General features: G+C 53.4%; 46 protein-coding genes and 2 pseudogenes (2 of these 48 cut by a window edge). 28 read left to right on the top strand and 20 right to left on the bottom strand.

Features of this window, described 5'->3' with window-relative positions; all coding sequences use genetic code 11:
- The 5 genes from ugpB to ugpQ form a co-directional block, all read left to right on the top strand.
- Window positions 1-748, top strand: partial view of a sn-glycerol-3-phosphate ABC transporter substrate-binding protein UgpB gene (gene ugpB, locus NA624_RS08880; RefSeq protein WP_000624747.1) — the 3' portion only. Its footprint begins 569 nt before the window's first position; 748 of the gene's 1,317 nt are visible here — the last part of the coding sequence; its start codon lies off the left edge, out of view; its stop codon occupies window positions 746-748.
- Window positions 749-852: 104 nt separating this feature from the next.
- Window positions 853-1,740, top strand: coding sequence for a sn-glycerol-3-phosphate ABC transporter permease UgpA (gene ugpA / locus NA624_RS08875; RefSeq protein ID WP_000099307.1), 888 nt, complete (start codon window positions 853-855; stop codon window positions 1,738-1,740).
- Entirely contained in the window at window positions 1,737-2,582 is an 846-nt protein-coding gene (gene ugpE / locus NA624_RS08870; RefSeq protein ID WP_000572196.1) for a sn-glycerol-3-phosphate ABC transporter permease UgpE, read from the top strand. Before ugpA ends, ugpE begins: the two co-directional genes overlap by 4 nt.
- A 1-nt stretch (window position 2,583) precedes the next feature.
- Complete coding sequence (locus NA624_RS08865; RefSeq protein ID WP_000907846.1) at window positions 2,584-3,654, top strand: sn-glycerol-3-phosphate import ATP-binding protein UgpC; 1,071 nt, start codon at window positions 2,584-2,586, stop codon at window positions 3,652-3,654.
- Complete coding sequence (gene ugpQ / locus NA624_RS08860) at window positions 3,651-4,391, top strand: glycerophosphodiester phosphodiesterase (protein ID WP_000073542.1); 741 nt, start codon at window positions 3,651-3,653, stop codon at window positions 4,389-4,391. The genes NA624_RS08865 and ugpQ overlap by 4 nt, the downstream gene beginning before the upstream one ends.
- Before the next feature lie 12 nt (window positions 4,392-4,403).
- Here the strand turns inward: ugpQ and NA624_RS08855 are convergent, their stop codons facing one another.
- Window positions 4,404-4,820 (bottom strand): DUF2756 family protein, encoded by a 417-nt coding sequence (locus NA624_RS08855; RefSeq protein WP_000826035.1) that lies wholly within the window; start codon window positions 4,818-4,820, stop codon window positions 4,404-4,406.
- Window positions 4,821-4,945: 125 nt separating this feature from the next.
- On the opposite strand from NA624_RS08855, the gene ggt reads away from it, so the two are divergent.
- Complete coding sequence (gene ggt / locus NA624_RS08850) at window positions 4,946-6,688, top strand: gamma-glutamyltransferase (RefSeq protein ID WP_000805099.1); 1,743 nt, start codon at window positions 4,946-4,948, stop codon at window positions 6,686-6,688.
- 44 nt (window positions 6,689-6,732) lie between these two features.
- Here ggt and NA624_RS08845 read toward each other — a convergent pair whose 3' ends face one another.
- From NA624_RS08845 to yhhY, 5 genes are all read right to left on the bottom strand, one after another.
- Window positions 6,733-7,767, bottom strand: coding sequence for a phosphotriesterase family protein (locus NA624_RS08845; protein WP_000675710.1), 1,035 nt, complete (start codon window positions 7,765-7,767; stop codon window positions 6,733-6,735).
- Complete coding sequence (locus tag NA624_RS08840; RefSeq protein WP_001038949.1) at window positions 7,764-8,735, bottom strand: DMT family transporter; 972 nt, start codon at window positions 8,733-8,735, stop codon at window positions 7,764-7,766. The genes NA624_RS08845 and NA624_RS08840 overlap by 4 nt, the downstream gene beginning before the upstream one ends.
- A 53-nt stretch (window positions 8,736-8,788) precedes the next feature.
- Window positions 8,789-9,550: a glutamine amidotransferase gene (locus NA624_RS08835; RefSeq protein WP_001066509.1), complete on the bottom strand. Its 762-nt coding sequence runs from the start codon at window positions 9,548-9,550 to the stop codon at window positions 8,789-8,791.
- A 15-nt stretch (window positions 9,551-9,565) separates the two neighbouring features.
- A complete protein-coding gene (locus tag NA624_RS08830; RefSeq protein ID WP_000667446.1) occupies window positions 9,566-10,780 on the bottom strand; it encodes a PfkB family carbohydrate kinase in 1,215 nt (404 codons plus the stop codon).
- A gap of 264 nt (window positions 10,781-11,044) precedes the next feature.
- Window positions 11,045-11,533 (bottom strand): N-acetyltransferase, encoded by a 489-nt coding sequence (yhhY, locus tag NA624_RS08825; protein WP_001290281.1) that lies wholly within the window; start codon window positions 11,531-11,533, stop codon window positions 11,045-11,047.
- Window positions 11,534-11,999: 466 nt separating this feature from the next.
- On the opposite strand from yhhY, the gene NA624_RS08820 reads away from it, so the two are divergent.
- The 5 genes from NA624_RS08820 to gntU all read left to right on the top strand — a co-directional run bounded on the left by NA624_RS08820 (window position 12,000) and on the right by gntU (window position 16,990).
- Window positions 12,000-13,037, top strand: a complete 1,038-nt coding sequence (locus tag NA624_RS08820) for an oxidoreductase (protein WP_000172401.1) — start codon at window positions 12,000-12,002, stop codon at window positions 13,035-13,037.
- 123 nt (window positions 13,038-13,160) lie between these two features.
- Window positions 13,161-13,856, top strand: a complete 696-nt coding sequence (locus NA624_RS08815) for a pirin family protein (RefSeq protein ID WP_000639789.1) — start codon at window positions 13,161-13,163, stop codon at window positions 13,854-13,856.
- Between the two features lie 129 nt (window positions 13,857-13,985).
- The gene (gntR, locus tag NA624_RS08810; protein WP_000730239.1) at window positions 13,986-14,981 is read left to right on the top strand and encodes a gluconate operon transcriptional repressor GntR; all 996 of its coding nucleotides are present in this window, start codon (window positions 13,986-13,988) and stop codon (window positions 14,979-14,981) included.
- Window positions 14,982-15,119: 138 nt separating this feature from the next.
- Complete coding sequence (gene gntK / locus NA624_RS08805) at window positions 15,120-15,653, top strand: gluconokinase (RefSeq protein ID WP_000108342.1); 534 nt, start codon at window positions 15,120-15,122, stop codon at window positions 15,651-15,653.
- Window positions 15,650-16,990 (top strand): gluconate transporter, encoded by a 1,341-nt coding sequence (gene gntU / locus NA624_RS08800; RefSeq protein ID WP_000105950.1) that lies wholly within the window; start codon window positions 15,650-15,652, stop codon window positions 16,988-16,990. The genes gntK and gntU overlap by 4 nt, the downstream gene beginning before the upstream one ends.
- Here gntU and NA624_RS08795 read toward each other — a convergent pair.
- Window positions 16,913-17,287: pseudogene (locus tag NA624_RS08795) on the bottom strand (MarC family protein); the annotation flags it as partial. The gene gntU and the pseudogene NA624_RS08795 overlap by 78 nt on opposite strands.
- Before the next feature lie 126 nt (window positions 17,288-17,413).
- Here NA624_RS08795 and asd point away from each other — a divergent pair.
- From asd to NA624_RS08760, 7 genes are all read left to right on the top strand, one after another.
- Window positions 17,414-18,520, top strand: coding sequence for an aspartate-semialdehyde dehydrogenase (gene asd, locus NA624_RS08790; RefSeq protein ID WP_000799940.1), 1,107 nt, complete (start codon window positions 17,414-17,416; stop codon window positions 18,518-18,520).
- Window positions 18,521-18,866: 346 nt separating this feature from the next.
- Window positions 18,867-21,053 carry a 1,4-alpha-glucan branching enzyme gene (gene glgB / locus NA624_RS08785; RefSeq protein WP_000098558.1) on the top strand — a complete coding sequence of 729 codons (2,187 nt, stop codon included), beginning with the start codon at window positions 18,867-18,869 and terminating at the stop codon, window positions 21,051-21,053.
- On the top strand, window positions 21,050-23,026 hold the full coding sequence (gene glgX, locus NA624_RS08780) for a glycogen debranching protein GlgX (RefSeq protein WP_000192500.1): 1,977 nt from the start codon (window positions 21,050-21,052) through the stop codon (window positions 23,024-23,026). Before glgB ends, glgX begins: the two co-directional genes overlap by 4 nt.
- Before the next feature lie 14 nt (window positions 23,027-23,040).
- The gene (glgC, locus tag NA624_RS08775) at window positions 23,041-24,336 is read left to right on the top strand and encodes a glucose-1-phosphate adenylyltransferase (RefSeq protein WP_000253995.1); all 1,296 of its coding nucleotides are present in this window, start codon (window positions 23,041-23,043) and stop codon (window positions 24,334-24,336) included.
- Window positions 24,336-25,769: a glycogen synthase GlgA gene (glgA, locus tag NA624_RS08770; RefSeq protein WP_001197669.1), complete on the top strand. Its 1,434-nt coding sequence runs from the start codon at window positions 24,336-24,338 to the stop codon at window positions 25,767-25,769. Before glgC ends, glgA begins: the two co-directional genes overlap by 1 nt.
- Window positions 25,770-25,788: 19 nt before the next feature.
- Complete coding sequence (gene glgP, locus NA624_RS08765; protein WP_000993424.1) at window positions 25,789-28,236, top strand: glycogen phosphorylase; 2,448 nt, start codon at window positions 25,789-25,791, stop codon at window positions 28,234-28,236.
- A gap of 177 nt (window positions 28,237-28,413) precedes the next feature.
- Entirely contained in the window at window positions 28,414-29,169 is a 756-nt protein-coding gene (locus tag NA624_RS08760) for an IclR family transcriptional regulator (RefSeq protein WP_000724553.1), read from the top strand.
- A gap of 43 nt (window positions 29,170-29,212) precedes the next feature.
- Here the strand turns inward: NA624_RS08760 and NA624_RS08755 are convergent, their stop codons facing one another.
- Genes NA624_RS08755 through NA624_RS08745 form a run of 3 tightly spaced genes read right to left on the bottom strand, consistent with a single transcriptional unit; the run spans window position 29,213 to window position 33,208 of the window.
- Entirely contained in the window at window positions 29,213-30,118 is a 906-nt protein-coding gene (locus tag NA624_RS08755) for a dihydrodipicolinate synthase family protein (protein ID WP_000192193.1), read from the bottom strand.
- Window positions 30,119-30,161: 43 nt separating this feature from the next.
- Complete coding sequence (gene ilvD / locus NA624_RS08750; RefSeq protein WP_000078497.1) at window positions 30,162-31,877, bottom strand: dihydroxy-acid dehydratase; 1,716 nt, start codon at window positions 31,875-31,877, stop codon at window positions 30,162-30,164.
- Window positions 31,874-33,208: an MFS transporter gene (locus tag NA624_RS08745; protein WP_001518078.1), complete on the bottom strand. Its 1,335-nt coding sequence runs from the start codon at window positions 33,206-33,208 to the stop codon at window positions 31,874-31,876. The genes ilvD and NA624_RS08745 overlap by 4 nt, the downstream gene beginning before the upstream one ends.
- Window positions 33,209-33,545: 337 nt before the next feature.
- On the opposite strand from NA624_RS08745, the gene NA624_RS08740 reads away from it, so the two are divergent.
- The 4 genes and pseudogenes from NA624_RS08740 to NA624_RS08725 form a co-directional block, all read left to right on the top strand.
- Window positions 33,546-34,655 (top strand): glycerol dehydrogenase, encoded by a 1,110-nt coding sequence (locus tag NA624_RS08740; protein ID WP_000258837.1) that lies wholly within the window; start codon window positions 33,546-33,548, stop codon window positions 34,653-34,655.
- 157 nt (window positions 34,656-34,812) lie between these two features.
- The gene (locus tag NA624_RS08735; protein WP_000786191.1) at window positions 34,813-36,309 is read left to right on the top strand and encodes a PstS family phosphate ABC transporter substrate-binding protein; all 1,497 of its coding nucleotides are present in this window, start codon (window positions 34,813-34,815) and stop codon (window positions 36,307-36,309) included.
- A 9-nt stretch (window positions 36,310-36,318) separates the two neighbouring features.
- Window positions 36,319-37,026, top strand: coding sequence for a hypothetical protein (locus NA624_RS08730; RefSeq protein WP_000390363.1), 708 nt, complete (start codon window positions 36,319-36,321; stop codon window positions 37,024-37,026).
- Window positions 37,020-37,439: pseudogene (locus tag NA624_RS08725) on the top strand (hypothetical protein); the annotation flags it as partial. The gene NA624_RS08730 and the pseudogene NA624_RS08725, both read left to right, overlap by 7 nt.
- 46 nt (window positions 37,440-37,485) lie before the next feature.
- Here NA624_RS08725 and glpD read toward each other — a convergent pair.
- On the bottom strand, window positions 37,486-38,994 hold the full coding sequence (glpD, locus tag NA624_RS08720; RefSeq protein WP_000448178.1) for a glycerol-3-phosphate dehydrogenase: 1,509 nt from the start codon (window positions 38,992-38,994) through the stop codon (window positions 37,486-37,488).
- 198 nt (window positions 38,995-39,192) lie between these two features.
- Here glpD and glpE point away from each other — a divergent pair, with 198 nt between their 5' ends.
- From glpE to NA624_RS08705, 3 genes are all read left to right on the top strand, one after another.
- Window positions 39,193-39,519, top strand: a complete 327-nt coding sequence (glpE, locus tag NA624_RS08715) for a thiosulfate sulfurtransferase GlpE (protein WP_000434523.1) — start codon at window positions 39,193-39,195, stop codon at window positions 39,517-39,519.
- A gap of 75 nt (window positions 39,520-39,594) precedes the next feature.
- Window positions 39,595-40,425 carry a rhomboid family intramembrane serine protease GlpG gene (gene glpG / locus NA624_RS08710; protein ID WP_000928701.1) on the top strand — a complete coding sequence of 277 codons (831 nt, stop codon included), beginning with the start codon at window positions 39,595-39,597 and terminating at the stop codon, window positions 40,423-40,425.
- Window positions 40,426-40,518: 93 nt separating this feature from the next.
- Window positions 40,519-41,277 (top strand): DeoR/GlpR family transcriptional regulator, encoded by a 759-nt coding sequence (locus NA624_RS08705; RefSeq protein ID WP_000815084.1) that lies wholly within the window; start codon window positions 40,519-40,521, stop codon window positions 41,275-41,277.
- A 25-nt stretch (window positions 41,278-41,302) separates the two neighbouring features.
- Here NA624_RS08705 and malT read toward each other — a convergent pair whose 3' ends face one another.
- A complete protein-coding gene (malT, locus tag NA624_RS08700; RefSeq protein ID WP_000907030.1) occupies window positions 41,303-44,008 on the bottom strand; it encodes an HTH-type transcriptional regulator MalT in 2,706 nt (901 codons plus the stop codon).
- A 593-nt stretch (window positions 44,009-44,601) separates the two neighbouring features.
- Between malT and malP the strand changes: the two genes are divergently transcribed.
- Together malP and malQ are read left to right on the top strand one after the other, a co-directional pair.
- Window positions 44,602-46,995, top strand: a complete 2,394-nt coding sequence (malP, locus tag NA624_RS08695) for a maltodextrin phosphorylase (protein ID WP_000082250.1) — start codon at window positions 44,602-44,604, stop codon at window positions 46,993-46,995.
- A 9-nt stretch (window positions 46,996-47,004) separates the two neighbouring features.
- Window positions 47,005-49,083 (top strand): 4-alpha-glucanotransferase, encoded by a 2,079-nt coding sequence (gene malQ, locus NA624_RS08690; protein WP_000428736.1) that lies wholly within the window; start codon window positions 47,005-47,007, stop codon window positions 49,081-49,083.
- A gap of 118 nt (window positions 49,084-49,201) precedes the next feature.
- On the opposite strand, the gene gntT is transcribed toward malQ, so the two are convergent.
- The 3 genes from gntT to gntX all read right to left on the bottom strand — a co-directional run bounded on the left by gntT (window position 49,202) and on the right by gntX (window position 52,212).
- Window positions 49,202-50,518 carry a gluconate transporter gene (gntT, locus tag NA624_RS08685; RefSeq protein ID WP_001131741.1) on the bottom strand — a complete coding sequence of 439 codons (1,317 nt, stop codon included), beginning with the start codon at window positions 50,516-50,518 and terminating at the stop codon, window positions 49,202-49,204.
- A 376-nt stretch (window positions 50,519-50,894) separates the two neighbouring features.
- On the bottom strand, window positions 50,895-51,470 hold the full coding sequence (gene nfuA / locus NA624_RS08680; RefSeq protein ID WP_000619387.1) for a Fe-S biogenesis protein NfuA: 576 nt from the start codon (window positions 51,468-51,470) through the stop codon (window positions 50,895-50,897).
- A 58-nt stretch (window positions 51,471-51,528) separates the two neighbouring features.
- A complete protein-coding gene (gntX, locus tag NA624_RS08675) occupies window positions 51,529-52,212 on the bottom strand; it encodes a DNA utilization protein GntX (RefSeq protein ID WP_000958733.1) in 684 nt (227 codons plus the stop codon).
- Window positions 52,213-52,249: 37 nt separating this feature from the next.
- Here gntX and bioH point away from each other — a divergent pair, with 37 nt between their 5' ends.
- Complete coding sequence (gene bioH, locus NA624_RS08670) at window positions 52,250-53,020, top strand: pimeloyl-ACP methyl ester esterase BioH (RefSeq protein WP_000998138.1); 771 nt, start codon at window positions 52,250-52,252, stop codon at window positions 53,018-53,020.
- A gap of 35 nt (window positions 53,021-53,055) precedes the next feature.
- Here bioH and NA624_RS08665 read toward each other — a convergent pair whose 3' ends face one another.
- From NA624_RS08665 to NA624_RS08645, 5 genes are all read right to left on the bottom strand, one after another.
- On the bottom strand, window positions 53,056-53,982 hold the full coding sequence (locus NA624_RS08665; protein WP_000235956.1) for an Rpn family recombination-promoting nuclease/putative transposase: 927 nt from the start codon (window positions 53,980-53,982) through the stop codon (window positions 53,056-53,058).
- 234 nt (window positions 53,983-54,216) lie between these two features.
- On the bottom strand, window positions 54,217-54,453 hold the full coding sequence (gene feoC / locus NA624_RS08660) for a [Fe-S]-dependent transcriptional repressor FeoC (RefSeq protein ID WP_000157589.1): 237 nt from the start codon (window positions 54,451-54,453) through the stop codon (window positions 54,217-54,219).
- A 12-nt stretch (window positions 54,454-54,465) separates the two neighbouring features.
- Window positions 54,466-56,784, bottom strand: a complete 2,319-nt coding sequence (gene feoB / locus NA624_RS08655) for a Fe(2+) transporter permease subunit FeoB (RefSeq protein ID WP_000736973.1) — start codon at window positions 56,782-56,784, stop codon at window positions 54,466-54,468.
- A gap of 18 nt (window positions 56,785-56,802) precedes the next feature.
- Complete coding sequence (feoA, locus tag NA624_RS08650; RefSeq protein ID WP_001160955.1) at window positions 56,803-57,030, bottom strand: ferrous iron transporter A; 228 nt, start codon at window positions 57,028-57,030, stop codon at window positions 56,803-56,805.
- A 436-nt stretch (window positions 57,031-57,466) separates the two neighbouring features.
- On the bottom strand, window positions 57,467-57,671 hold the 3' end of the coding sequence (locus tag NA624_RS08645; RefSeq protein WP_000980661.1) for a Tex family protein. Its footprint extends 2,126 nt past the window's final position; 205 of the gene's 2,331 nt are visible here — the last part of the coding sequence; the start codon falls outside the window, past its right edge; it ends in the stop codon at window positions 57,467-57,469.

Here is a 57,671-nt window from a genome sequence, read left to right as displayed (position 1 = left end):
CGGCTGGCAAGGCTGGATCCAACTGGAAAACTTCAGCGCCTGGAACGGTCTCCCCTTCGCCAGTAAAAACAATGGCTTTGACGGTACAGATGCGGTGCTGGAGTTTAATAAGCCAGAGCAGGTGAAACATATCGCGCTGCTGGAAGAGATGAATAAAAAAGGCGATTTTAGCTATGTTGGGCGTAAGGACGAGTCTACCGAGAAGTTTTATAACGGTGACTGCGCGATGACAACCGCGTCCTCCGGTTCGCTCGCCAATATCCGCCAGTATGCCAAATTTAACTATGGCGTGGGTATGATGCCGTACGACGCTGATATCAAGGGCGCGCCGCAAAACGCCATTATCGGCGGAGCCAGCCTATGGGTCATGCAGGGTAAAGATAAAGAAACCTATACCGGCGTCGCCAAATTCCTCGACTTCCTGGCAAAACCGGAAAACGCTGCTGAATGGCATCAAAAAACCGGCTACCTGCCGATTACCACCGCCGCCTACGAGCTGACCCGCGAGCAGGGTTATTACGATAAAAACCCCGGTGCGGATATCGCCACTCGCCAGATGTTGAATAAGCCGCCGTTACCCTTCACCAAAGGCTTGCGTCTGGGCAATATGCCGCAGATTCGTACTATCGTGGACGAAGAGCTGGAAAGCGTCTGGACCGGGAAGAAAACCCCACAACAGGCGTTGGATACCGCGGTGGATCGCGGGAATCAGTTACTGCGTCGTTTTGAGAAAGCGAGCAAATCTTAAGTGTATAAGTGCCTGATGGCGCTGCGCTTATCAGGCCTACAGCGTTTGTAGGCCGGATAAGGTGCTTGCACCGCCATCCGGCACCTTCCAGGAAAAGAACCTTCATGTCATCATCCCGTCCGGTGTTCCGCTCGCGCTGGCTGCCGTATTTACTGGTTGCCCCGCAGTTGGTTATCACCGTTATTTTCTTTATCTGGCCTGCGGGCGAAGCGCTGTGGTATTCGCTGCAAAGCGTCGATCCGTTTGGTTTTTCCAGCCAATTTGTCGGGCTGGAGAATTTTGTCGCGCTTTTTCACGACAGTTATTATCTTGACGCTTTCTGGACGACGATTAAATTCAGCGCGCTGGTCACGTTTAGCGGCCTGCTGGTCTCGTTGTTTTTCGCCGCCCTGGTGGATTACGTAGTGCGCGGCAGCCGTTTTTATCAGACGCTGATGCTGCTGCCTTATGCCGTCGCGCCCGCCGTCGCCGCCGTATTGTGGATTTTCCTGTTTAACCCGGGGCGGGGATTAATCACCCATTTCCTCGGCGAACTCGGCTATGACTGGAACCATGCGCAAAACAGCGGTCAGGCGATGTTCCTGGTGGTATTTGCGTCAGTCTGGAAGCAGATTAGTTACAACTTTTTATTCTTCTTTGCCGCGCTGCAATCCATTCCCCGCTCGCTGGTGGAAGCGGCGGCCATTGACGGCGCCGGGCCGATTCGTCGTTTCTTCCGGCTTTCTTTGCCGCTTATTGCGCCGGTCAGTTTCTTCCTGCTGGTGGTCAACCTGGTGTATGCCTTTTTCGACACCTTCCCGGTGATCGACGCCGCGACCGCCGGCGGGCCGGTACAAGCCACCACGACGCTGATTTATAAGATCTATCGCGAAGGGTTTACCGGCCTGGATCTCTCGGCGTCCGCCGCGCAGTCGGTGGTGTTGATGTTCCTCGTCATCATTCTGACGGTGGTGCAGTTCCGCTATGTGGAAAGTAAGGTGCGTTACCAATGATAGAGAATCGTCGCGGGCTGACAATATTCAGCCATACCATGCTGATTCTGGGGATCGCGGTCATTTTGTTTCCTCTGTATGTCGCGTTTGTCGCGGCGACGCTGGACGACCGCGCGGTGTTTGAGACGCCGATGACGCTGCTTCCCGGCACGCAGTTACTGGAGAATATCAAAACTATTTGGGTCAACGGCGTCGGTGTTAATAGCGCGCCATTCTGGCTGATGATGCTTAACAGTTTCATTATGGCGTTCAGCATTACGGTAGGCAAAATCACGGTATCTATGCTTTCCGCATTCGCCATCGTCTGGTTTCGTTTTCCCCTGCGTAACCTGTTCTTCTGGATGATTTTTATCACCCTGATGCTGCCGGTTGAAGTACGTATCTTCCCGACGGTGGAAGTGATCGCCAACCTGAAAATGCTCGACAGCTATGCTGGTCTGACGCTACCGCTGATGGCGTCCGCTACCGCCACTTTCCTGTTTCGTCAGTTCTTCATGACGCTTCCGGATGAACTGGTGGAGGCGGCCCGTATTGACGGCGCGTCGCCGATGCGCTTTTTCCGCGACATCGTGTTGCCGCTGTCAAAAACCAACCTGGCGGCGTTATTCGTCATCACCTTTATCTACGGCTGGAACCAGTATCTGTGGCCGCTGTTGATTATCACCGACGTGAATCTTGGCACTGCCGTAGCGGGTATCAAAGGGATGATCGCCACTGGCGAAGGTACCACGCAATGGAACCAGGTGATGGCGGCAATGCTGCTGACCCTTATTCCCCCGGTTGTCATCGTTTTAGCCATGCAGCGCGCGTTTGTGCGTGGCCTGGTCGATAGTGAGAAATAAAATGGCTGGTTTAAAACTACAGGCAGTAACCAAAAGCTGGGACGGCAAAACCCAGGTAATTCAACCGCTGACGCTGGACGTGGCGGATGGCGAATTTATCGTGATGGTCGGGCCGTCCGGCTGCGGCAAATCAACGTTGTTGCGGATGGTGGCCGGTCTGGAACGCGTGACCAGCGGCGATATCTGGATTGATCGCAAACGTGTCACCGAGATGGAGCCCAAAGATCGCGGCATCGCGATGGTATTTCAGAACTATGCTCTCTATCCCCATATGAGCGTAGAGGAGAACATGGCGTGGGGACTAAAAATTCGCGGTATGAGCAAAGCGCATATTGAAGAACGCGTGCGGGAGGCGGCGCGCATTCTGGAGCTGGACGGCCTGCTTAAACGCCGTCCACGCGAGCTTTCCGGCGGTCAACGGCAGCGCGTGGCAATGGGGCGCGCGATCGTCCGCGAGCCGGCAGTCTTCTTATTCGACGAACCGCTCTCTAATCTCGACGCCAAGCTGCGCGTGCAGATGCGTCTGGAGTTACAACATCTGCATCGTCGCCTTCGTACCACCTCGCTCTATGTTACTCACGATCAGGTAGAGGCGATGACGCTGGCCCAGCGGGTGATGGTGATGAATAAAGGCGTCGCAGAACAGATTGGCACGCCGGTAGAGGTGTATGAAAAACCGGCCAGTCGCTTCGTGGCGAGCTTTATTGGCAGCCCGGCGATGAATCTGTTGGACGGCGTTATCAGCGCTTCCGGCGACCGTTTCGAATTGCCTGGCGGTCTGGCGTTGCCGATAAGTGCGGACTATCGGGGTCATGCCGGACGTAAAATGACGCTGGGTATCCGACCGGAGCATATTGCGTTAAGCTCGCAGGCGGAAGGCGGCGTGCCGCTAACGGTAGATACGCTGGAGATTCTGGGCGCGGATAATCTGGCGCATGGGCGCTGGGGCGATCAGAAACTGGTGGTGCGGTTGGCGCATCAGCAGCGCCCGGCGGCGGGCAGTACGCTATGGCTGCATCTGCCGGAACATCAGCGACATCTTTTTGATGGCGAAACAGGACAACGTGTATGAGTAACTGGCCTTATCCCCACATTGTCGCCCATCGCGGCGGCGGTAAACTGGCGCCGGAAAACACTCTGGCGGCGATTGACGTGGGCGCGCGATACGGGCACACCATGATTGAGTTTGATGCCAAGCTGTCGAAAGACGGCGAAATTTTCCTGCTGCATGACGATAACCTGGAGCGCACCAGCAACGGTTGGGGCGTGGCGGGCGAGTTGAACTGGCAGGATTTATTGCGTGTGGACGCTGGCGGTTGGTTTAGCGGCGAATTTAAAGGCGAGCCGCTGCCGTTGCTCTCGCAGGTGGCGGAGCGCTGCCGTAAACACGGCATGATGGCGAATATTGAGATCAAACCGACAACGGGGAGCGAAAGGCTAACAGGACGCGTCGTGGCGTTGGCCGCCCGCGAACTGTGGGCCGGGATGACGCCGCCGCTGCTCTCTTCCTTTGAGATAGAGGCGCTGGAGGCGGCGCAGGCGGCAGCACCTGAACTGCCGCGCGGGTTATTGCTGGATAAATGGCGTGAAGACTGGCGTGAACTGACGACCCGTCTGGGCTGTGTTTCCCTCCATCTCAACCATAAATTACTCGATGAGACGCGAGTGCAAGAGATTAAGGCCGCGGGTCTGCGGATTCTGGTGTATACCGTCAATCAGCCCCAGCGGGCGGCAGAGCTGCTGCGCTGGGGCGTGGATTGTATCTGCACCGATCGCATTGATGACATCGGCCCTCACTTTCAGTTTTAAGGGCTGTCAGTTTTAAGGGCTGATGGTTTTCAGCGGGATGTCAGGCTGCGGCGTCCCGCTGCCCTGCTGCAACATTGGCTGGGAATGGTTTAGCATCCGGTCCGGATTTCCGCTGCCGCTGAGCATTCCGCCCTGCGTATTGGGCAGCGTTTGCTGGCCGAGCATACCGTTGCCCGGCTGTCCCTGCTGAACCCGCTGCGTATTGGCATTCAACTGCGACTGTAGATTTTGCTGCTGGCTGCGCGCCTGCGTTTGCATCTGTTGTTTCAACATACCCTGCTGCTGAATCTGCTGCGTTTGCATCTGCGTCTGCATACGCTGTTGGCTGGGAATCTTATAACCTGGCTGATTAGGATTATTCATAGTGTTAATTGGCTGGGCCAATACAGCAAAGGGTAACAAAGCCGTAATAAGTAGTAAGCGTTTCATTGTCGTCTCCTCCCGATGAGGCCTCTTTTTAAGTGTACCTCTATTTCGCCATGATGATGATTTTTTAAGCGTTGTGGACCAGGATTAAACGGGACATACACCCATTTATCTGGAGAAAAACAACGATGAAACCAACGTTTATGCGCTGGGTGGCGATCGCCGCTCTGCTGGCCGGGGGGACGTTTAGCGCGGTGGCCAATCCTCCCGTCGCGCCGCCAGTCTCCTATGGTGTTGAAGAAGATGTCTTTCATCCTGTGCGGGCGACGCAAGGGATGGTGGCCTCGGTGGATGCAATGGCGACGCAGGTTGGCGTGGATATCTTAAAGCAGGGCGGTAATGCCGTGGATGCCGCCGTCGCCGTGGGCTATGCGCTGGCTGTCACGCATCCGCAAGCCGGAAATCTGGGCGGCGGGGGATTTATGCTGCTGCGCACTAAAGATGGCGCTACCACGGCGATCGATTTTCGTGAAATGGCGCCTGCTGGCGCGACCCGTGATATGTTCCTCGACGAGCAGGGTAACGCCGATGCGAAAAAGTCGCTGACGTCGCATCTGGCATCCGGTACGCCGGGTACCGTGGCGGGGTTCTCGCTGGCGCTGGAGAAATACGGCACGATGCCGCTGAATAAAGTGGTGCGTCCGGCGATGAAGTTGGCGGAAGAGGGTTTTGTGGTTAACGATGCGCTGGCCGACGACTTAAAAACTTACGGCAGCGAAGTGATCCCCAACCATGAGAACAGCAAAGCCATTTTCTGGAAAGACGGCGAGCCGCTGAAAAAAGGCGATAAGCTGGTCCAGAAGAATCTGGCGAAAAGCCTGGAAATGATTGCCGAAAACGGCCCGGATGCGTTTTATAAAGGGGCGATTGCCGACCAGATTGCCGGGGAAATGCACAAGAACGGCGGTCTGATGACCAAAGAGGATTTAGCCAGCTATAAAGCCGTTGAGCGTACGCCAATCAGCGGTGACTATCGCGGGTATCAGGTCTTCTCCATGCCGCCGCCATCCTCGGGCGGTATTCACATCGTACAGATCCTTAATATTCTTGAAAACTTCGACATGAAGAAGTACGGCTTTGGCAGCGCCGATGCCATGCAAATCATGGCGGAAGCGGAAAAATACGCCTACGCTGACCGCTCAGAGTATCTGGGCGATCCGGACTTTGTGAAAGTGCCGTGGCAGGCGCTGACCCACAAAGCCTATGCGAAAACGCTGGCCGATCAAATTGATATCAACAAGGCCAAACCTTCCAGCCAGATAAAACCGGGCAAGCTCGCCCCGTATGAAAGCAACCAGACCACCCACTTCTCGGTGGTGGATAAAGACGGCAATGCTGTGGCGGTGACCTATACCCTGAACACCACCTTCGGCACAGGAATTGTGGCGGGAAATACCGGTATTCTGCTGAATAATCAAATGGATGATTTTTCTGCTAAACCCGGTGTACCTAATGTTTATGGCCTGGTGGGCGGCGATGCTAACGCGGTCGAACCAAAAAAACGTCCGCTGTCGTCGATGTCGCCCACTATCGTCGTTAAAGAGGGCAAAACCTGGCTGGTGACCGGCAGTCCTGGCGGGAGTCGAATCATCACTACCGTGCTGCAAATGGTAGTGAACAGCATTGATTTTGGCATGAACGTCGCCGAAGCGACCAACGCGCCGCGTTTCCATAATCAATGGTTGCCGGACGAACTGCGGGTAGAAAAGGGCTTCAGTCCCGATACGCTGAAGTTGCTGGAACAGAAAGGGCAGAAAGTCGCGCTGAAAGAAGCGATGGGCAGTACCCAAAGTATTATGGTTGGCCCGGATGGCGAACTGTACGGTGCGTCTGACCCGCGTTCGGTGGATGATTTAACGGCGGGATACTGATTTTTAATTCCAGGCCCGGTGTCAGACACCGGGCTATTTGCAGATTATGCCGTGAGTAATCGGGCTGGATTATCAATACAAAGCTTGCGCAGAGTATCGTTGTCTACTCCGCGAGCAGCCAGATAGGCGAGGAAGACATTCGGGACAAACCCCCAGCCATTTCCGCCATTTTTCGCCCACATCTGTTTGAGAAAAACATCATGGCTTAAAACGATTTGGTCGGCGTAACCCAGTGCAATCAGATTCGCTACTGCATCTGCGGTCTCCTGAACGCCCGGCGCGACACCTTCTTTTGGGAAGGTGATGTCCAGACCAATCATGTCAAATTCAAGCCATACGCCACGGTCGAGCATTTTACGTTGATAGACGACATCTTTTCCTGAAGGGTCCGAATGCGCCAGCGAGACTTTTGCCGGAGAGACGTTCATTTCTTCCAGCACGATATCCAGCACCTCATCACCCAGTCGCAGCCACCCTGGCATATGGATATTCATCGCCGTGTGGGGGTTGTTACATTGTGCCAGAGACGCTGCCCGCAGGCTGTTACGCTCCGCTTGGGTAAACGCGGGAGATACGCCGATTTCACCGATCATGCCAGCGCGAATATCCGTCTCGCCAATACCCTGATTCAGTTCTTTATCAATGAGTGAGGCTAACAGCTCAACAGGTTTATGGATCCGGGTACTTTCAAATTTCTCCAGATAAGGTCCGGATGACGCAACGATATTCAAACCCGTTTTTAAGGCAACTTCTCGCAGCGCTGAGGCGTCCCGTCCAATGGATTCTGATCCGGTGGCGTCGACAATCGTCCTGCCGCCCAAAGACATAAAGTTATTGATTTCGAAGATAACATCATCAATCTCTTTGCGGTCCATGTTATCGGCGCAGCAGTATGGGTCGTGTTTCAGTCCCCACTGCAGGTCAGCACTGACTTTCTTTCCCACCAGTTGCTGTGAAAAAGCATAATGTGGCTCGTCTACGACCGAAGACAGATCGTTAAACAGATGTTCATGCGGTAGCGTCAGCCCCATATCCGTATGCGCCACCGGGCCTGTTACGGTTTGCAGGAAACCTTTCATTCTGACACCTCCATTCTTTGCGCCATTTTGGATGCTCTGTATTCAGGGATGGTGGTCACAATCGCACCGACTAACGCGAACAGCGTACCGATGATGGTGACCAGGTAGACCGTATTGCCTAATGAAGGGATCAATTCATCAATTAGCACTGAGCCAAGCAGTTGGCCTGCTGTTGACGCTACGCCCAGCATCAATAGCCCTAAGCCTCTCACCAGAATCGCCATTAGCCCGATGGACAGCAGACCCAGCGGACCACCGAGATACATCCACCATGTATCGGGTAACTGGATGGTGACATGGCCTAATGCGATACGTATCGCCAGCGCCGCGCCCAGGACACAAAAGCCGACGATGAAGTTCCATGTAATGGACACCAGCATGGAGCCCGTTGCCTCGGCGACTTTCGCATTTCCCGCAGGCTGCCAGCCAGCGAGTAACCCTGCCAAAAAGGGGAGGATAGCGAGCAGGATAAACGAGGTTGAGTGCCACTGTGGCGACACGACAAAAATGGTGGCGATAACGGCGAACAATGCGCCAGTAATGCGCCATGGCGTAAAATATTTCTTCTCCTCCACACCGATGCCAAAACGGTCGCACAGCAGGCCGGAAAGAAGCAGGGCAGAAATTAATGCCGTTTGAAAGGTGGCAACGCCCAGCGCGCTGGCGGATGCGCCTTCAGAAAATACGACCATAGCCCCGCATAATCCTGCAAACCAATTCCATAGCGGGATTTTTCTCTTTTTAATCAGAGTAGGGATTGAGGCGAATTGCTGGCGTGTTTCTTTGCGCGCAATAATAATAAAAAACATGACGACCAGACCGCTGGCAAACGAGATTACTGCGCAAGCATTACCGTCTTGTAACCAATGTCCTAACTGCCCATTAACGGCAGACTGCATCGGGGAAAGCATACCGGCTAAGATGGTGGCAAGCATCAGTAAGGGGGTTGAGTACTTATTCTTGTTCATACATCAATCCTTATATTTTATAAAAGGAGTAACTTTCGTTACTCCATTGTTTTTTATTTTCTGGCGATGAATTGAAGCGTGTTGACCCACAGGTCGGTATAAAATGGCCATGACATAAACTGCTGGGTTCCCCAGTGTGGGGAGCAGTCACTCATAAAGCAGGCGGTTTTACCCTGTTGGTATTCACCGAACACTAACAATGGGTCATTATTTATTGTTAATACGACATCGGCATCGTCTCTGGCGACGGCCTGGTTATATCCAAGAAATACTGGATAATCTGAGAACCCGTTAACAACAGGATGTTCAGGTGAGACAGCCTCAGCACAGATACCCTCTGGCTTTTCTACCCGGTCATCGCCATCAAGCATAATAACTGGCAGAACCTCAGCAAGAACGGTGTTCTTATAATTGGCTTTTGCCTCAATACCCATAAATGACAGATAACCGCCAATCATGAGTAGTCCACCGCCATTTTTGACGTACTCTTTAATGGACTCCAGAGCGTTTGGTTTTATTTTTAGCTGATAAAATGTCTCGTTTTGCAACAGGAAGGTATTACTACCAATGTCGCTAATAACAATCACATCGTAACGGTTTAATTCGTCAATACTCTCTGGAAAGGCAATTTGTACCGTGTGGGCAGGCATGTAATCAATATCAACGCCGCCTTTCCTCAGACATTCCAGTAACCATGTAGCGCCTTCTTCATATTTACTGGAGGTGAAACTGTCATAACCTTTTGAATGAATCATATGAATATGCCAGGATTCTCCAATAAAGAGCACCTTTAGTTTTTTCTGCGTATTGTTCATAGTCTGCTCCTTGATTTAGTGAGTAGAAATAGTTTGTTTGTAATGTGAACCCTGAATACGATGAAGAACGGAGTCGTTTTCCGGCATATCAGAGGCATTAGGCGTTTCAACCGCAAGTGAGGCAAATGCGCTGGCGTAGCACAATGCGGATGCCAGTGACTTTCCTTTTGCAAGGCCAGATGCGAGGGCGCCATTGAAAGCGTCACCCGCTCCCGCCGTATTTTTTACAACTGCCGGAAATGCCGGGGAATAGATGAATTGTGTGCCATCATAAGCAAGCGAACCTTTGCTACCTAATGTAATAATGGTATTTTTGACGCCTTTCTGATGAATAATTTTGGCCGCGCATTTGGCTGATTCGATATCATTAACCGCCATATTGGCCAGCAGGCCTGCTTCCGTTTCATTTGGCGTAATATAATCAATGTTATCAATGATGGTGTTAACCATGTCATTGTATGGCGCTGGATTGATGATGACCGGTATGTCATTTTTTTGTGCGAGACGAATTGTTTGCTGCAGCGCTTCGTAATTCGTCTCCAGTTGGACAAGAACAATATCTGAATGAACAATGGCTTCTTTTTGAATGGTGATTTCATCAGGGGAAATTGTCATGTTGGCGCCAGGGTAGATAGCGATGACGTTATCTCCGGTATCTCCATTCACCATGATGGTTGCTGTACCTGTTTGTGTTTCTTTGGTCTGGTAGATAACACTTTTATGGATTTTTGATGAGTTTATAAAATTAATGGCGTAATCACTAAAATGATCTGACCCTACTTTAGTAATAAAATGCACATCAGAGTCGGCATAGCTTGCTGCTAATGCCTGATTACATCCCTTACCGCCGGGTGAAAAAATAAATTTATCGGCCAGCAATGATTCTCCCGTTGAGGGTAATCTCGGTAGATAACTGATGATATCAACATTGAACGAGCCAATAACACATACATTACTTTTCATGGCAGAGAGACCTTTTTTTATTTTCTGCGCTGATTCATATTTTTCCAGCACATAAGCAATTTCATTTTTTGCGACGTTATCAAGAGAATCAAGGGTAATAAATGCACCACCATGACAGCGAGTAAGATATCCCTGTCCGGCAAGTTCATTGAGATCTGAACGAATAGTTTCCTTTGTTACCTTGAGACTTTTCGCCAGATTTGAAACTTTTACAACTCCCGAAATACTGAGTTCCTTCAATATTCTATGATGGCGTTCAAATTTCATTTTTTACCTCACCGTGGTTAAATTAGTCCCGGGAGGAGTATATTGTTGTGATTGTCACCATAAAGTGATGGCAGAAACCAAAAAAAAACAAAAATGTAATATTAATATTGCTAAAATTACGGAAAAAACGGTGATAAAGCTTAAAGTGGTAATAACCATGAAATTCAGGTGGTTATTGTTTTGATATAGGGGAAGTAGGTTGCAATAACTGGAATGTTGTGAAGGTTTGTGACGTTTCGCCCCACAGGGTGGGGCGGGGAAGCGCTATTTCACGCGCGCCATAAAGTACGCATCAACGTACTCACCGTTGCGCAGGCCGTATTTCTTACCGGTGCCTTGGATTTCAAAGCCGTACTTCTTATACACCGCCACCGCGGGCTCGTTATCAACAAATACCGTTAACTCGATACGCTCGACGCGCAGCCAGTTGTCACACATGTCGATCATCGTGCGGATCAGCGCGCTGGCAATGCCGCGATTGTGCCACCGGGCATCCACGCAGATACCAAAATCGGCCACGTGGCTGCGGCGAGGACGTTGGGTGACCTGAATAGAAAGATGGCCAACGACAATATCGTCAATGCAGGCAACCAGTTGTTTAACCCCGGCTTGCTCGGTTAGCCGCGCCTGCCACATTTCGAGGGAAGGATGAGGAACCTGTAGCGTGTTGTGATACACCTCCGGCTGGGCGTGGATCTGACGAATGGCGTCGTAATCTTTCGGTTCAGCGTGGCGTATCACTATTTCACTCATTCCTTATCTCCTGCAGGGGTAATTGTGTTTTTACACTCGCTGAGAAAGAAAATTCCGTCAACCGCATTTTTTTGCAAAAAGAAGTAGACAAGTGCGAATGAGAATGATTATTATTGCCTTGCGTTCAGGGGAACCCCTACGGAGAACCTGAAAGCACGACATTGCTCACATTGCTTCCAGTATTACTTTAGCCAGCTTTTGCTGGCTTTTTTTTGGGTTTTGTTTCAGCCTGGCTTACTTGTCATTTTGTCCCCGGGAAGTGCTCGTGCTCCTCACGTACATTTAGTACGCTCCGGGCCCTGCGCGCTTGCCGTGAACAAACTGACCGCGACGCCGACGGCCGATCTTGAGGCATCTGCTTTTGTAGGCCCGAAAAGTCTTCTCCGCCACCGTCAAAGAATCCAACATTCAGTCTCCTCACGCTTTGCGCTATGGTGTAAACAATCATCTTCAAAAGGATCGTCTCATGACCTTACACTGCGCATTTATTGGATTCGGCAAAAGTACCACCCGTTACCATCTCCCCTATGTTCTGAATCGGAAAGATACCTGGCATGTCGCGCATATTTTCCGTCGTCACGCTAAACCGGAAGAGCAGGCGCCGCAGTATTCACATATTCACTTCACCAGCGATCTGGATGAGGTGTTGGGCGATCCGCAGGTAAAACTGGTGATCGTCTGTACGCATGCTGACAGCCATTTCGAATACGCCAAACGCGCGCTGGAAGCGGGTAAAAATGTGCTGGTTGAGAAACCTTTCACGCCGACGCTGGCGCAGGCAAAAGTGTTGTTCGACCTGGCGCGAAGCAAAGGACTGACCGTTACGCCGTATCAGAATCGGCGTTTTGATTCCTGTTTTCTCACGGCTAAAAAAGCGATTGAGAGCGGGAAACTGGGCAAGATTGTCGAAGTTGAAAGCCATTTTGACTACTACCGACCCGTGGCGGAAACCAAACCGGGCCTGCCGCAGGATGGCGCTTTCTACGGACTTGGCGTCCACACCATGGATCAAATTATTTCGCTATTTGGCCGCCCGGATCATGTCGCGTATGACATTCGTAGCCTGCGTAATAAAGCGAATCCGGATGACACCTTTGAAGCGCAACTATTTTATGGCGATTTGAAGGCTATCGTTAAAACCAGCCACCTGGTGAAAATTGATTACCCGAAATTTATCGTGCATGGGACTAAAGGTTCGTTTGTGAAGTACGGTATCGATCAACAAGAAACCAGCCTGAAAGCGAACATTATGCCCGGTGAACCCGGTTTCGCCGCTGACGAATCCGTCGGCGTGCTGGAATATGTTAACGATGACGGTGTTACGGTGAAAGAAGAGGTGAAACCGGAAACGGGTGACTATGGTCGTGTTTATGATGCGCTGTACCAGACGTTGACCGTCGGTACGCCTAATTACGTCAAGGAATCTGAAGTTCTTACCAATCTGGAAATCCTCGAACGTGCTTTCGAACAGGCATCGCCTGCGACGATAACCCTCGCTAAATAGCCCTTACAGACTCCTCTGCGCTTATTCATATTTTTTGAACAGAGGAGTCAATTTTCACCCTCTATGATCCCGGACGGAATGAGTCCACACTTATTCCATCGAAAACATCTGGGGGTGAACACAATGATCTACTTACGCAAAGCAAACGACCGCGGTCATGCGAATCATGGCTGGCTTGACTCCTGGCATACCTTTTCTTTTGCCGATTATTACGATCCGAACTTTATGGGGTTCTCGGCGCTGCGTGTGATTAACGACGACGTGATCGACGCAGGCCAGGGGTTCGGCACGCATCCGCATAAAGACATGGAAATTTTGACCTATGTGCTGGAAGGCGCCGTAGAACACCAGGACAGTATGGGCAATAAAGAACAGGTTCCGGCAGGTGAATTCCAGATTATGAGCGCCGGGACCGGCGTTCGCCACTCCGAGTACAACCCGAGCAAAACGGATCGTCTGCGGCTGTACCAGATCTGGATCATTCCGCAAGAAACCGGCATCACGCCGCGCTACGAACAGCGTCGCTTCGACGCCGCGCAGGGCAAGCAACTGGTGCTTTCGCCAGATGCTCGCGATGGTTCGCTGAAGGTCCACCAGGATATGGAGCTGTACCGCTGGGCGCTGCTCAAAGATGAGCAGTCGGTGCATCAGATTGCCGCTGAGCGCCGCGTCTGGATCCAGGTGGTAAAAGGTAACGTGACCATTAACGGTACTAAAGCCACCACCAGCGATGGTCTGGCGATTTGGGATGAGCAGGCAATCTCGATTCATGCCGACAGCGACAGTGAAGTGTTGCTGTTTGACTTGCCGCCAGTTTAACGTGCTGTAACCTTTTGTAGGCCGGATAAGACGCGAAAGCGTTGCCATCCGGCTTTTCATCGTTTGTCATTAATTCCGCACGTCCGTGGTAAACTGGGCAAATCTATCCCTTTTATACCTTTCAGGACGATGAAAAAGAAAAGACCCGTACTTCAGGATGTGGCCGACCGTGTGGGCGTGACCAAAATGACGGTCAGCCGTTTTTTGCGTAATCCGGAGCAGGTCTCCGTCGCGCTGCGGGGTAAAATTGCGGCTGCGCTTGATGAGCTCGGGTACATTCCTAATCGCGCGCCTGACATTCTTTCCAACGCCACCAGCCGCGCCATTGGCGTTCTGCTGCCGTCTTTAACCAACCAGGTCTTTGCGGAAGTGTTACGCGGCATTGAGGCCGTCACCGATGCCCACGGGTATCAGACCATGCTGGCGCACTACGGCTATAAACCGGAGATGGAGCAGGAGCGCCTGGAATCGATGCTCTCCTGGAATATCGACGGCCTGATCCTCACTGAGCGTACCCATACGCCGCGCACCTTAAAAATGATCGAAGTCGCCGGGATTCCGGTGGTGGAACTGATGGACAGCCAGTCGCCGTGTCTCGATATTGCCGTTGGTTTTGACAACTTCGAGGCCGCCCGTCAGATGACCGCCGCGATTATCGCGCGCGGTCATCGTCATATCGCCTATCTGGGGGCGCGCCTCGACGAACGTACTATCATCAAGCAGAAGGGCTATGAACAGGCGATGCGGGACGCAGGCCTGGTTCCTTACAGTGTGATGATGGAGCAATCTTCATCCTACTCTTCCGGTATCGAACTCATGCGCCAGGCGCGACGCGAATACCCACAGCTTGACGGTATTTTTTGCACCAACGATGACCTGGCGGTGGGGGCGGCCTTCGAATGCCAGCGCCTGGGGCTAAAAATCCCGGACGACATGGCGATCGCCGGGTTCCACGGTCATGACATCGGCCAGGTGATGGAACCGCGTCTGGCAAGCGTCCTGACGCCGCGCGAGCGAATGGGCAGCATTGGCGCGGAACGTCTGTTGGCCCGCATTCGCGGCGAAACGGTCACGCCAAAAATGTTAGATTTAGGTTTCACCTTGTCACCGGGCGGATCTATTTAGTCTGACAACTTTGAAGTAGCTCACACTTATTCACTTTTGGCACGAATGGTCATTGCGTCGTGAATGGTGCGGTTGGACAATGTTACCGATAACAGTTACCCGTAACAAATTTTGCAACTTGTAGAGTGGGGGCCCGCTTTGAGCACGACTAATCATGATCACCACGTTTACGTTCTGATGGGCGTATCAGGCAGCGGTAAATCCGCTGTCGCAAGCGCCGTGGCGCATCAGCTTCATGCCGCGTTTCTGGACGGCGATTTTCTGCATCCGCGCTGCAATATTGAAAAAATGGCCTCCGGCGAGCCGTTGAATGATGATGACCGCAAACCGTGGTTACAGGCGCTGAACGACGCCGCTTTCGCGATGCAGCGTACCAATAAAATCTCGCTGATCGTCTGTTCCGCACTGAAAAAACACTATCGCGACCTGCTGCGCGAGGGAAACCCGAACCTCTCCTTTATCTATCTGAAAGGTGATTTCGACGTCATTGAAAGCCGTCTGAAAGCGCGCAAAGGTCATTTCTTCAAAACCCAGATGCTGGTGACGCAGTTTGAAACGCTGCAAGAGCCGGGTGCCGACGAACGCGATGTTCTGGTGGTGGATATCGACCAGCCGCTGGAAGGCGTCGTGGCGAGCACCATTGAGGTCATCAATAAAGGCAGTACGCTGTGAGTACATTAACACTGGTTTTAACCGCCGTCGGTTCCGTCTTACTGCTGCTGTTTCTCGTGATGAAGGCGCGTATGCACGCCTTCGTCGCGTTAATGGTCGTCTCAATGGGCGCGGGGCTTTTTTCAGGGATGCCGCTTGATAAAATCGCCGCGACCATGGAAAAAGGGATGGGCGGCACGCTGGGATTCCTGGCGATTGTGGTCGCGCTGGGGGCGATGTTTGGCAAGATTCTGCATGAAACCGGCGCGGTCGATCAGATAGCCGTGAAAATGCTTAAATCCTTTGGTCATAACCGCGCGCACTATGCGATTGGCCTGGCCGGGCTGATTTGCGCGCTTCCGCTGTTCTTTGAAGTGGCGATTGTGCTGCTGATAAGCGTGGCGTTCTCAATGGCGCGTCATACCGGCACAAACCTGGTGAAGCTGGTCATTCCGCTGTTTGCGGGCGTGGCGGCAGCCGCGGCGTTTTTGTTGCCTGGGCCTGCGCCGATGCTGCTGGCTTCCCAGATGCATGCTGATTTCGGCTGGATGATCCTGATTGGGCTGTGCGCCGCCATTCCTGGCATGATTATCGCCGGGCCGCTGTGGGGGAATTTTATCAGCCGTTACGTTGAGCTGCGTATTCCTGACGACATTACCGAGCCGCATCTGGGCGAAGGCAAAATGCCTTCTTTCGGCTTCAGCCTGTCGCTGATCCTGCTGCCGTTGGTGCTGGTAGGACTGAAAACGATCGCCGCGCGTTTTGTGCCGGAAGGTTCCACCGCTTACGAATGGTTTGAGTTTATCGGCCACCCCTTCACTGCGATTCTGGTCGCTTGTCTGGTAGCGATTTACGGCCTGGCGATGCGTCAGGGGATGCCGAAAGACAAAGTGATGGAAATCTGCGGCCACGCGCTGCAACCGGCGGGCATTATCCTGCTGGTGATTGGCGCAGGCGGGGTGTTCAAACAGGTACTGGTTGACTCCGGCGTCGGCCCGGCGCTGGGCGAAGCGTTAACCGGTATGGGACTGCCGATTGCCATTACCTGCTTTGTACTGGCGGCGGCGGTGCGCATCATTCAGGGTTCCGCGACCGTGGCGTGTTTAACCGCGGTCGGTCTGGTGATGCCGGTCATTGAGCAACTGAATTTCTCCGGCGCGCAGATGGCGGCGCTCTCTATCTGTATCGCCGGCGGTTCAATTGTGGTTTCTCATGTTAACGACGCCGGCTTCTGGCTGTTCGGTAAATTTACCGGCGCGACCGAAGCGCAGACGCTGAAGACCTGGACGATGATGGAAACTATCCTCGGCACGGTCGGCGCGATTGTCGGAATGATTGCTTTCCAACTGCTGAGCTGAGTCTTGTTGCCCGGTGGCGCTGTGCTTACCGGGCCTGGAAACGGGCACATATCGACACCGTAAGCCGGGTAAGGCGTAATCGCTACCCGGTTTTTTTATTGAGGTGTGCATGGCAATCGCCCAACGACATTTTGCCTCGCCATGTTTCAGTACGCGCATAAAAGCAGGCAAATTTCTACGCTGATCCATAATTAGGATCAATAAAACAGCGACGGAAATGATTCCCTTCCTAACGCAAATTCCCTGATAATCGCCACTGGACTTTCTGCTTGCGCGGTAAGGCAGGATAAGTCGCATTACTGATGGCTTCGCTATCATTGATTAATTTCACTTGCGACTTTGGCTGCTTTTTGTATGGTGAAGGATGCGCCACAGGATACTGGCGCGCATACACAGCACATCTCTTTGCAGGAAAAAAACGCTATGAAAAATGTTGGTTTTATCGGCTGGCGCGGAATGGTCGGCTCTGTTCTCATGCAACGCATGGTAGAGGAGCGCGATTTCGACGCTATTCGCCCTGTTTTCTTTTCTACCTCCCAGTTTGGACAGGCGGCGCCCACCTTCGGCGACACCTCCACCGGCACGCTACAGGACGCTTTTGATCTGGATGCGCTAAAAGCGCTCGATATCATCGTGACTTGCCAGGGCGGCGATTATACCAACGAAATTTATCCAAAGCTGCGCGAAAGCGGATGGCAGGGTTACTGGATTGATGCAGCTTCTACGCTGCGCATGAAAGATGATGCCATTATTATTCTCGACCCGGTCAACCAGGACGTGATTACCGACGGCCTGAACAATGGCGTGAAGACCTTTGTGGGCGGTAACTGTACCGTTAGCCTGATGTTGATGTCGCTGGGCGGTCTCTTTGCCCATAATCTCGTTGACTGGGTATCCGTCGCGACCTATCAGGCCGCCTCCGGCGGCGGCGCGCGCCATATGCGCGAGCTGTTAACCCAAATGGGTCAGTTGTATGGCCATGTCGCCGATGAACTGGCGACGCCGTCTTCCGCAATTCTTGATATTGAACGCAAAGTTACGGCATTGACCCGCAGCGGCGAGCTGCCGGTTGATAACTTTGGCGTACCGCTGGCGGGAAGCCTGATCCCCTGGATCGACAAACAGCTCGATAACGGCCAAAGCCGCGAAGAGTGGAAAGGCCAGGCGGAAACCAACAAGATCCTCAATACTGCCTCTGTGATCCCGGTTGATGGTTTGTGTGTGCGCGTCGGCGCGCTGCGCTGTCACAGCCAGGCGTTCACCATCAAGCTGAAAAAAGAGGTATCCATTCCGACGGTGGAAGAACTGCTGGCGGCACATAATCCGTGGGCGAAAGTGGTGCCGAACGATCGTGATATCACTATGCGCGAATTAACCCCGGCGGCGGTGACCGGCACGTTGACTACGCCGGTTGGTCGTCTGCGTAAGCTGAACATGGGGCCAGAGTTCTTGTCGGCGTTTACCGTAGGCGACCAGTTGTTATGGGGCGCCGCCGAGCCGCTGCGTCGAATGCTGCGCCAGTTGGCGTAGTAGCTATTGCAGCGCTTATCGGGCCTGCGTGTGGTTCTGTAGGCCGGATAAGGCGCGTTAGCGCCGCCATCCGGCGGGGAAATTTGTGTTAAACCAGGGGTGCATCGTCACCCTTTTTTTGCGTAATACAGGAGTAAACGCAGATGTTTCATTTTTATCAGGAGTTAAGCAGAGCATTGGCTATTCTTTAAGGGTAGCTTAATCCCACGGGTATTAAGCCTAACCTGAAGGTAGGACGACGCAGATAGGATGCACAGTGTGCTGCGCCGTTCAGGTCAAAGAAGTGTCACTACCTGATGTTGAATTCAGTGAGATGGAGTGACGCCACAAAACAGGATGACAAACCATGTCCAGTCGTATCGATAGAGACGTGATTAATGCGCTAATTGCAGGACATTTTGCGGACCCTTTTTCCGTACTCGGAATGCACCAGACCCAAGCCGGACTAGAAGTCCGCGCCCTATTACCTGACGCCACCGACGTATGGGTGATTGAACCCAAAACCGGACGTAAAGTCGGCAAACTGGAATGTCTCGACGCTCGCGGTTTTTTCTGCGGCGTTTTACCCCGACGTAAAAATTTCTTTCGCTATCAGCTCGCCGTGACCTGGCACGGACAGCAGAACCTCATCGACGATCCTTACCGTTTTGGTCCATTAATACAGGAAATGGATGTCTGGCTATTGTCGGAAGGCACCCACCTGCGTCCTTATGAAACGCTGGGCGCGCACGCCGATACGATGGATGGCGTCACCGGCACCCGTTTCTCCGTCTGGGCGCCTAATGCTCGTCGCGTTTCGGTTGTCGGGCAATTCAACTATTGGGATGGGCGTCGCCACCCGATGCGTCTGCGCAAAGAGAGCGGTATTTGGGAGCTGTTTATCCCCGGCGCGCATAATGGACAACTGTATAAATTCGAGCTGCTTGATGCGAACGGTAATCTGCGCATTAAAGCCGATCCCTATGCTTTTGAGGCGCAGATGCGTCCGGAAACGGCGTCGATGATTTGCGGACTGCCGGAGAAAGTGACGCCAAGCGAAGAACGACAAAAAGCCAATCAGTTTGATGCGCCGATCTCGATTTATGAGGTGCATTTAGGTTCATGGCGCCGCCATACGGATAACAATTTCTGGCTGAGCTATCGTGAACTGGCGGATCAGCTTGTGCCTTACGCCAAATGGATGGGCTTTACGCACCTTGAACTCTTGCCGGTCAACGAACATCCGTTTGACGGCAGTTGGGGCTACCAGCCGACCGGCCTCTACGCGCCGACCCGCCGCTTTGGTACGCGGGACGACTTCCGCTATTTCATCAATGCGGCCCATGCGGCGGGCCTTAACGTCATTCTCGACTGGGTGCCGGGCCATTTCCCGTCCGATGAATTTAGCCTCGCGGAGTTTGACGGCACCCACCTCTATGAGCACAGCGATCCGCGCGAGGGCTATCACCAGGACTGGAATACGCTGATCTACAACTATGGTCGTCGTGAAGTCAGTAATTATCTGGTGGGCAACGCCCTGTACTGGATGGAGCGTTTTGGGATTGATGCGCTGCGTGTCGATGCGGTGGCCTCTATGATCTACCGCGACTACAGCCGCAAAGAGGGCGAGTGGATACCGAACGAGTTCGGCGGTCGTGAAAACCTGGAAGCCATTGAGTTTCTGCGTAATACCAACCGCATTATTGGCGAGCAGGTGCCCGGCGCGGTCAGCATGGCGGAAGAGTCGACAGACTTCTCTGGCGTGACGCGTCCACCGGAAACGGGCGGCCTGGGGTTCTGGTACAAGTGGAACCTGGGCTGGATGCACGACACGCTGGACTATATGAAGCTGGACCCAGTGTACCGCCAGTATCATCACGACAAGCTGACCTTTGGTATGTTGTACAACCATACCGAAAACTTTGTTCTGCCGCTGTCGCACGATGAGGTGGTTCACGGCAAGAAATCCATTCTCGATCGTATGCCGGGCGATGCGTGGCAAAAATTCGCCAACCTGCGCGCCTACTATGGCTGGATGTGGGCCTTCCCCGGCAAGAAACTGCTGTTTATGGGGAATGAGTTTGCCCAGGGACGCGAGTGGAACCATGACGCCAGCCTCGACTGGCACTTGCTGGAGGGGGGCGATAACTGGCACCACGGGGTTCAGCGTCTGGTACGCGATCTCAACCACACCTATCGCCACCATAAAGCGTTGCATGAGCTGGATTTTGATGCTTACGGCTTTGAGTGGCTGGTGGTCGATGACAATGAACGCTCGGTACTGATTTTTGTACGCCGTGATAAAGCCGGTAACGAGATCATCGTCGCCAGCAACTTTACGCCCGTTCCTCGCCACGACTACCGTTTTGGCATCAACCAGCCGGGACGCTGGCGTGAAATTCTCAATACTGATTCGATGCATTATCACGGTAGCAACACCGGCAACGGCGGCGTGGTGCACAGCGATGAGATCGAAAGCCATGGCCGTCAGCACTCTCTTAGCCTGACGTTACCGCCGTTGGCGACGATCTGGCTGATGCGGGAGGGGGAATGACGCAGCTTGCGATCGGCGAAGCAACGCCGCATGGCGCAACGTATGACGGTCATGGCGTGAATTTCACGCTCTTTTCCGCCCATGCGGAGCGCGTAGAGCTGTGCGTTTTTGATTCCCGAGGGAATGAGCGCCGCTATGACCTGCCAGGACGTCGCGGCGATGTCTGGCATGGTTATCTGGTAGGCGCCAGGCCTGGTTTGCGCTATGGCTATCGCGTACATGGCCCGTGGCAGCCAGCGCAGGGGCATCGGTTTAATCCGGCGAAGTTACTGCTTGATCCTTATGCGCGCCGGGTCGAGGGCGAACTAAAAGATCATCCGCTGTTGCACGGCGGACACGATGAACCGGATTACCGCGATAACGCGGCGGTGGCGCCGAAAAGCGTGATAATCAGCGACCATTATGACTGGGAAGATGACGCCGCGCCGCGCACGCCGTGGGGAAAAACGGTCATCTATGAAGCGCATGTCAAAGGGCTGACCTACCTGCATCCGGAACTCCCCCAGGAGATACGCGGCACCTATAAAGCGCTCGGTCATCCGGTCATGGTGGCGTATTTCAAACAGCTTGGCATTACGGCGCTGGAACTGTTGCCGGTGGCGCAGTTTGCCAGCGAGCCGCGCCTGCAACGTATGGGACTGACCAATTATTGGGGTTATAACCCGATGGCGATGTTCGCGCTGCATCCCGCCTGGGCCAGTTCGCCCGAGACGGCGCTGGACGAGTTTCGCGACGCGGTGAAAGCGCTGCATCGCGCGGGGATTGAGGTCATTCTGGACATCGTATTAAACCATAGCGCCGAGCTGGATCTGGACGGTCCAACCTTCTCCCTGCGCGGAATTGATAACCGTAGCTATTATTGGATAAGGGACGATGGCGATTATCACAACTGGACGGGGTGCGGCAACACGCTCAATTTAAGCCATCCTGGCGTGGTGGAATACGCGTGCGAGTGTTTGCGCTATTGGGTGGAAACCTGTCATGTCGATGGTTTTCGTTTTGATTTGGCGTCCGTCATGGGGCGCACGCCGACGTTTCGCCAGGATGCGCCGCTGTTCGCCGCGATTAAAGCGTGTCCTGTGTTATCAACGGTCAAGCTGATTGCTGAACCGTGGGATATTGGCGAGGGCGGCTATCAGGTCGGGAATTTTCCGCCACCGTTTGCCGAGTGGAACGATCATTTTCGCGATGCGGCCCGCCGATTCTGGTTGCCGCGTAACCTGACGACGGGGGAATTTGCCTGTCGTTTCGCCGCTTCCAGCGATGTGTTTAAACGCAATGGCCGCACGCCCGGCGCCTCTGTCAATCTGCTCACGGCGCATGACGGTTTTACGCTCCGGGACTGCGTCTGTTTCAATCAGAAACACAATGAGGCGAACGGTGAGGAAAATCGCGACGGCACCAACAGCAATTACAGCGACAATCATGGTAAAGAAGGATTAGGCGGTCCGCTTGATTTAATGGAGCGGCGGCGCGACAGCATTCATGCCCTGCTGGCGACGCTACTGCTCTCTCAGGGAACGCCGATGCTGCTGGCAGGCGATGAACACGGCCATAGCCAGCACGGCAACAATAACGCCTATTGTCAGGATAATGCCTTAACCTGGCTGGACTGGCAGCAGGCAAACCGTGGGTTAACCACGTTTACCGCCGCGCTGATTCGTTTGCGTCAGCAGATACCGGCTTTAACCGGCAATAGCTGGTGGGAAGAAGGCGATGGCAACGTGCGTTGGCTGAATAAAAACGCGCAACCCTTGAGTGCGGATGAGTGGCAAAACGGGCCTAAGCTGATGCAAATTCTGTTGTCGGACCGTTTTCTGATCGCGATAAATGCCACGCTTGAGGTGACAGATATAGTTTTACCCGAAGGGGAATGGCGCGCCGTTCCCCCATTCGCTGGAGAGGATAATCCGGTGATAACGGCGGTCTGGCAGGGATCTGCGCATGGACTGTGTGTGTTCCAGAGAGGATAAAAAAGGAGTTAATCATGGTGAGTTTAGAGAAGAACGATCGTGTAATGTTGGCGCGCCAGCTGCCACTGAAATCTGTTGCCCTAATCCTGGCTGGCGGCCGCGGCACGCGTCTAAAAGATTTAACGAACAAACGCGCCAAACCAGCCGTCCACTTTGGTGGGAAGTTCCGCATCATCGATTTCGCCTTATCTAATTGTCTGAACTCCGGGATTCGCCGTATCGGCGTGATCACTCAGTATCAGTCCCACACGCTGGTGCAGCACATTCAGCGCGGCTGGTCACTGTTTAGCGAAGAGATGAACGAATTTGTCGATCTGCTGCCAGCTCAACAGCGTATGAAGGGCGAAAACTGGTATCGCGGCACGGCAGACGCGGTGACCCAGAACCTGGATATTATTCGTCGCTATAAAGCGGAATATGTCGTCATCCTGGCAGGCGATCATATCTATAAGCAGGACTACTCGCGTATGTTGATCGATCACGTTGAAAAGGGCGCGCGTTGCACGGTGGCCTGTATGCCGGTGCCGATCAAAGAAGCGACGGCGTTCGGCGTGATGGCGGTCGATGAAAGCGACAAGATTATTGATTTTGTCGAAAAACCGGCGAATCCCCCCGCAATGCCTGGTGACGCCAGCAAATCGCTGGCCAGTATGGGCATTTACGTTTTTGACGCCGATTACCTGTATGAATTGCTGGCGGCAGACGATAAAGATGACGCTTCCAGCCACGATTTCGGTAAAGACATTATCCCCAAAATCACCCGAGAAGGTATGGCTTACGCGCATCCTTTCCCGCTCTCCTGCGTGCAGTCCGATCCGCAAGCCGAACCGTACTGGCGCGATGTAGGTACGCTGGAAGCTTACTGGAAGGCGAACCTGGATTTAGCCTCGGTGACGCCGGAGCTGGATATGTATGACCAGAACTGGCCTATTCGTACGCATATGGAATCGCTACCGCCTGCGAAATTCGTGCAGGACCGCTCCGGTAGCCACGGTATGACGCTGAACTCGCTGGTCTCCGGCGGCTGCATTATCTCCGGTTCGGTGGTGGTGCAATCTGTGCTCTTCCCACGGGTGAGAATAAATTCTTTTTGTAATATTGATTCGGCAGTGTTGTTACCTGAGGTTTGGGTAGGACGCTCCTGCCGTTTACGTCGCTGTGTTATTGACCGTGCCTGTATTATCCCGGAAGGCATGGTGATTGGTGAAAATGCGGAAGAGGACGCTCGTCGTTTCTACCGTTCAGAAGAAGGTATTGTACTGGTCACGCGTGAAATGCTGCGCAAACTGCAGGTCAAACAGGAGCGATAATGCAGGTTTTACATGTATGTTCAGAGATGTTCCCCCTGCTGAAGACTGGGGGTCTGGCGGATGTGATAGGCGCGTTGCCTGCGGCACAAATTGCGGATGGTGTTGATGTTCGCGTTCTGCTTCCAGGGTTTCCCGATATCCGTCGGGGGATACCCGACGCGCATGTGGTGAGCCGCCGCGATACTTTCGCAGGTAAGATATCGCTGCTGTTCGGGCATTATAACGGCGTGGGCATTTATCTGATCGACGCGCCGCATCTGTACGAGCGTCCAGGCAGTCCCTATCACGATACGAATTTATATGCCTATACCGATAACGTGCTGCGCTTTGCCCTGTTAGGGTGGGTCGGCTGTGAAATGGCCTGCGGACTTGATCCATTCTGGCGCCCCGACGTGGTGCACGCCCATGACTGGCACGCCGGGCTGGCGCCCGCCTATCTGGCAGCGCGCGGGCGGCCGGCGAAATCGGTCTTTACCGTACACAACCTGGCCTATCAAGGCATGTTTTATGCAAAGCATATGGATGACATCGAACTGCCGTGGTCATTCTTTAATATGCATGGGCTGGAGTTCAACGGACAACTCTCCTTTTTGAAGGCCGGTTTGTACTATGCCGACCATATTACGGCGGTGAGCCCGACCTATGCGCGTGAAATTACCGAACCGCAGTTTGCTTATGGTATGGAAGGCCTGCTGCGCCAGCGTCATCTGGAAGGGCGCTTGTCCGGCATACTGAACGGCGTGGATGAGAAAATCTGGAACCCGGAATCCGATCTGCTGCTGGCGTCGCGCTACACGCGCGATACCCTGGAAGAGAAGGCGGAAAACAAACGTCAGCTACAAATTGCGATGGGGTTAAAGGTTAACGACAAAGTGCCGCTGTTCGCCGTGGTAAGCCGTCTGACCAACCAGAAAGGTCTGGATCTGGTGCTGGAGGCGTTACCGGGGCTGCTGGAGCAGGGCGGGCAGTTGGCGCTACTCGGCGCGGGCGATCCGGTGCTTCAGGAGGGGTTCCTCGCGGCGGCGGCGGAACACCCAGGGCAGGTTGGCGTACAGATCGGCTATCACGAAGCTTTCTCGCATCGCATTATGGGCGGCGCGGACGTTATTCTGGTGCCCAGTCGTTTCGAACCGTGCGGCTTAACGCAGTTATATGGCTTAAAGTATGGCACGCTGCCTCTGGTGCGGCGTACCGGGGGGTTGGCCGATACGGTCTCCGACAGTTCGCTGGAAAATTTGGCGGACGGTATCGCCAGCGGTTTTGTCTTCGAAGACAGTAACGCCTGGTCGTTGCTACGCGCGATTCGGCGTGCTTTTGTGTTGTGGTCACGGCCTTCGCTTTGGCGGTTTGTACAACGGCAGGCGATGGCGATGGATTTTAGCTGGCAAGTTGCCGCGAAATCATACCGCGAGCTGTACTATCGCTTGAAATAGTCATCCAGGAATCATTTATATGAATGCTCCGTTTACTTATGCATCGCCCACACTCAGCGTTGAGGCGCTTAAGCATTCTATTGCCTATAAGCTGATGTTTACGATTGGTAAAGACCCGGTCATTGCCAATAAACATGAATGGCTGAACGCCACATTGTTCGCGGTGCGCGATCGTCTGGTGGAGCGCTGGCTGCGTTCTAATCGAGCCCAATTATCGCAGGAAACCCGGCAGGTTTATTACCTGTCGATGGAGTTTTTGATTGGTCGTACCCTCTCTAACGCGCTGCTTTCGCTGGGCATTTATGACGACGTTAAAGGCGCGCTGGAGGCCATGGGCTTAGATCTCGAAGAGCTGATCGATGAAGAGAATGACCCAGGGCTTGGCAACGGCGGCTTAGGACGGCTGGCGGCTTGCTTCCTGGACTCGCTGGCGACGCTAGGATTACCGGGTCGCGGGTATGGCATTCGCTACGATTACGGCATGTTTAAGCAGAATATTGTCGACGGGCGGCAAAAAGAATCTCCGGATTACTGGCTGGAATATGGCAACCCGTGGGAGTTCAAGCGCCACAATACGCGCTATAAGGTGCTTTTTGGCGGTCGCATTCAGCAGGAAGGTAAAAAAGCGCGCTGGATTGAGACGGAAGAGATTCTGGCCGTCGCGTATGATCAGATCATCCCCGGTTACGACACCGACGCCACTAACACACTGCGGCTGTGGAATGCGCAGGCCAGTAGTGAAATCAACCTCGGTAAATTCAACCAGGGCGACTACTTTGCGGCGGTGGAAGATAAAAACCACTCTGAGAACGTTTCACGGGTGCTCTACCCGGACGATTCCACCTATTCCGGACGCGAGCTGCGCTTGCGCCAGGAGTATTTTCTGGTCTCGGCGACGGTACAGGATATCCTGCACCGTCATTATCAACTGCATAAAACCTATGAGAATCTGGCGGATAAAATCGCCATTCACCTCAACGATACCCATCCGGTGCTGTCAATTCCGGAGCTGATGCGTCTGCTGATTGATGAACATAAATTTAGCTGGGACGACGCGTTTGAGGTGTGCTGTCAGGTCTTCTCTTATACCAACCATACGCTGATGAGCGAGGCGCTGGAAACCTGGCCTGTCGATATGCTGGGGAAGATTCTGCCCCGTCACCTGCAGATTATCTTCGAGATTAACGACTATTTCCTGAAAACGTTGCAAGAGCAATATCCCAACGATACCAGCCTGCTTGGACGAGCGTCGATTATTGATGAGTCGAACGGTCGCCGGGTACGGATGGCCTGGCTGGCGGTGGTGGTCAGCCATAAAGTCAACGGCGTTTCTGAACTCCATTCCAACCTGATGGTGCAGTCGCTGTTCGCTGATTTTGCGAAGATTTTCCCGACCCGTTTTTGTAACGTCACTAACGGCGTTACGCCGCGCCGCTGGCTGGCGCTGGCAAACCCGCCGCTGTCTGACGTGCTGGATGAGAATATTGGTCGTACCTGGCGTACCGATCTTAGTCAGCTCAGCGAGCTGAAGCAGCATTGTGATTATCCGCTGGTCAATCATGCGGTGCGTCAGGCGAAGCTGGAAAATAAAAAGCGGCTGGCGGTAGTGATAGCGCAACAACTGAATGTGGTGGTGAACCCTAAAGCGTTATTCGACGTGCAGATTAAGCGTATTCACGAATACAAGCGGCAGTTGATGAACGTACTGCATGTCATTACCCGCTATAACCGCATTAAAGAAAATCCGGAGGCCGACTGGGTGCCGCGGGTGAATATTTTTGCCGGTAAGGCGGCTTCCGCCTATTACATGGCAAAACACATTATTCATCTGATCAACGACGTAGCGAAAGTGATTAACAACGATCCGCAGATTGGCGACAAGCTGAAAGTGGTGTTTATCCCGAACTACAGCGTCAGCCTGGCGCAGGTGATCATTCCCGCTGCCGACCTGTCTGAGCAGATTTCTCTGGCAGGGACAGAAGCTTCCGGTACCAGTAATATGAAATTTGCCCTGAACGGCGCGCTCACCATTGGTACGCTGGATGGCGCGAACGTTGAGATGCAGGAGCATGTCGGCGAGGAGAATATCTTTATCTTCGGTAATACTGCCGAAGAGGTGGAAGCGTTGCGCAGGCAGGGTTATAAGCCTCGCGACTATTATGAAAAAGATGAAGAGCTACATCAGGTACTGACGCAGATTGGTAGCGGCGTCTTTAATCCGGAAGAGCCAGGCCGTTACCGCGATCTGGTAGATTCGCTGATTAACTTTGGCGATCACTATCAGGTGCTGGCGGACTACCGCAGCTACGTGGACTGCCAGGATAAGGTGGATGAGTTGTATCGTCGCCCGGAAGAGTGGACGACGAAAGCGATGCTCAACATTGCCAATATGGGCTACTTCTCATCGGACAGAACCATCAAAGAGTATGCCGAAAATATCTGGCATATTGATCCGGTGCGGTTGTAGCGGTTTAACGCTTGAGAACGGGGCCAAACGGCCCCGTTTTTTATCGTGGTATATTCGGGGGGTATGCCGATATTCGTCTGCTGAATCTGTTAGCGGCACTTGGTCTCTGTCATGGAAAAAGGGTTGAGTACTGGTGTATAGTATTAGCAGAAAAATCCATAATTAATTGATAATAATATGAAAAAGATTACGACATCTATTCCGGCTCTCGATAAAATTATGCGCGTATTTGCTTACCTTCTGGAGTGCGATGGCGCAACGTTTACCCAGATCCATCAAAATTCAGGGATTGCGAAAAGCAGTACCTCATCTTTGCTCAACGGCATGGTGGAGCATGGGTTATTACGCCAGGAAAAAGACAAGTATTATCTGGGGCTACGCCTGTATGAATTAGGTAATAAAGCGGCGGAACAGTATGATATTAAAAAAATCGCGTTACCGATTCTTGAAGAGATTCGCGATAACACCGGCCTGACCTGCCATCTTGGCGTTCTGGAGGGCGATGCCCCTATTTACCTTCTGAAAGTCGAAAGCCCACAGGCTATTGTGATTCGAAGCTGGGAGGGCAAGCGCCTCTCATTACATAGCTCAGGGCTGGGAAAGGTGCTGATTGCATGGCTTAGCGGGGAAGAGCTGGAGGAGTTGCTGCCTCCAGATCAGATATTAACGCGTTTTACGGATACGACGATCACGGATGTGAATATCCTTAAGCAGGAGTTAGCAGGAATTCGCCGTCGCGGCTGGGGTTATGATAACGAAGAAGACTCCCTTGGCGTGCGCTGCATTGCGGTGCCGGTATTCAATACGCAGGGGAAAGTGATCGCCGCCCTGAGCGTATCCGGCGTTACGTTCCAGATCCCCGATGATAAACGCGAGTCGCTTGCTACGCTGATGATGGATGCCAGCCGTAGCCTGACGCGTCTGATGTGCTGAAATAAAAAGACACAGCGGGCAAGAAGCCCGCTTTCGTCATCGCTTAAAGTCCCGCACGCTGTAAGATCTGCTTCAAATTCGAAATATGTTCTTCATTTGCCGGCAAAACGGGGGGCATTACATGAGTTGAAATATCGACTCCGCTAAGCTGAATTGCCTTTTTGATTATCCCGAAGAAAGGTGAATCCAGGCTGTAAATAGTGGAAAGCGCGGACAGCCGGCGCTGTAATCCGAACATTGTCTCATACTCTTTTTCACACCACGCGCGGTAGATCCCGCAGGTTAGCTGCGGCGCAAAGTTTGCTGTCGCTGGGATCCCGCCGTTGCCGCCTAAGATAAGCGTATCCATCATATATTCATCATAGCCGGAGAAAATAACGAAGTCCGGACGCACTGGCCTGACATTATTGATGATTTCACGAATATGGCTGATATTATCAACGGTATCCTTAATGCCGATAATATTGGGGTGATCCTGCGCCAGCCGGGTAATTAAATCAACGCTAAGGTCCTGTCCCGTCAATGCTGGAAAGTTGTAGAGAATCACCGGGCTTTTTATGTTATTAGCCACGGTTTTGAAATGATGATAAATATACTCATCGGTCAATCTGGCATAGTAGGGATTGAGTACCAGCACGGCATCGACTTCGAGTCGGTCGGCATGCTGACCATACTCAATCACTTCCTGCGTGCTGGTGCTGCTAATACCTAATAGTACTGGAATACGGCGGTTAATATGACGGACGCAAAACTCTGCGGTTTCCAGACGCAGCGCATTGGTCATATGGCAAAATTCCCCCCCGCTGCCCAGCAGTAATACGCCATTGACCTTGCTTGCAATAAGATGATCCAGCAAGGTTGCCATGCCGACTTTATCTAACTCTCCCTGCGCATTAACAATGGTCGGAACTGGCGGAAATACGCCGTGAAATTTCGTAATCTGAGTCATGTATTGATCCTTAAAACAGGCGAGCCGTAGCCCGCCAGGGATATTATTTAAGCCAGGCTCCGGCCATTAATGATGTTGCATTAGCGGTGAACTGTTTAAAGACGCCGCGACGGTTTGAATAATCAGGTTTCTTCCAGCTTGCTCGACGCTCTTCAAGACAGCGGCGTATTTCCTCTTCTGTTTTAGGCACCCCGTCGATCCCTACAATATTGAGCTTGCGGCCTTTCACATCCATTTCGATTAAATCACCATCTTCCACCAGGGCAATCGGCCCGCCATCAGCGGCTTCTGGCGAGACGTGTCCGACACATGGCCCGCTGGTCGCTCCAGAGAAACGACCGTCGGTAATCAATGCGACTTTTCCGTCGAGGCGTTTGTCATACACGATGGCATCGGTTGTCATCAGCATTTCCGGTGCGCCAGAGCCTTTTGCGCCTTCGTAGCGAATGAAAATGACGTCGCCGGGTTCGATATGGTTATGGATGATGGCCTGCTGAGCGTCTTCTTCGGAGTTAAAGACCCGAGCAGGACCGGTATGGTGGTGCATATCCGGCGCACAGGCCGCGTATTTAATGACCGCTCCTTCAGGCGCGATGTTGCCTTTCAGTACCGCAATCGACCCTTTTTTGGTGGCATTTTCTGGTTTACGGATCACCTCCTCCGGACTGACTTTGTAATTGTTGAGGTAACCGTGGTTACGGGTAAAGAAGCCAGATTGATGGAGCATTTCCAGGTTGTCGCCGAGCGTACGGCCAGTCACGGTAAGAACATCAAGATCCAGATAATCGCGCAGATACCATTGCACCATTGGCACGCCGCCAGCGAACCACATCATTTCGGTAACGTATTCACCGCTGGGCTGAATATTGGTCAGATAAGGGATTTCGTTATTGATCCGATCAAACAGTTCGGGCTTCAGCTCCCATCCAAGTTCATGAGCGATGGCCGGAAGGTGGATCATCGCATTGGTGCTGCCACCAATAGCAGCATGGACTTTGATAGCATTTTCAAACGCCGCAGGAGTCAGGATCTTATGGGTGGTGATATTTTTCTCCGCCAGATACAGCGCCTGGTGGCCTGCAGTTCTGGCAACGCGGCGAATTTCCGCCAGGGTCGATGGCAGCAAAGCGCTGCCTGGCAGGGCCAGCCCCAAGGCCTCCGACATGCACTGCATGGTACTGGCCGTTCCCATAAACTGGCAGGCTCCGGCGGTGGGGCAACCGCATTGCTGCATGGCTTCGACTTGCTGAATGCCGATTTCGCCTTTCTTCAACTTAGCAGTGATCCCACCGAGGTCAGAAGTACTCATATTCGGTGCCGGACGCATAGAACCGCCGGGAATATGCAGTAGCGGCAGGTTCAGGCGTGCGGCGGCAATCAGATGCGCCGGGATAGATTTATCGCAGCTTGAGATCAGAATACCGGCATCATAAGGCACCACTGAGGCATGAATTTCGACCATGTTGGCAATAGCTTCTCGAGATGCCAGGATGTAATTCATCCCATCGTGGCCCTGACCCCAGCCGTCGCAGATATCCGTTACATGGTGACGGACCGCGCGACCGCCGCTTTCATGAACACCCAGCACGGCTTCATCGCCCAGTTGGTTAAGATGGAAACTGCCCGGATGACTTTCACCATAGCAATCATCCACCAGGACCTGCAGTTTATTGACATCTTCTTTGCTGTAATTCATTCCAAGACGCAGGGCGTCGAGCTGCGACCACAGGTCGCGAGCATGTTGACATTTTTGGCTCATTTGGCGATTCCTTCCTGTTTAAGTGACGCACCCGGCGTCGAGGTGTTAGGTGTGTTGCTGCTACCTGCAGGACGAGCGGTAACAGAAGGTAAGCTGAAAAGCAGTCCAACAGCGATAAGCAGGGCGGCAACCAGTACGGTCATTCCTGCTGTTTGCGAGAACGTCACCGTTAACAGCCCGACGAGGTACGGACCGATAAAGCCGCCGATGTTGCCCAGGGCGTTGATCGTGCCGCGCACGCCGCCCAGAACGTTGGGGGCGAAGAGTAATGGCGGCAGCGTCCAGAATGGACCGGCATAGGCTTGCAGGAAGAATCCGCAAATGACCATCATGCCGTAGGCGAGCCAGACGTTATCTTTCAGTAATAAGGAGAGGGCGAGGCAGACCGCGAAACCCAGCAGAGGAATAGCCGTGTAAAGGCGGCGATTCATCGTTTTATCACACCATTTGGCGATGTAATACTGACCGATAATGCACAGAACGTAAGGCGCCGCGGTGAGTACCCCAACGATGGTCATGCCGCTGCCGGTCAGGTGTTTAATCAGATTTGGCATCCATAGCGCGAAGCCATAGAAGCCGACCTGTACGAAGAAATAGATACCGACAAGCTTCCACAGGTTGATGCTTTTTAATACGCCGCGAATGCTGCTTTGTTCTCCGCCAATACTCAACGCGCGATCGGCCAGCAATTTTTGTTCGATCCAGGCGCGCTCTTTCGGATCCAGCCACTTTGCCTGATGCGGGTGATCGGAAACCAAAGGTAGCCAGACAAAGAGCAGTCCCAGAGAGAGCAAGCCTTCGATGATAAACATCTCCCGCCAGCCGTAGGTTTCAATAAGCCAGCCGGAAAGCGGCCCGGTAATAATAGAAGCGACGGCCAGGTTCATCTGGAAATAGGCGATAGCCCTGGCGCGCTCCTCATTTGGGAACCAGTGGCCAATCAGCGCCAGAATGGCGGGATACACAGCACCTTCCGCCACGCCGAGCACAAAGCGGATAATCAACAACTGCGTCGGTGTCTGAACAAAACCGGTCAGCAGGGCAAAGCCACCCCAGGCGACGATTGTCCAGGCAATTAACTTTTTGGCGCTTAGCCGCTCGGCTATCTGACCGCCGGGAATTTGCAGGAAGATATAACCAATAAAGAAGATCCCGGCGACCAGACCGGCAAAAGAAGCCGTCATGCCTAAATCTTCATCCATGCCGCCTGCGATCCCAATGGCGATATTGGTCCTGTCCATATAGGCCACGATATAAACGAGGATCGTGGCTGGAATAATATGCAGCCAGCGCCCTCGTGTGGTCGGTTTCTCTATTTCAATGCTCATCATTGCATCCCTTTAGTATCAAAAATGTGTTCTGTATATGGAACTACTGTTCTGTATATTGATACTATGCCGACGTATTCATATAGCGTCAATTCCATACTCTAAGGAAGGTTATATTTTGTGATTTGCTTCAAAAATGAACGGAGATAAAGTGAGAAAGAGCGGATAACCCACTGGAAACTGCTCATCGGTCTAATACATCGCCAAAATTGTGCGCTGCCTCACAGGATAAGATTATGCTCTCACCTGGTCATTGTGCGTTCAGATTAAACAGCATTAAATTCTTTATGTGGAATTTGTGTTCTGTATGTTGAACTTTAATGCTTTTTAAGGAGAAACAATGGTTACTACCGCGATCTTTCCGTCACGATATGTTCAGGGTAAAGGAGCGTTGACAACGCATCTCCCGCAGGAATTGGCCGCACTCGGTCATAAGGCGCTGATTTTGCAGGATCCTGTTGTTCACAACACCTACCGGGATGCGGTTGCAACAGCACTGCACGGGGTGATTGAATTTGATATCGAAGTGTTCAGTAGCGAGTGCAGTGATGAGGAAATTGCTCGCATCTCCGCACGCGCGCAGGAAATTGGCGCCGATGTGATTGTCGGTATGGGGGGTGGAAAAACCCTGGATACGGCAAAAGCAACCGGCGCCAGCCTGCGGTTGCCTATTGCCGTGGTTCCTACTCTGGCCTCAACGGATGCGCCGTGCAGTTCACTGGTTGTTATCTATACGCCAGAAGGGCAATTCAAACGCTACCTGATGATTCCACGTAACCCGACGCTTGTGCTGGTGGACAGCAGTATTATTGCTGCCGCGCCGGTACGCTTTTTGGTTTCCGGGATAGGCGATGCGCTGGCAACCTGGTTTGAAGCGGAAGATTGCCGCATCAAAGGGGCAGGCAATATGACCACCAGGCCAGGACCGATGACCGCATTTGAGCTGGCGCGCTTTTGCTACACCACCTTAATGCGCTATGGGCGTCTGGCGAAGCTTGCCTGTGAACAACATCAGGTTACTCCAGCGCTCGAACATGTTATCGAAGCGAATACGCTATTATCCGGGCTCGGTTTTGAAAGCGGTGGGCTGGCGGCGGCGCACGCCATTCATAACGGTCTGACGGTACTGCCCGCCACGCACAAATACTGGCATGGGGAAAAGGTTGCGTTTGGTACGCTGGCAATGCTTGTGCTCACCGATAGAGCGCCTGAGCTTATCGAGGAGGTTTATCAATTTTGTGAAGATATAGGCTTGCCCACCACGCTGGCGGATATTGGTCTGGCTGGCGTTAGCGATGATGAACTGCTGGCCGTTGCCAGGGCGTCTTGTCAAACTGGGGAAACGATGCACAACGAGCCGTTTACCATTACGCCGGAGGCTGTGCAGGCGGCATTGCGGGCCGCCGATGCTGTTGGGCAGGCGCGGAAAAAGATCGATCTTGCAGGTTAATGTGAGCCTGTAAATAAAAAACGGCAGCCGGAACTTTCAACTTCTGTCTGCCGCTATCGTGAATGTTTTAACGTCGCGATTTCAGAAAAATGCATGGGGGGTGCTCAGGACTACCGGGTTTATACTTCCGCTATCGCAGGGATTAGCGGATAGAAAAATGAAAAATGCTAAGTGGCTTTTTTTGTCAATCATGATGGCGTTTATCGGCGTGCCGCTGCTGGTGAACATTATTACGATTATCGTGGGGGGAACGTGGGCGTGCATTAGCGTTCTTGAAAATAGTATCCCCGTCGCGCAATCTATTGAGAAGGCGACCATTATCCCGGTAGTGCTTCTGGGCGCAGGGTTAATTTTTCTCTGTGGCCGGATATGGGGAAAGGGAAATGCATCAGAGGTAAATCCAGAATGGCGTGATTGCTGCCTGCTTATGCCTGCTCTGGTGGTGCTGATGGGGTGGGTCATCCTGATGTTTCTCACCGATCTTAATATTCGCGCGATAGGGCGTAAACCCATCGCCCAGGTGGTGCAAACGCTTTGGTTAGTACCCAGCGTAATATCCTTTTTCAACGGCTGGGTATGGGCAGTGTTGCTCATCCCGGTTGGCTCGCAGCTCTGTTTTGCATTGGGGTATGGCGGTGCGCGTTGGGGAGTGCTACGCGGCGGTGCGGGCTACTCTTGTCGTAATCTGCTGGTGATTTGCCTGCTGTTTTTCGGGAGCTGTGCCGTATACCAGTCACATCTTTATGCCGTGAAGTATCCCGCTCCCGAGAGCAGTGAATATCTTTATTTCCGCGATTATCAGGCGCACACATGGGGCAACAAGCTAACCGGGCTGCGCGATGAACCGACACTTTTGCTCACTCAAAATTGGCCGCGGCTCGATGGCGCAACGGCTGGCTTGCCGTTATACGCCTCGGCTTTTTATGCGCTTACGCGCTTTCCGGATGATATCTGCCCTGAAGACTACCTTGAAAACCAGGGAACCATTGAAGCCTATCAAAATATCCTTAACGGTAATGCCGATCTTATTTTTGTCGCCCAGCCTTCCACTGCTCAAAAGCAATTGGCCGAGGCCAGTGGCGTAAAACTGGTTTACACCCCCTTTGCACGTGAAGCGTTTGTGTTTATCGTCAACCAAAACAATCCCGTGTCATCGTTGAGTGATGTACAAATTCGCGGCATTTTTAGCGGAAGAATCACCCACTGGAATGAGGTGGGCGGAGAGGCAATCGACATTAAGCCCTGGCAGCGACCAGAAAACTCTGGCAGCCAAACGGCGATGCTGGCGAAGGTAATGAAAGAAACAAAGCTGATGCCAGCGCAAACAACATCAGTGGCAACCGCGATGGGGGAAATGGTGGATATCGTGGCTGAGTATCGCAATATGCACAACGCCATTGGCTATACCTTTCGTTATTACGCTACGCAGATGCACAGCAATAAAGAGATTAAATTACTGGCGATAAACGATGTTGCGCCGACGGTTGAAAATATTCGTAACGGCAGTTACCCGTACACGGTTGATGTTTATATGGTCACCCGTGAACACCCCACAGCGGAAACACAAAAGCTGGTGGACTGGTTTCTAAGCCCGCAGGGACAACAGTTGGTGCAGGATGTGGGATATGTGCCGCTGTATCCGGCCGCGAAATAAAGGGACTAAATGGAAGATGTTAAATTATATGTGGAACGGGTAGGCGTAGACCCGGCCAGCGGCGCGGATATTCGTATTGCACGGCGTGAATCCACTTCGTGGCATAAAGATATTGTTGCTGAGCTGATTAATCAGGTCCTCGACGAGAGTGAAGCATTCATGGGCGCGCAGGGGCTGGAAGGGCTGCATGTATATGATGTCATGTTAGGGATTGGCTTAACATCTAGTGGTATCTGGCCTGGATTTTCTCTTGAGCCTGATACGATTAGCCGTATTAGCGCCTGCGGTGCGTCGTTGGACTTCGATCCTTATATTGATGTGGTGCCAGCTCATACCTGCGACATCAAAACACTCGATGATTTCACGGTCATTTTTTCCGCGCAGGGTTTTCATCAGCAGCGGAGCGTGATAGCCACGCGTGGCCTTCGTGAGTACGGCGATGCGACTGATATTTTTATCTTTCAGGTATTTAAGGACGCCTTGAAATACCACAACGACAATAGCCTGAGGGTATTCAGGAAAAAGCAGTCGGCGTTGACGCTATACGCCCGGTTCTATCAGGCTAAAAGCGGTTGCGAGGAAAGTTGTACGAGCTGTCAGGAGTTGTGTACCAGGCCTGGCTTTCATTTGCCGCGTGAGGTCTTTATTCGCCTCAATGCCGCTCAGGCGCGCTTTGTATATTGGCCATTTGAGAGACGGCGGCTACCGGTATGGTGAGGTGGGGCGCTGCATTGAGCATCATCGCTGTGCTGACCGCCTGCGATGATCGCCTGGTAAGCTATTTTCCTGATTATGCCGCCATACCCGAGCAGTCCGGTATCTGGACCTGGCTGCCTGTGTTCTTTCCATCGTCCGCCAGTGAAATAGAAATGACGTTTAACCTGGACAGCAATCTTTTTTATGCTGACTTTAGCGTGGCCGACGGTGATAAACGCGCGCATTTTGAAAGGGTGCTGGGGGAGGAGAGCGTGGTTCATTATGCCAACTTTTCTCATAAAAGCTGGTGTAAAACGGGGAAAACTCTCTGGAATAGCGAAGCGCTGGCAAAACCCTTCTTTATTACCCAAATAAGTGTCGAGCGCTACCGTATCACTAATCATATGCCCGGCTGTACAAAACCCGGCGAGTGAATGCGGTATGTGGCGAAAAGGGCGGTATAAACCGCCCCGGATTTTATTACGACGCCAGTGAAAGCTGGTGTTTCTCAACATACGCCGCCAGCCACTGGGTGATGCGGGACTGCTGCTCGGCGGTCAGCCACATGCCTTCTTTGGTGCGACGCCAGATAGCGTCTTCAGTACGGCGCACCCATTCGTGATCCACCAGGTACTTGAGTTCCGCTTCGTAAAACTCATGACCGAAATCTTCGCCTAAATCAAGCAGTGACGTAGCTTCGCCGAGAATCCACTCCGTGTTGCTACCGTAAGTGCGCGAATAGTGGCGCGCCAGCGATTCCGTCAGGAACGGATAACGACGACGCAGCTTCGCCGCGTAATCTTCGCGGCTGCCGTCGATGTCGCCGCCGGGCAGTACGCACGTTTTGGTCCATGCCGGCCCGATGCCTGGATAATAAGACGCCAGTTTTTCCATCGCGTGTTCGGCCAGCTTACGGTAGGTCGTGAGCTTACCGCCAAACACGGAAAGCAGCGGCGCTTTGCCGTTTTCATCATGGATATCCAGGGTATAATCGCGAGTGATCGCCTGCGGTGAGTCGGACTCATCATCGCACAGCGGACGGACGCCGGAGTACGTCCAGACGATGTCATCGCGCCCCAGTTGTTTCTGGAAGTGCGCGTTATAGACCTTCAACAGGTAATTAATTTCGCTCTCTTCGATTTTTACCGCTTTCGGATCGCCTTTATATTCGACATCGGTTGTGCCAATGATCGAAAACTCCTCCATCCACGGAATGACAAAGACGATACGTTTATCTTCGTTTTGCAGAATATACGCCTGCTTCTGATTATGGACGCGCGGCACGACGATATGGCTGCCTTTGATCAGGCGGATGCCATACGGTGACGGCAGATGCATCCCTTCGTCGAAGAACTGTTTGACCCACGGTCCGGTGGCGTTAACCAGTCCGCGCGCCTGCCAGACATATTTTTTACCGGTGTCGATATCTTCCGCTTCGACAATCCACAGGCCATTTTCCCGACGAGCGGCGGTTGCGCGAGTACGGGTAAGGACTTCGCCGCCTTTACGCACCACCATCTGTGCGTTAGCCAGCACCAGACGCGCATCGTCTACCCAGCAGTCGGAGTATTCGAATCCGCGCACAATTTCCGGTTTGAGTACCGAATCTGCGCCAAACCGCACACCGGTGGAACCGGGTAGACTGGTACGTTTGCCGAGGTGATCGTACATAAACAGACCGATACGGATCATCCAGGCCGGACGTAAATGCGGGCGGTGCGGCAGACGAAAACGCATCGGGAAGGCGATGTGCGGCGCCATTTTCAACAGCACTTCACGTTCGGCCAGCGCTTCGCTGACCAGACGGAACTCGTAGTGTTCAAGGTAGCGTAAGCCGCCGTGGATAAGTTTCGAACTGGCGGAAGAGGTCGCGCAGGCCAAATCCTGCGCTTCCAGCATGAGTACGGACAAACCGCGTCCGGCGGCATCAGCCGCGATGCCTGCACCGTTAATGCCCCCGCCTATCACGATCAGATCTTTGGTTTCCATGCTGCCCTCTTGCACTTTCGTTAAAGTTCAAAAATGTTCGTTATCGAACATAATAGCAAAGAAACGCGCTATTGGTAACATCGAAAAAACATTTTAGAGTGATATGTATAACATTATGGCGTTAAGCTACTCCGTCAACGTACACTGGGCGATAAAATGCCTTAATTGGCTTCACCGGCAATCATGAAAGAGCGATTCATGGAACAATTTGAATGTATCACTGTAGAAGAGGCGTATCAGAAACTGCACCAGGGCGCGGCGGTGCTGGTCGATATTCGCGATCCGCAAAGTTATGCCATGGGTCATGCGCCGCAGGCGTTTCACTTAACTAACGATACGCTGGGCGCGTTTATGCGTGAGCATGGTTTCGATACCGCCGTGATGGTAATGTGCTATCACGGCAACAGTAGTAAAGGCGCCGCGCAGTATCTGCTCCAGCAAGGCTATGATGCGGTTTACAGCATTGATGGCGGGTTTGAGGCCTGGCATCGCCGTTTCCCTGCCGATGTCGCGAATGGCGCGTAATCCCATAAAGATGCAGCCTCCGACGAGAAGGGTATATATACTGTCTTCTTTTGTATGGACTAAGCGACAGCAATAATGTTGATGATTACTTCCTTTGCGAATCCTCGCGTGGCGCAGGCATTTGTTGATTACATGGCCACCCAGGGCGTCATTCTTACTATTCAGCAACATAATCAAAGCGATATCTGGTTGGCAGATGAATCGCAGGCCGAACGTGTGCGGGTCGAGCTGGCGCGGTTTATAGAAAATCCCGGCGATCCGCGTTATCTGGCGGCTAGCTGGCAGTCCGGGCAGACGAACAGCGGGCTACGCTACCGCCGTTTTCCCTTTCTCGCCACGCTGCGTGAACGAGCCGGCCCTGTTACCTGGATCGTGATGCTCGCCTGCGTGCTGGTCTATATCGCGATGAGTCTCATCGGCGATCAGACGGTGATGGTGTGGCTGGCGTGGCCGTTCGATCCGGTTTTAAAATTTGAATTCTGGCGCTACTTCACCCATATCTTTATGCACTTCTCACTGATGCATATTCTTTTTAACCTGCTGTGGTGGTGGTATCTCGGCGGGGCGGTAGAGAAGCGCCTGGGCAGCGGTAAATTAATCGTCATTACGGTGATAAGCGCGCTGCTAAGCGGCTATGTACAGCAGAAATTTAGCGGCCCGTGGTTTGGCGGGCTGTCTGGCGTCGTCTATGCGCTGATGGGTTACGTGTGGCTGCGCGGAGAGCGCGATCCGCAAAGCGGAATTTACCTCCAGCGCGGCTTAATTATTTTTGCATTATTGTGGATAGTCGCTGGTTGGTTTGACTGGTTTGGCATGTCTATGGCGAACGGCGCGCACATCGCCGGGCTTATCGTCGGTTTAGCGATGGCCTTTGTTGATACGCTGAATGCGCGAAAACGAACGTGAGGCGTATCCGGCCTGTGGTCGAGATATTTTTCCAGGCCGGGTAGGGCGAATGCCGCTATCCGGCGCAAGGTTGGTTACTTTCAGAGATTATTCATGAAACAAACACAACGGCATGACGCGATCATTGAACTGGTGAAAAAACAGGGGTACGTCAGTACGGAAGAGCTGGTGGAGCATTTTTCTGTCAGCCCGCAAACCATTCGTCGGGATCTTAACGATCTGGCGGAACAGAATATGATTTTGCGCCACCACGGCGGCGCGGCGTTGCCCTCCAGCTCGGTGAACACGCCGTGGCACGATCGTAAGGCGACGCAAACGGAAGAAAAAGAGCGCATCGCTCGCAAAGTCGCGGCCCAGATCCCCAATGGTTCAACGCTGTTTATTGATATCGGCACGACGCCGGAAGCCGTAGCGCACGCCCTGTTAGGGCACAGTAATTTGCGGATCGTGACCAACAATTTGAACGTAGCGAACACGCTAATGGCGAAAGAGGATTTTCGTATTATCCTCGCCGGCGGCGAACTCCGCAGCCGCGACGGCGGCATTATTGGCGAAGCGACGCAGGACTTTATCGCCCAGTTCCGTCTCGATTTCGGCATTCTCGGTATTAGCGGTATTGATAGCGACGGCTCATTGCTGGAATTTGACTACCATGAGGTACGCACCAAGCGCGCAATTATCGAAAATTCGCGCCATGTGATGCTGGTGGTGGATCACTCTAAATTTGGTCGTAATGCGATGGTAAACATGGGCAGCATTAGTATGGTCGATGCGGTCTACACCGATACCCTGCCGCCGCCGGGCGTGATGCAGGTGATTGCCGACCACCATATTCAATTAGAGCTGTGCTAAAGAGACTGTCTTATTAGGCATTAATTTAAACCCCGTACCCCATCATCTTCAGCAACTGCTGCGCGTGCTGTACCGCGTCCTGACGGTGCGCGACGCCGAGTTTCTGGTAGAGGTTGCGGATATGCGTCTTAATGGTGGTCGCGGCCACCGCCAGTTCGCCGGCAATCTGTTCGTTGCTGTAACCGGAATAGATAAGCCCTAACACCTGCCATTCACGCTGGGTGAGCGGGCTGGTGCGAATAAGCTCCGGGACATCCGGATGGTTAAGCAGGCGCTCGACGAAGCCTTCGTCAAAATGGGCGAATTTATGCCGGTGATGTTGGTTAATCTCTCGCAGGATGCGCTGCGCGCGATGCTGCTCCATCTCCGGCAGCGTATTTAGCTGGATAAGCTGACGCAATTGCTGCGCCATGGCTTCGCCTTCAATCACAAAATGGCTGATAAATCCGGTGCGGTTGGCGAGCTGTAAGGCATCAAGCAATACGCGCTGGGCGTCGTTTTTCCGCCCGGATTGCCAGTAAAGCTGATTGAGTAACAGCAGATTGCGGTTTAAATCGCTCATTAAGCGCAGGCTACGGGCATTCTCATTTAACTCTTCCAGCACGATTTCCGCAGGCTCGAATTCGCCCAGCAGGATCTGCGCGCGGGCGATATTCCGCCATTGCCCTTGCAGAAAATGGTTATTGGCAAACGCCGGTTTGGGCGTATGACGTAACCAGTTTGCGGCGGATTTCTTGTCGCCGGTTAACTGCCAGTAAATGACACGCACCTTATCGGCGTTAGAGATCCAGTCGCAGTGATAACGACCATTGCCTAATAAATTTTCCAGTCGGTTAAGCTGACTACGGGCATTATCCAGATCGCCGCGCGCCAGCGAGCACTGCACCAGTAACGTCAGGCACTGCAACTGTTGTTGCGGCTGGAAGGTGGACAGCACAGCGATACCGCTGCGCGCCGAGGCCTCCGCTTCGTCAAGGCGCGCCCACGCCCACAGCAATTGCGCGCGGATACGTACCAGAAACTCATGCATCGGCAGTTGTTCCAGATGTTGCTCTTTGATCAACTGGAAGGCTCTCTCCTGCGTTTCCCATGCGGCCTGCAGGAATCCCTGGGCGAACTGAATTTCGCTTTGTTGAATTAAGCTCCACAGCGCGTAATGCCAGACGTCATGATGGCGCGCCATTTGTTCGGTTTGCTGCATCAGCGATAAAGACTGGCTGAGATCGCCTTTACAGTGCAGCACTTCACCGTGAACGGAGGTCGCGACAATACGGCTATAAAACCAGGCGAGAGGAAGCTCATCCAGCGCCAGTTTCGCCAGCCGCTCTGCCTCTTCCGGATTGCCGTCGTTGATGGCGACCTGAGCGCGCAGCGCGTTAAATTCAGCATGCAGCGTGCCGTCCATGACCCCTTTGATCTCTTGCTCGGCGCGCGCCAGCAACGTATTCACTTCGCTGTAGCGGTGTTGGCTTTGCATCAGCCAGGCCTGTAACAACACCAGCCGCGGATTTTCCAGCAGGCTTTCCCACGGCAGCGCTTTTAATGACTCTTCCAGCAGCGCCAGTTCACTGTGATTAAACAGCCCCCACGCATGATTAAGCAGGATATCGCGCAGCATTTGCGCGTCACCCGCCGCCAGCGCATGATGTATAGCTTCGCTGGGAAAACCTTGTTCCATCCAGCTTTCTGCGGCCGCGCGGTGGATCTCCGGCAGTTCCGCCGCCAGTTCCCACTGGCAACGCTGGCGCAGAAAGCTACCAAACAACGGGTGATAGCTAAACCACTCGCCCGTGTCGTCCATGCGTTGTAGGAATAACCCCTGGCGCTCAATCTCCTCCAGCCGCATCTGGCCGTTTTCTTCGCCGGTCACACGCACGATCAACGCGTCATTCATTGAGCGTAAGATCGCGCTTTTAAGTAAGAAATGTCGGGTGCTGACATCCACGTTATCCAGTACTTCGTCCACCAGATAATCAGAAAGGTGGCTGGCATTAATCCCGGCAAGACGGCGGGCGGAGTGATGCGCAGAGGTATGGTTCTGGCGCGCGGAGAGGGCGATCAACTGTAGCGCAGTGGCCCAACCGGCCACATCGTCGCACATGCGGCTGCTCTCAGCGGCTTCAATGGGCGACGAAAGACGACGGTCAAAAAATTGCTTTGCTTCCTGATGGTTAAAAGCCAACTGCTGGCTGCCGATTTCCAACAGCTGATCGCGCACGCGCAGGTTAGCGATGCCCAGTTGTGGCAAATTACGCGATAACACCACCAGGGTGAAATTTTCCGGCTGATGACGTAAGAAAAAGCGCATCGCGTCGTGAATCACCGGATTGGTAATCAAATGGTAATCGTCAATCACCAGATAAAGCGGGCGATGCCACTGCGCCAGTTCAATAAAGAGCTGTGCGAAGAGGGACGTCAGGCTGGCGTACTGACGTTTTTGCGCCATCGCTTCGCTGGTAGAGCAGTGTCCGCCGGTGGCCTGTTGGATTGCGGCAATTAAGTAACTGGCGAACCGCTCTTGCTGGTTATCGCCTTCGTCGAGAGAGTACCAGCCTAATTCATTTTTGCCCGCCGCCCACTGTGAGACAAGCGTGGTTTTCCCATAGCCAGCAGGACTGGTTACCAGGGCGAGCCTGAAATTGTTCGCGCCGGAAAGTTTAGCCAACAGCCGCTCACGAACCACGGTATGGTCGAGACGAACCGGACGACTTAATTTAGACGGAATCAACATAGCAATCACTTCACTGTGGGAAATGGGGGGAACTGCGATTTTTTTTGCGCTTCGTAATTAATAGATATAAGGTCGGCCAGAAAGCATTTTAATGCAAGCTAAGCAGACTTTTTATGTGTCTGAATTTGCACTCTGTCACAATTCTAAATAACGGTATTAAAAAAGTATTCAGCGCGGTTGAAACGAGCGTCAGAGCTGGGCTGAGGTCATATTTTCGTTATTGTAAATAATGTCCTGGACATGATGCGGATTTAACACAATGACGATACCAGGCGTTTAATTAATTATGTTTAGTTAGTGAATCTCCCGCCGCTGAATATTTCAGATAAGAAACTATTTCGGCGTTCATATAATCTTCGAAAATACCCCTTCGCGATTTACTGTTATTTCTGTTTATTCATTTGATTATGCGTAACACTGAGTGTCGTTGACAGGAATCGGCGCGTTTATACAGGGGTAAGTGGCGGCGATCACACTTTTATGCTCATCCCCGCTCCTCCTCCCTCCCTAATCATTGCCGGGAGGAGGAAGGTCAACATCGAGCCTGGCAAACTAGCGATAACGTTGTTTTATTACCCGAGGACGGATTTCCTATGTCACAGCCAACCTTCAATAAAGATCAATTCCAGGCCGCCCTGACGCGTCAGTGGCAGCGTTTCGGTTTACTGTCGGCGTCCGACATGACGCCTCGTCAGTGGTGGCAGGCCGTTAGCGGCGCGCTGGCGGAATTACTGAGCGCGCAACCGGTAGCGCAGCCGACAAAAGGCCAGCGTCATGTGAACTACATTTCGATGGAATTTTTGATTGGTCGCCTGACGGGAAATAACCTGTTAAATCTGGGATGGTACCAGGACGTTAGCGATGTACTGAAAGCGCACGATATTAATCTGACCGATCTGCTGGAAGAGGAAGTCGATCCGGCGCTCGGCAACGGTGGTTTGGGACGTCTGGCCGCCTGCTTCCTCGATTCGATGGCCACCGTCGGGCAGTCCGCTACGGGCTATGGTCTGAACTACCAGTATGGGCTGTTCCGTCAGTCATTTGTTGAAGGCAAGCAGATGGAAGCGCCGGATGACTGGCATCGCGGCAGCTATCCGTGGTTCCGCCACAACGAGGCGCTGGACGTCCAGGTTGGGATCGGCGGTAAAGTCACCAAAGAAGGGCGCTGGGAGCCAGGCTTTGTGATTACAGGCCAGGCCTGGGATCTGCCGGTGTTAGGCTATCGTAACGGTGTCGCGCAACCGCTGCGTTTGTGGCAGGCGACCCACGCGCATCCGTTTGATCTGACCAAATTCAACGACGGCGCTTTCCTGCGGGCGGAACAGCAGGGTATCGATGCGGAAAAACTGACGAAGGTGCTTTATCCCAACGATAACCACACGGCGGGCAAAAAACTGCGCCTGATGCAGCAATACTTCCAGTGCGCCTGCTCGGTAGCGGATATTCTGCGTCGCCATCATCTGGCCGGACGCAAACTGCATGAGCTGGCGGATTATGAGGTCATTCAGCTAAATGATACCCACCCGACTATTGCCATCCCTGAACTGCTGCGCGTGCTGATTGACGAGCACCAGCTGAGCTGGGATGACGCCTGGGCTATCACCAGCAAAACCTTCGCCTACACCAACCATACCCTGATGCCGGAAGCGCTGGAGTGCTGGGACGAGAGGTTAATCAAAGCGCTGCTGCCGCGTCATATGCAGATTATCAAGCAGATTAACGACCGCTTTAAGACGCTGGTCGATAACACCTGGCCTGGCGATAAGCAGGTATGGGCAAAACTGGCGGTGGTGCATGACCGTCAGGTGCGCATGGCCAATATGTGCGTGGTCAGCGGCTTTGCGGTCAACGGTGTGGCGGCGCTGCACTCCGATCTGGTGGTGAAAGATCTGTTCCCTGAATATCACCAGCTTTGGCCGAACAAATTCCACAATGTCACCAACGGCATTACGCCGCGTCGCTGGATCAAACAGTGCAATCCGCAGCTTGCGGCGTTGCTGGATAAAACGCTGAAAAAAGAGTGGGCTAACGATCTCGACCAGTTGATCAACCTCGAAAAATACGCTGACGATGCGAAGTTCCGTCAGCAGTATCGCGACATCAAACGGGCGAACAAAGAACGGCTGGTGAAATTCATCCAGGCCCGTACCGGGATTGAGATTTCGAGCCATGCGATTTTTGATATTCAGATCAAACGCCTGCATGAGTACAAGCGTCAGCATCTGAATCTGTTGCATATTCTGGCGCTGTACAAAGAGATCCGCGAAAACCCGCAGGCTGATCGCGTACCGCGCGTATTCTTGTTTGGCGCGAAGGCGGCGCCGGGCTATTACCTGGCGAAGAACATCATTTTTGCTATCAATAAGGTTGCGGAAGCCATTAATAACGACCCGGCGGTGGGTGATAAGCTGAAGGTGGTTTTCCTGCCGGATTACTGCGTCTCGGCGGCGGAAATGCTCATTCCGGCGGCGGATATTTCCGAGCAAATTTCCACTGCCGGGAAAGAGGCGTCCGGCACCGGCAATATGAAACTGGCGCTGAACGGGGCGTTGACAGTGGGAACGCTGGACGGCGCTAACGTTGAAATCGCTGAGAAGGTGGGTGAAGAGAATATCTTTATCTTTGGCCATACTGTGGAAGAGGTCAAGGCGCTCAAAGCCAAAGGCTACGATCCGGTGAAATGGCGTAAAAAAGACAAAGTGCTGGATGCGGTGCTAAAAGAGCTGGAAAGCGGTCAATACAGCGATGGCGATAAACATGCCTTTGACCAGATGCTGCATAGCCTCGGCAAACAGGGGGGCGATCCGTACCTGGTCATGGCGGACTTCGCCGCTTATGTCGAGGCGCAAAAGCAGGTGGATGCACTGTATCGCGACCAGGAAGCGTGGACGCGCGCCGCGATCCTCAATACCGCGCGCTGCGGTATGTTCAGTTCCGATCGCTCTATTCGCGATTATCAGGCCCGTATCTGGCAGGCAAAACGCTAAGGGAGCGCGATGGAAAATAAACGTCTCGATAGTGCCGCGCTGGCGGCGGGGATCAGCCCCAGTTACATCAATGCTCATGGCAAACCGCAGTCTATTGGCGCTGAAACCAAGAGACGTTTGCTGGCGGCGATGCACGGCACGACAACAGGACCACAGACGGTCGTGCCGAATGTGAAGGTTTATACCGCGGGTAAAAAAATGGCGTTGCCGGTAGAGGGGCACGGTGAGTTTGCCTGGCTGCTGACTACGGAAGAGGGCGTGCATTACAAAGGCCGCGTGACGGGCGGTAAAAAACTTAACCTTCCGGCTACATTGCCGGAGGGCTACCACACCCTGACGTTGACCCAGGATGAACAGCGTACGCACTGCCGTATTATCGTCGCCCCGCCGCGATGCTATGAGCCGCAGGCGCTACTGGAGGGGAAAAAACTGTGGGGGGCCTGCGTCCAGCTTTATACTCTGCGTTCAGAAAAAAACTGGGGTATTGGCGATTTCGGCGATTTAAAGTCGATGCTGGTCGATGTGGCGACACGCGGCGGCGCGTTTATCGGCCTGAATCCGATCCACGCGCTTTATCCGGCGAATCCGGAGAGCGCCAGTCCCTACAGCCCCTCGTCTCGTCGCTGGCTGAACGTGATATATATCGACGTCAACGCCGTCGAAGATTTCCGCCTGAGCGAAGAGGCGCAGTCATGGTGGCAAATGCCCGCCACACAGCAAAAGCTGCGACAGGCGCGCGATGCGCAATGGGTGGATTACGCTACCGTTACCGCGCTGAAAATCACGGCGCTGCGGATGGCGTGGACGCGGTTTGCCGCTCGCGACGATGCGCAAATGGCGGAGTTTCGTCACTTTATCGCCCGCGAAGGCGAGAGCCTTTACTGGCAGGCGGCATTCGACGCGCTGCATGCGTATCAGGTGAAAGAGGATGAGCAGCGCTGGGGCTGGCCAGCCTGGCCGGAGGCGTACCAGTCGGTAGAGTCTCCCGCTGTAAAACAATTCTGTGAAGCGCACCGCGAAGAGGTGGAGTTTTACCTCTGGCTTCAGTGGCTGGCCTGGCGCCAATTCGCCGCCTGCTGGGATACCTGCCAGAGTTTTAAACTACCGATTGGTCTGTACCGCGATCTGGCGGTTGGCGTAGCGGAAGGCGGCGCGGAAACCTGGTGCGACCGGGAGCTGTACTGCCTGAAAGCATCTGTCGGCGCGCCGCCGGATATCCTCGGCCCGCTCGGTCAGAACTGGGGGCTGCCGCCAATGGACCCGCATATCATTGTCGCCCGGACCTATGAACCCTTTATCGACCTGCTGCGCGCCAATATGCAAAACTGCGGCGCGTTGCGCATTGACCATGTCATGTCGTTGCTGCGTCTGTGGTGGATACCGTATGGCGAAACCGCGGATCGCGGGGCATATGTTCAGTATCCGGTTGACGATCTGTTGGCTATTCTGGCGCTGGAGAGCCAACGTCACCGTTGTATGGTGATAGGCGAAGATCTGGGGACTGTGCCAGTTGAGATTGTCGGCAAGCTGCGCGATAGCGGGGTCTATTCTTATAAAGTGCTGTGGTTTGAAAATGACCTTGAGAAAAACTTCCGCGCGCCAGGTGCATATCCGCAACAATCGATGGCTGTCGCCTCGACGCACGATCTCCCCACGCTGCGCGGCTATTGGGAATGCGGTGACCTGACGTTGGGCAAAGCTCTGGGGCTTTATCCGGATGAAGTGATTCTGCGCGGGCTGTATGAGGATCGCGAGCGGGCGAAACAGGGGCTATTGGACGCGCTGCATAAATATGGCTGTCTGCCAAAACGCGCCGGGCATAAGGCATCGTTAATGTCGATGACGCCAACGCTAAATCGCGGACTTCAGCGCTATATCGCCGACAGTAACAGCAGTCTGTTGGGGCTTCAGCCGGAGGACTGGCTGGATATGGCCGATCCGGTTAACGTACCGGGCACCAGCGATCAGTATAAAAACTGGCGGCGGAAATTGTCTGCATCTCTTGAGGCCATGTTTGCCGATGAGGGCGTAAACAAGCTGATTAAGGATTTGGATAAGCGCCGAAAAGCGGCCGCGAAGAAGAAGTAATAAAGCCGGGGATTTCCCCGGCTTTATTATGGTGAGAGCACGTAGGCCTGATAAGCGCAGCGCCATCAGGCAATCCTGGCGCACATTGCTGCCTTATCCGGCCTACAAGCCGCCTCGCTTAAACCACCATACCCAGTAGCAGACAGCCGATCAGGCCGCAGACGGAGATGATCGTTTCCAGCATCGACCAGGATTTAATGGTCTCGCCGATAGTCAAATTGAAATACTCTTTGAACAGCCAGAAGCCCGGGTCGTTGACGTGAGAGAAAATCACGCTCCCGGAACCGACTGCGATAACCATCAGTTCAGGGCTAACGCCGGTAGTGGCGATCAGCGGCGCCGCAATGCCGCCTGCGGTAATCGCCGCGACAGTCGCGGAGCCCAGCGCGATACGCAGCACCGCCGCGATAGACCACGCCATCAACAGCGGAGAGACATTGGTTTCATGCATCATTGAAGCGATGTATTTATCCACGCCGCTATCGACCAGCACCTGCTTGAACGCGCCGCCGCCGCCGATGATCAGCAGCATCATGGCGATAATTTTGATGGAAGAGACCAGCGTATCGTTAATCTGATCCATGGAACGCCCGCGGTTCAGGCCAAAGGTGAACATCGCAATCAGTACGGCAATTAACGTAGCCATTACCGGGTCGCCCAGGAACTCGGCAACGGGCAGGAAAGCGTGGCCTTTTGGCAGAATCATCTCGGCAACCGCACGCATCGCCATCAGAATCACCGGAACCAGCGACGTCCAGACGCTGACGCCAAAGCCCGGCATCTCTTCTTCCGTAAAAGTTTTCGCGCTGTACAGGCCTTCCGGGATCGGCTTATCGATGCCTTTCAGAAAACGGGCGTAAACCGGTCCGGCAAGGATCACGGTCGGGATTGCCAGAATCGTACCAAACAGCAGCGTCTTACCCATATCGGCATGGAAAATCGTGGCGATCGCGGTTGGGCCCGGGTGCGGCGGCAGGAAACCGTGTGTGACGGAGAGCGCCGCAGCCATCGGCACGCCGACGTACAGTAACGGGATATTCGCCGCTGCGGCAATGGTGAATACCAGCGGCAGCATCAGAACAAAGCCCACTTCATAGAACAGAGCGAAGCCGACGGTAAAGCCGGTTAACACTACGGCCCACTGAATATGCTTTTTACCAAATTTCGCGATCAGGGTAGTGGCGATACGTTGAGCGCCGCCGCAGTCGGCAAGCATTTTGCCCAGCATGGCGCCGAACCCCATAATCAGGGCCAGACTGCCAAGCGTACCGCCGACACCGGCTTTGATGGAGCCGATGACTTTATCCAGCGGCATTCCCTGCATCAACCCGACAGCGAGCGCTACCAGGACAAGGGCGATAAATCCGTTCATTTTGAAGCGGATCATCAGAAGAAGTAACAAGATAACACCGATAGCAACGATGACTAATGGCATGATTTACCTGGCCTTTACTTTGTTATGGGTAACGTCATTGTTTCGACGACAAATTCCTGTTGTTCCCGACGGGAACAGAGTCGCAATAGCACCAATACTGATTACCGTTGAAACGAATGAGCGTAGTCAGATGTTATATGGATGTTAGGTGCCCATAAGAATGATACGGGTAACATATGGGTGTTGAAAATGACCCTGGCAGGCAAAATTTAAATTATGAGACACAGGTCATGTTATCGGCGCAAGAAGAAGGACCATTGCTCTGAGATGTGGCTGATGGCGCAGGATTGCGGCGTAGACGCCTTATTCGGCCTACGGTGGGGCAGACAAGGCCCGACAGGCGCAAGCGCCATCGGGCATGGATGCGGGGAAAATCTTAGTAGTATGAGTGCTCGCCGCGCTGGTGTTCGGTCAGATCTCGAACCCCTTTCAGTTCCGGGAATTCATTCAGCAACTGTTTCTCGATTCCTTCTTTCAGCGTGACGTCAACCATCGAGCAACCGTTACAACCGCCGCCAAACTGCAGAATTGCATAGCCTTCATCGGTAATTTCCATCAGCGAGACGCGACCGCCGTGGCCCGCCAACTGCGGGTTAATCTGCGATTGCAGAGCATATTCCACGCGCTCCATCAGCGGCGCGTCATCGGCCACTTTGCGCATCTTCGCGTTTGGCGCTTTCAATGTGAGTTGAGAACCTAGCTGGTCGGTCACGAAATCAATTTCCGCGTCTTCCAGATAGGGCGCGCTCAGCTCGTCGACATAAGCGGTCAACAGGTCAAATTTCAGTGCAGTATCGGTGGCTTCTACGGCGTCGGGAGGACAATAAGAAACACCGCACTCTGCGTTAGGAGTGCCGGGATTAATGACAAATACGCGGATTTGCGTCCCTTCTTCCTGATTTGCCAGCAGTTTGGCAAAGTGCGCTTGTGCAGCATCGGAAATACGGATCATAGTAATGGCCTAATAGTTGACTATTTTAGTTGGTTATAATACGCCCATCATCGAGGCTCTACAAGGTTCGACACAGGCACCATACCTGGACAGTCGCTGCGCCGTTGCGCAAAAGCAGTTGCGCGATTTCCGCGACGGTACTTCCGGTAGTGACGACATCATCCACAATAACCATATGGAGACCCTGTACCGGCAATTCAAGGCGAAACGCGTTTTTCAAATTGCGCTTACGTAACCTGGCGCTGAGATGATGTTGTGTTGCGGTCGCCCGTACCCGCGTGATGGTTTGGCTGTCCCACGCGCAGCCAAGCCAGCGCGCTAACGGTTGACATAACAGATCGCTTTGGTTAAATCCCCGCCGCCAGTGTCGGCGCGACCAGAGCGGAACGCTGACGATTCTGTCGGGAAGCTGCAAGCCAGTGCTGCGGCGCGCCATGAGTACTTCCTGCAACAGTAGACGCGCCAGAGCGGCGGCAATTTCGCTGCGGCGGGTAAATTTAAGCTGATGCACCAGTAAACTCAAGGGCGGCGTATAGTCACTGACGCTCACCAGACGCTGCCAGGGCGGTGGTTTTTGCAGGCAGCGACCGCAGGGGAGCGAAGGATGCGCGGCAGGTAATCCGCATTGCGGACACAGGCTGACGCGCTGACGAACGGCGCGCGCGCATACGGAACAAATCCCCCAGTGGCTTAACGCCAGCGGCATTCGGCATAGCCAGCATAATCCCGGTACTGTTAGCATAGGTGCATCCTTGTTAGACAAAAGAGAACAGTAACTGATGAATGACATCTGGTGGCAGACCTACGGCGAGGGAAATTGTCATCTTGTGCTGCTGCACGGATGGGGATTGAATGCGGAGGTATGGCATTGCATTCGCGAGGAACTCGGCTCGCATTTTACGCTGCATCTGGTCGATTTGCCGGGCTATGGCCGTAGTTCGGGGTTTGGCGCTATGACGTTTGAAGAGATGACGGCGCAGGTAGCGAAGAACGCGCCGGACCAGGCTATCTGGCTTGGCTGGAGCCTGGGTGGCCTGGTGGCGAGTCAGATGGCGCTCACACACCCTGAACGCGTTCAGGCGCTGGTGACAGTCGCCTCTTCGCCATGCTTTAGTGCGCGTGAGGGGTGGCCGGGAATAAAACCGGAAATCCTCGGTGGATTCCAGCAGCAGCTTAGCGACGATTTTCAGCGCACGGTGGAGCGTTTTCTGGCGCTGCAAACGTTAGGGACGGAGACGGCGCGTCAGGATGCCCGCACCTTAAAAAGCGTGGTGCTGGCGCAGCCTATGCCGGATGTAGACGTGCTCAATGGCGGACTGGAAATCTTAAAAACGGTCGATCTACGAGAAGCGCTTAAAAATGTGAACATGCCGTTTTTGCGTTTGTATGGTTATCTGGACGGTCTGGTGCCGCGTAAAATTGTGCCTTTGCTCGATACGTTATGGCCGCACAGTACATCACAGATAATGGCGAAGGCGGCCCATGCGCCGTTTATCTCGCATCCGGCGGCGTTTTGTCAGGCGCTGATGACGCTAAAATCATCGCTGTAACCAGGGCGTTGCCGGGCCCGGACCATTCTGCCAGATTAATGGTTTTCAGATGCCAGATCGGCAGGCGCCAGCCCGGTAACCCTAAGCACGGTATCGCGATCGAAACCATCGTTTAGCATGGAGCGGGCAATGCGTAATGCGGCGAGCCGTTGGCCTTCCTGTTTGCCTTGCTGTAGCCCTTTCTGTAACCCGTTACGATGCCCTTCCTGACGTAATCTTTCTGCGATAGTCATGATCTTCTCCTTATGCTGTGGGATACGCATAGCCACCTGGCGGATAAACGTATTGAAGCGCGCGGCGTCGCCAGTGTGCATCATGTAATTAAACAAACTTTGAAGCTGGGTGTCATTAGCGTATCCCTTAACCAGTAGGGCGACCAGCTGTTCGACAAGCCCCATTAGATCACGCTGGCGGATGTGTTTTTGTATGAGTTCCAGCAGCGCGACCCGTCGGTGCCGCATAATCTCGTCATCCGGCACGACCGTAATATCGACCAGAGGAAAGGCGGTGGCGTATAGCTTACGCGCCATCACCGGGTCGGCAAATTCATCCAGCCAGCATAATGAGAACGGATACGGGCTTCGGTTTCCGTGGTAAAACAGCATTGGCACCACTAACGGCAACGTCTTATGCCCGGCCTCCAGGTGCCGTTGCATTGCAGCCATCGCGTAACGCATCAGCCGAAATGCCATATGCGCGTCCGGCGTACTCTGATGTTCAATAACCACGTAAATGTAACCTTCACCTTCACTTGTTTCCAGCGACCAAAGAATATCGGAATAATGGGGGCGTAAATCCTCTTCAATAAAGCTACCGGACTCCAGCCGTAACGTATTCAGATTACAGATTTGACGTAATGTCGTCGGGAGATGAATTTCCAAAAAATCCCGTGCAGTATCGGGGTGGCATAAAAACTGTTTGAATACCGCGTCATGCGGCGTGGATGTTGTTGAGGTCGCCATATCGATCCGTCATCGGTGAAGTTCAATGGCGTGACACTACGCGCAGACCGGGCTGATTGCAGTAGGGGATTAGTGCGCTTGCGAGGCGCATGGGGAGATAAATGCGCACGGCGGTAACGCTTTCATCTTTGTGGAAGACATGACGCAAAATTGCCCGGCAGCGTGACGCGTACCGGGCAACATAACGCGGGATAAAGGCCGGATAAGACGCGTTACGTCGCTACCCGGCGAAGGCTAACGCAAGGCCCACCATTCGCGCAGGCAGGCTTTACCTTCCGGACAACTTTTACAGCTGCCTGAAAGGCAGCCGTCCGGTTCTTCCGGGATACGTACCGCTTTACCCATGATCTCCAGTTGATTCAGCATGGCGTCGATCATGGGCTGCGGAGCGTGCAGCGTATGGCTGATTTGCGTTGCCTCCATACGCCCCCGTAGCGCCAGTAGATCGCGAACCTGTATCAATGAAGCCATTTTTTACATCCCTTAGTGACAATTGCCCGCAGTGCCCGAACAACAGGAACTGACGTTTTTGCGGGTTGCCAGCAGTTCAATGTCTACACGGCTGCGGGCGCGGCGCAACAGGCTTAACACCACAACGTTAAAGACGATCACTGCCAGAATACAGATCAGACTGTATGTCGGGTGTTGACTGAAGCTGGTAACCTGGTAGAACAGCGTGGCGAGCGAATAGGCGATATTCAGTCCCCACAGGATGGAGAAGCCCATCCAGCCGCGGCTGGACTCGCGGGCGATAGCGCCCATTACCGAGATACACGGTACGTAAAGCAGGACGAAAATCAGGTAACTGTACGCCGCCGCGGCGCTGCCGAATTTTTGATCCATCACGCCCATCGCGCCGGTCGCCATTTCGCCGTCGCCTTTACTCGCTTCGATCGGGTTAGCCAGTACGCTCAGGCTAAAGGTGTCTTTCAGGCTTTGCCAGGTATCGTCAACCGCGCCCAGCAGTTCATCGCCGAGGTGGAAGTCGGCAGGATTAAACGCTTCGTCCTGAATATTTTCGGCGGTGTAGAGCGTGTTCAGCGTACCGACGACAACCTCTTTCGCCATGGCGCCCGTAAACAGACCCACGGTCGCTTGCCAGTTATCCTCATGGACGCCGATCGGTTTAAAGACTGGCGTGATAACCCGGCTTACAGAGGCGAGGGCGGAGTCATTAATGTTATCGACGATTTTGCCGCTCAGCGAGAAACTGTTAAACGCGCTCAGGAAAATACTCACGATGATAATGACTTTACCGGCGCGTAGTACAAAACCTTTCAGGCGTTGCCAGGTCTGGATGATCAGGCTCTTGATATGCGGGACGTGGTAAACCGGCAGCTCCATCACAAACGGAGAGGCTTCGCCGCGCATAATGGTATGCTTCAGCATCAGGCCGGTTAATACCGCCATGACAATACCCAGCACGTACAGCGAGAAGACCGCCAGCGCGCCGTTTTGCCCGAAGAAGGCGGCGGCAAAGACGGCGAAAATCGCCAGGCGCGCGCCACAGGACATAAACGGCGCCATCATGATGGTCATCAGGCGTTCGCGCGGAGCGTCAAGCGTGCGGGCGCCCATCACGGAAGGTACGTTACAGCCGAAGCCGACAATCAGCGGTACGAAGGATTTACCCGGTAGTCCCAGCGCCTGCATCAGGCGATCCATGACGAAGGCCGCGCGCGCCATATAACCGGAGTCTTCAAGGAAGGAGAGGAACAGGTACATCATCCCGATTTGCGGCACCAGCGGCAGGACGGTATTGATCCCGCCGCCAAGACCTTGCGCCAGGAAGATGGTTAACCAATCCGGGAAGTGCAGCGTGTAGCCAATCCATTGAATGCCATGAATAAAGATGGCGACGGAACCGGCATCAAACAGGGGTTGCAACGCGCCGCCGATGTTAATGGCGAGCAGGAACATCAGGTACATCACGAACAAAAAAATCGGTAAGCCGAGGAAGCGGTTCAGGATAATTTTATCGACCGCCCTGGTGAAGCGGCTGGGTTCGGCTGTCAGGGTATTGCTGACCACGTCGCAAATAGCGGCGATACACTGATAACGGGCGTCGGCGATATGCAGCGCCGGGTCGTCCATTTCGTCCTTCAGACGGGCCAGGGAGGTGTCCAGGTTTTGCGCCGCCTCGCCTGCGTAAGCCCGGCTGTAGATATCGCCCTCCAGCATTTGCAGACCCAGCCAGCGGCGCTGTTGTAAAGGCATCTCCTGGGCCATCGCGTCGGCCAGGAAATCCGCTTCGCGCAGCAGCGGCTGGGCATAATGCACCAGTTCGACGTTGTCGTTAGCGTTGTGACGGTCAATGGCCAGTTTCAGCGCCTCGATACCGCGACCGCGAGTCGATACCAGCGGTACGACAGGACAACCCAGACGCGTGGACAGAGCGTCGACATCAATACGAACCTGCTGTTTTTCAGCGATATCCAGCATATTGAGCGCGACAATACAGGGGATACCCAGCTCCAGCAGTTGCAGCGTCAAATAGAGGTTGCGCTCCAGATTGGAGGCGTCCACAACGTTTATCAACAGATCGGCGTCGCCGCTCAGGATGTAGTGGCAGGCGATCTGTTCGTCGAGAGAGGTTTGTGACGAGATGGTCGTCAGAGAATAGGTGCCGGGTAAATCTACCAGCGTGACCTGGTGGTCAGTTGTCGCGAACTGGCCCTCTTTACGCTCGACGGTGACGCCCGCCCAGTTCCCCACGCGCTGACGCGCGCCGGTGAGTTGGTTAAATAAGGTGGTCTTGCCGGAATTAGGATTACCAATTAAACCAATGGTTAATTTTTTCATTTTTATAGACTCACTGTATTAACAGGAAACCGCTTCCACTTCTATTAACGCCAAATCCTTTTTACGCAAAACCAGACTCACGCGTCGTGTTTCGATATGGATCGGATCGCCTAAGGGCGCGACGCGGACGACATTAAATGAAGAGCCGGGCAACATGCCGAGCGAAAGCAGTTTTTGACGATACGCCGGGCTGATTTCACGCGCAAAGCCGGTGATTTTCCACGCAGTGTCAGGAGTGAATTGCATACGACCTACTTGTTTCTTACTAACTGGATGTATACCTCATGCGGCGCTCAGGGGGGCGGCAGGAGACCCGATGTTTAGCCAACGAAGGAAAGAGTAAATAATCAACAACACAATGATAATGAGAATGGTTTCTATCTTCAACGATTAAAATGTGACGGAATGTACAAATAAGCGATAATTTGCGCCGATGTTGATATGGCTCAACATTTATTTGTCTTTTTGCAAATACCCCTAATGTGCAAATATTCACCGTTTTTAATGTTTAATTAAGGTTTCATCTGTTAATAAAGTGATAATTAATAGTGCGGATAGCAGAAGAAAATTAATTAACAGATTCTAATGGGTAAGATTTAATTGTTAATTAAAAAAGAAAGGGTTGGACGTATTGCAAAATCGCAGGCCGGATAAGAAGTAACCCGGCCTGCGTATTACCCGATTAGCGTTTTTTTCCCATTGCGGCTGCCAGCGCGTCCATCATGGCGCTGTTACCGGCTGGCTGAGCGTCACGACCGCGCGGTTTCGCCGCTTTAGATGCCGGGCGGTTGCCCTGAGCGCGATCGGCGCCGCCGCCGCGGCGAGCGGCGGTTTCGCCGGGCTGTTCGTCCAGACGCATCGTCAGCGCAATACGCTTACGTTGCAGA

Source organism: Salmonella sp. NW38, assembly GCF_051807745.1.
GTDB lineage: Bacteria > Pseudomonadota > Gammaproteobacteria > Enterobacterales > Enterobacteriaceae > Salmonella > Salmonella enterica.
The sequence above is the reverse complement of the archived record's forward strand: the minus strand, read 5'-3'. Positions and strand labels throughout refer to the sequence as shown.

Bases quoted from the DNA above. Each gene is read 5' to 3' on its own strand.
- ugpA (WP_000099307.1), top strand. From the start codon at position 853: ATGTCATCATCCCGTCCGGTGTTCCGCTCGCGCTGGCTGCCGTATTTA.
- ugpE (WP_000572196.1), top strand. From the start codon at position 1,737: ATGATAGAGAATCGTCGCGGGCTGACAATATTCAGCCATACCATGCTG.
- NA624_RS08865 (WP_000907846.1), top strand. From the start codon at position 2,584: ATGGCTGGTTTAAAACTACAGGCAGTAACCAAAAGCTGGGACGGCAAA.
- ugpQ (WP_000073542.1), top strand. From the start codon at position 3,651: ATGAGTAACTGGCCTTATCCCCACATTGTCGCCCATCGCGGCGGCGGT.
- NA624_RS08855 (WP_000826035.1), bottom strand. From the start codon at position 4,820: ATGAAACGCTTACTACTTATTACGGCTTTGTTACCCTTTGCTGTATTG.
- ggt (WP_000805099.1), top strand. From the start codon at position 4,946: ATGAAACCAACGTTTATGCGCTGGGTGGCGATCGCCGCTCTGCTGGCC.
- NA624_RS08845 (WP_000675710.1), bottom strand. From the start codon at position 7,767: ATGAAAGGTTTCCTGCAAACCGTAACAGGCCCGGTGGCGCATACGGAT.
- NA624_RS08840 (WP_001038949.1), bottom strand. From the start codon at position 8,735: ATGAACAAGAATAAGTACTCAACCCCCTTACTGATGCTTGCCACCATC.
- NA624_RS08835 (WP_001066509.1), bottom strand. From the start codon at position 9,550: ATGAACAATACGCAGAAAAAACTAAAGGTGCTCTTTATTGGAGAATCC.
- NA624_RS08830 (WP_000667446.1), bottom strand. From the start codon at position 10,780: ATGAAATTTGAACGCCATCATAGAATATTGAAGGAACTCAGTATTTCG.
- yhhY (WP_001290281.1), bottom strand. From the start codon at position 11,533: ATGAGTGAAATAGTGATACGCCACGCTGAACCGAAAGATTACGACGCC.
- NA624_RS08820 (WP_000172401.1), top strand. From the start codon at position 12,000: ATGACCTTACACTGCGCATTTATTGGATTCGGCAAAAGTACCACCCGT.
- NA624_RS08815 (WP_000639789.1), top strand. From the start codon at position 13,161: ATGATCTACTTACGCAAAGCAAACGACCGCGGTCATGCGAATCATGGC.
- gntR (WP_000730239.1), top strand. From the start codon at position 13,986: ATGAAAAAGAAAAGACCCGTACTTCAGGATGTGGCCGACCGTGTGGGC.
- asd (WP_000799940.1), top strand. From the start codon at position 17,414: ATGAAAAATGTTGGTTTTATCGGCTGGCGCGGAATGGTCGGCTCTGTT.
- glgB (WP_000098558.1), top strand. From the start codon at position 18,867: ATGTCCAGTCGTATCGATAGAGACGTGATTAATGCGCTAATTGCAGGA.
- glgX (WP_000192500.1), top strand. From the start codon at position 21,050: ATGACGCAGCTTGCGATCGGCGAAGCAACGCCGCATGGCGCAACGTAT.
- glgC (WP_000253995.1), top strand. From the start codon at position 23,041: ATGGTGAGTTTAGAGAAGAACGATCGTGTAATGTTGGCGCGCCAGCTG.
- glgA (WP_001197669.1), top strand. From the start codon at position 24,336: ATGCAGGTTTTACATGTATGTTCAGAGATGTTCCCCCTGCTGAAGACT.
- glgP (WP_000993424.1), top strand. From the start codon at position 25,789: ATGAATGCTCCGTTTACTTATGCATCGCCCACACTCAGCGTTGAGGCG.
- NA624_RS08760 (WP_000724553.1), top strand. From the start codon at position 28,414: ATGAAAAAGATTACGACATCTATTCCGGCTCTCGATAAAATTATGCGC.
- NA624_RS08755 (WP_000192193.1), bottom strand. From the start codon at position 30,118: ATGACTCAGATTACGAAATTTCACGGCGTATTTCCGCCAGTTCCGACC.
- ilvD (WP_000078497.1), bottom strand. From the start codon at position 31,877: ATGAGCCAAAAATGTCAACATGCTCGCGACCTGTGGTCGCAGCTCGAC.
- NA624_RS08745 (WP_001518078.1), bottom strand. From the start codon at position 33,208: ATGATGAGCATTGAAATAGAGAAACCGACCACACGAGGGCGCTGGCTG.
- NA624_RS08740 (WP_000258837.1), top strand. From the start codon at position 33,546: ATGGTTACTACCGCGATCTTTCCGTCACGATATGTTCAGGGTAAAGGA.
- NA624_RS08735 (WP_000786191.1), top strand. From the start codon at position 34,813: ATGAAAAATGCTAAGTGGCTTTTTTTGTCAATCATGATGGCGTTTATC.
- NA624_RS08730 (WP_000390363.1), top strand. From the start codon at position 36,319: ATGGAAGATGTTAAATTATATGTGGAACGGGTAGGCGTAGACCCGGCC.
- glpD (WP_000448178.1), bottom strand. From the start codon at position 38,994: ATGGAAACCAAAGATCTGATCGTGATAGGCGGGGGCATTAACGGTGCA.
- glpE (WP_000434523.1), top strand. From the start codon at position 39,193: ATGGAACAATTTGAATGTATCACTGTAGAAGAGGCGTATCAGAAACTG.
- glpG (WP_000928701.1), top strand. From the start codon at position 39,595: ATGTTGATGATTACTTCCTTTGCGAATCCTCGCGTGGCGCAGGCATTT.
- NA624_RS08705 (WP_000815084.1), top strand. From the start codon at position 40,519: ATGAAACAAACACAACGGCATGACGCGATCATTGAACTGGTGAAAAAA.
- malT (WP_000907030.1), bottom strand. From the start codon at position 44,008: ATGTTGATTCCGTCTAAATTAAGTCGTCCGGTTCGTCTCGACCATACC.
- malP (WP_000082250.1), top strand. From the start codon at position 44,602: ATGTCACAGCCAACCTTCAATAAAGATCAATTCCAGGCCGCCCTGACG.
- malQ (WP_000428736.1), top strand. From the start codon at position 47,005: ATGGAAAATAAACGTCTCGATAGTGCCGCGCTGGCGGCGGGGATCAGC.
- gntT (WP_001131741.1), bottom strand. From the start codon at position 50,518: ATGCCATTAGTCATCGTTGCTATCGGTGTTATCTTGTTACTTCTTCTG.
- nfuA (WP_000619387.1), bottom strand. From the start codon at position 51,470: ATGATCCGTATTTCCGATGCTGCACAAGCGCACTTTGCCAAACTGCTG.
- gntX (WP_000958733.1), bottom strand. From the start codon at position 52,212: ATGCTAACAGTACCGGGATTATGCTGGCTATGCCGAATGCCGCTGGCG.
- bioH (WP_000998138.1), top strand. From the start codon at position 52,250: ATGAATGACATCTGGTGGCAGACCTACGGCGAGGGAAATTGTCATCTT.
- NA624_RS08665 (WP_000235956.1), bottom strand. From the start codon at position 53,982: ATGGCGACCTCAACAACATCCACGCCGCATGACGCGGTATTCAAACAG.
- feoC (WP_000157589.1), bottom strand. From the start codon at position 54,453: ATGGCTTCATTGATACAGGTTCGCGATCTACTGGCGCTACGGGGGCGT.
- feoB (WP_000736973.1), bottom strand. From the start codon at position 56,784: ATGAAAAAATTAACCATTGGTTTAATTGGTAATCCTAATTCCGGCAAG.
- feoA (WP_001160955.1), bottom strand. From the start codon at position 57,030: ATGCAATTCACTCCTGACACTGCGTGGAAAATCACCGGCTTTGCGCGT.